The organism is Rhodoferax sp. (assembly GCF_028714215.1).
Classification (GTDB): Bacteria; Pseudomonadota; Gammaproteobacteria; order Burkholderiales; family Burkholderiaceae_C; genus Rhodoferax.
Map to the genome: position 1 here is coordinate 1 of NZ_JAQTMS010000022.1, position 57,166 is coordinate 57,166.

At 62.1% G+C, this 57,166-nt stretch carries 52 protein-coding genes and 1 tRNA gene (1 of these 53 cut by a window edge); 9 read left to right on the plus strand and 44 right to left on the minus strand.

The genetic code is table 11. The annotated features are described in order from the left end of the window. Positions 1-201 precede the first annotated feature (201 nt). On the plus strand, positions 202-1,146 hold the full coding sequence (locus tag PHS32_RS11560; RefSeq protein WP_301079120.1) for a LysR family transcriptional regulator: 945 nt from the start codon (positions 202-204) through the stop codon (positions 1,144-1,146). Here PHS32_RS11560 and PHS32_RS11565 read toward each other — a convergent pair. The 14 genes from PHS32_RS11565 to PHS32_RS11630 form a co-directional block, all read right to left on the minus strand. Further along, positions 1,143-2,696 carry a S41 family peptidase gene (locus PHS32_RS11565; RefSeq protein WP_301079121.1) on the minus strand — a complete coding sequence of 518 codons (1,554 nt, stop codon included), beginning with the start codon at positions 2,694-2,696 and terminating at the stop codon, positions 1,143-1,145. The two genes, PHS32_RS11560 and PHS32_RS11565, sit on opposite strands and share 4 nt — an antisense overlap. Positions 2,697-2,855: 159 nt before the next feature. Beyond that, entirely contained in the window at positions 2,856-3,137 is a 282-nt protein-coding gene (locus PHS32_RS11570) for a hypothetical protein (protein WP_301079123.1), read from the minus strand. A gap of 227 nt (positions 3,138-3,364) precedes the next feature. After that, positions 3,365-4,714: an ATP-binding protein gene (locus tag PHS32_RS11575; protein ID WP_301079124.1), complete on the minus strand. Its 1,350-nt coding sequence runs from the start codon at positions 4,712-4,714 to the stop codon at positions 3,365-3,367. A gap of 46 nt (positions 4,715-4,760) precedes the next feature. After that, positions 4,761-6,215, minus strand: a complete 1,455-nt coding sequence (locus PHS32_RS11580; RefSeq protein WP_301079125.1) for a DUF6880 family protein — start codon at positions 6,213-6,215, stop codon at positions 4,761-4,763. Positions 6,216-6,288: 73 nt separating this feature from the next. After that, complete coding sequence (locus PHS32_RS11585; protein ID WP_301079127.1) at positions 6,289-6,708, minus strand: type II toxin-antitoxin system VapC family toxin; 420 nt, start codon at positions 6,706-6,708, stop codon at positions 6,289-6,291. Further along, positions 6,695-6,955 (minus strand): AbrB/MazE/SpoVT family DNA-binding domain-containing protein, encoded by a 261-nt coding sequence (locus tag PHS32_RS11590; RefSeq protein WP_301079128.1) that lies wholly within the window; start codon positions 6,953-6,955, stop codon positions 6,695-6,697. Before PHS32_RS11590 ends, PHS32_RS11585 begins: the two co-directional genes overlap by 14 nt. 43 nt (positions 6,956-6,998) lie before the next feature. After that, positions 6,999-8,480, minus strand: a complete 1,482-nt coding sequence (locus PHS32_RS11595; RefSeq protein ID WP_301079129.1) for a nickel-dependent hydrogenase large subunit — start codon at positions 8,478-8,480, stop codon at positions 6,999-7,001. A 14-nt stretch (positions 8,481-8,494) separates the two neighbouring features. Beyond that, the gene (locus PHS32_RS11600) at positions 8,495-9,496 is read right to left on the minus strand and encodes a HupU protein (protein ID WP_301079130.1); all 1,002 of its coding nucleotides are present in this window, start codon (positions 9,494-9,496) and stop codon (positions 8,495-8,497) included. Between the two features lie 46 nt (positions 9,497-9,542). Continuing rightward, complete coding sequence (locus tag PHS32_RS11605) at positions 9,543-10,691, minus strand: nickel-dependent hydrogenase large subunit (RefSeq protein WP_301079131.1); 1,149 nt, start codon at positions 10,689-10,691, stop codon at positions 9,543-9,545. Then, on the minus strand, positions 10,688-11,944 hold the full coding sequence (locus PHS32_RS11610; protein ID WP_301079132.1) for a multifunctional CCA addition/repair protein: 1,257 nt from the start codon (positions 11,942-11,944) through the stop codon (positions 10,688-10,690). Before PHS32_RS11610 ends, PHS32_RS11605 begins: the two co-directional genes overlap by 4 nt. A 54-nt stretch (positions 11,945-11,998) precedes the next feature. Continuing rightward, entirely contained in the window at positions 11,999-13,132 is a 1,134-nt protein-coding gene (locus PHS32_RS11615; RefSeq protein ID WP_301079133.1) for an ABC transporter permease, read from the minus strand. Then, positions 13,129-14,082 carry an ABC transporter ATP-binding protein gene (locus PHS32_RS11620; protein ID WP_301079134.1) on the minus strand — a complete coding sequence of 318 codons (954 nt, stop codon included), beginning with the start codon at positions 14,080-14,082 and terminating at the stop codon, positions 13,129-13,131. The genes PHS32_RS11615 and PHS32_RS11620 overlap by 4 nt, the downstream gene beginning before the upstream one ends. Then, positions 14,079-15,062 (minus strand): HlyD family efflux transporter periplasmic adaptor subunit, encoded by a 984-nt coding sequence (locus PHS32_RS11625; protein WP_301079135.1) that lies wholly within the window; start codon positions 15,060-15,062, stop codon positions 14,079-14,081. The genes PHS32_RS11620 and PHS32_RS11625 overlap by 4 nt, the downstream gene beginning before the upstream one ends. Beyond that, a complete protein-coding gene (locus PHS32_RS11630) occupies positions 15,055-15,702 on the minus strand; it encodes a helix-turn-helix domain-containing protein (protein WP_301079136.1) in 648 nt (215 codons plus the stop codon). Before PHS32_RS11630 ends, PHS32_RS11625 begins: the two co-directional genes overlap by 8 nt. A gap of 176 nt (positions 15,703-15,878) precedes the next feature. On the opposite strand from PHS32_RS11630, the gene PHS32_RS11635 reads away from it, so the two are divergent. The 4 genes from PHS32_RS11635 (at position 15,879) to PHS32_RS11650 (ending at position 18,854) form a co-directional block, all read left to right on the plus strand. Continuing rightward, positions 15,879-16,151 carry a DUF1778 domain-containing protein gene (locus PHS32_RS11635; RefSeq protein WP_301079137.1) on the plus strand — a complete coding sequence of 91 codons (273 nt, stop codon included), beginning with the start codon at positions 15,879-15,881 and terminating at the stop codon, positions 16,149-16,151. Further along, positions 16,148-16,645, plus strand: a complete 498-nt coding sequence (locus tag PHS32_RS11640) for a GNAT family N-acetyltransferase (RefSeq protein ID WP_301079138.1) — start codon at positions 16,148-16,150, stop codon at positions 16,643-16,645. Before PHS32_RS11635 ends, PHS32_RS11640 begins: the two co-directional genes overlap by 4 nt. A gap of 63 nt (positions 16,646-16,708) precedes the next feature. After that, entirely contained in the window at positions 16,709-17,767 is a 1,059-nt protein-coding gene (locus PHS32_RS11645) for a PLP-dependent cysteine synthase family protein (protein ID WP_301079139.1), read from the plus strand. A gap of 7 nt (positions 17,768-17,774) precedes the next feature. Next, the gene (locus tag PHS32_RS11650) at positions 17,775-18,854 is read left to right on the plus strand and encodes a carotenoid 1,2-hydratase (protein ID WP_301079140.1); all 1,080 of its coding nucleotides are present in this window, start codon (positions 17,775-17,777) and stop codon (positions 18,852-18,854) included. A gap of 10 nt (positions 18,855-18,864) precedes the next feature. Here the strand turns inward: PHS32_RS11650 and PHS32_RS11655 are convergent, their stop codons facing one another. From PHS32_RS11655 to PHS32_RS11670, 4 genes are read right to left on the minus strand one after another with little or no spacing between them, the layout of a single operon-like run. Then, on the minus strand, positions 18,865-20,433 hold the full coding sequence (locus PHS32_RS11655; protein ID WP_301079141.1) for a DHA2 family efflux MFS transporter permease subunit: 1,569 nt from the start codon (positions 20,431-20,433) through the stop codon (positions 18,865-18,867). Positions 20,434-20,445: 12 nt separating this feature from the next. Continuing rightward, positions 20,446-21,663: an HlyD family efflux transporter periplasmic adaptor subunit gene (locus PHS32_RS11660; RefSeq protein WP_301079142.1), complete on the minus strand. Its 1,218-nt coding sequence runs from the start codon at positions 21,661-21,663 to the stop codon at positions 20,446-20,448. 30 nt (positions 21,664-21,693) lie between these two features. Continuing rightward, complete coding sequence (locus tag PHS32_RS11665) at positions 21,694-23,130, minus strand: efflux transporter outer membrane subunit (protein WP_301079143.1); 1,437 nt, start codon at positions 23,128-23,130, stop codon at positions 21,694-21,696. Continuing rightward, positions 23,120-23,575: a MarR family transcriptional regulator gene (locus tag PHS32_RS11670; protein WP_301079185.1), complete on the minus strand. Its 456-nt coding sequence runs from the start codon at positions 23,573-23,575 to the stop codon at positions 23,120-23,122. The genes PHS32_RS11665 and PHS32_RS11670 overlap by 11 nt, the downstream gene beginning before the upstream one ends. Positions 23,576-23,757: 182 nt before the next feature. On the opposite strand from PHS32_RS11670, the gene PHS32_RS11675 reads away from it, so the two are divergent. Continuing rightward, a complete protein-coding gene (locus tag PHS32_RS11675) occupies positions 23,758-25,533 on the plus strand; it encodes an ABC transporter transmembrane domain-containing protein (protein ID WP_301079144.1) in 1,776 nt (591 codons plus the stop codon). Positions 25,534-25,648: 115 nt separating this feature from the next. Here PHS32_RS11675 and PHS32_RS11680 read toward each other — a convergent pair whose 3' ends face one another. The 25 genes from PHS32_RS11680 to PHS32_RS11800 form a co-directional block, all read right to left on the minus strand. Continuing rightward, positions 25,649-30,424, minus strand: a complete 4,776-nt coding sequence (locus tag PHS32_RS11680) for an NAD-glutamate dehydrogenase (RefSeq protein WP_301079145.1) — start codon at positions 30,422-30,424, stop codon at positions 25,649-25,651. Between the two features lie 25 nt (positions 30,425-30,449). Further along, the gene (locus PHS32_RS11685) at positions 30,450-30,899 is read right to left on the minus strand and encodes a DUF1178 family protein (protein ID WP_301079146.1); all 450 of its coding nucleotides are present in this window, start codon (positions 30,897-30,899) and stop codon (positions 30,450-30,452) included. A gap of 7 nt (positions 30,900-30,906) precedes the next feature. Then, the gene (locus PHS32_RS11690; protein WP_301079147.1) at positions 30,907-31,512 is read right to left on the minus strand and encodes an NUDIX hydrolase; all 606 of its coding nucleotides are present in this window, start codon (positions 31,510-31,512) and stop codon (positions 30,907-30,909) included. 21 nt (positions 31,513-31,533) lie between these two features. Continuing rightward, entirely contained in the window at positions 31,534-33,021 is a 1,488-nt protein-coding gene (gene nuoN / locus PHS32_RS11695; protein WP_301079148.1) for an NADH-quinone oxidoreductase subunit NuoN, read from the minus strand. Between the two features lie 38 nt (positions 33,022-33,059). Continuing rightward, positions 33,060-34,535 (minus strand): NADH-quinone oxidoreductase subunit M, encoded by a 1,476-nt coding sequence (locus PHS32_RS11700; RefSeq protein WP_301079149.1) that lies wholly within the window; start codon positions 34,533-34,535, stop codon positions 33,060-33,062. 70 nt (positions 34,536-34,605) lie between these two features. Next, positions 34,606-36,615: an NADH-quinone oxidoreductase subunit L gene (gene nuoL, locus PHS32_RS11705; protein WP_301079151.1), complete on the minus strand. Its 2,010-nt coding sequence runs from the start codon at positions 36,613-36,615 to the stop codon at positions 34,606-34,608. 5 nt (positions 36,616-36,620) lie between these two features. Continuing rightward, a complete protein-coding gene (nuoK, locus tag PHS32_RS11710) occupies positions 36,621-36,929 on the minus strand; it encodes an NADH-quinone oxidoreductase subunit NuoK (protein WP_011463804.1) in 309 nt (102 codons plus the stop codon). Beyond that, positions 36,926-37,585: an NADH-quinone oxidoreductase subunit J gene (locus PHS32_RS11715; protein ID WP_301079153.1), complete on the minus strand. Its 660-nt coding sequence runs from the start codon at positions 37,583-37,585 to the stop codon at positions 36,926-36,928. The genes nuoK and PHS32_RS11715 overlap by 4 nt, the downstream gene beginning before the upstream one ends. A 52-nt stretch (positions 37,586-37,637) precedes the next feature. Next, entirely contained in the window at positions 37,638-38,171 is a 534-nt protein-coding gene (nuoI, locus tag PHS32_RS11720) for an NADH-quinone oxidoreductase subunit NuoI (RefSeq protein WP_301079154.1), read from the minus strand. A 12-nt stretch (positions 38,172-38,183) separates the two neighbouring features. Then, a complete protein-coding gene (gene nuoH / locus PHS32_RS11725) occupies positions 38,184-39,266 on the minus strand; it encodes an NADH-quinone oxidoreductase subunit NuoH (protein WP_301079155.1) in 1,083 nt (360 codons plus the stop codon). Next, positions 39,263-41,398: an NADH-quinone oxidoreductase subunit NuoG gene (gene nuoG / locus PHS32_RS11730; protein ID WP_301079156.1), complete on the minus strand. Its 2,136-nt coding sequence runs from the start codon at positions 41,396-41,398 to the stop codon at positions 39,263-39,265. The genes nuoH and nuoG overlap by 4 nt, the downstream gene beginning before the upstream one ends. 14 nt (positions 41,399-41,412) lie before the next feature. Continuing rightward, positions 41,413-42,765: an NADH-quinone oxidoreductase subunit NuoF gene (gene nuoF / locus PHS32_RS11735; RefSeq protein ID WP_301079186.1), complete on the minus strand. Its 1,353-nt coding sequence runs from the start codon at positions 42,763-42,765 to the stop codon at positions 41,413-41,415. Then, positions 42,765-43,253: an NADH-quinone oxidoreductase subunit NuoE gene (gene nuoE, locus PHS32_RS11740; RefSeq protein WP_301079157.1), complete on the minus strand. Its 489-nt coding sequence runs from the start codon at positions 43,251-43,253 to the stop codon at positions 42,765-42,767. The genes nuoF and nuoE overlap by 1 nt, the downstream gene beginning before the upstream one ends. Beyond that, positions 43,250-44,503, minus strand: coding sequence for an NADH-quinone oxidoreductase subunit D (locus PHS32_RS11745; protein ID WP_301079158.1), 1,254 nt, complete (start codon positions 44,501-44,503; stop codon positions 43,250-43,252). The genes nuoE and PHS32_RS11745 overlap by 4 nt, the downstream gene beginning before the upstream one ends. Positions 44,504-44,514: 11 nt before the next feature. Beyond that, positions 44,515-45,123: an NADH-quinone oxidoreductase subunit C gene (locus PHS32_RS11750; protein ID WP_301079159.1), complete on the minus strand. Its 609-nt coding sequence runs from the start codon at positions 45,121-45,123 to the stop codon at positions 44,515-44,517. A gap of 10 nt (positions 45,124-45,133) precedes the next feature. Beyond that, on the minus strand, positions 45,134-45,613 hold the full coding sequence (locus PHS32_RS11755) for an NADH-quinone oxidoreductase subunit B (RefSeq protein ID WP_301079187.1): 480 nt from the start codon (positions 45,611-45,613) through the stop codon (positions 45,134-45,136). A gap of 4 nt (positions 45,614-45,617) precedes the next feature. Beyond that, positions 45,618-45,977 (minus strand): NADH-quinone oxidoreductase subunit A, encoded by a 360-nt coding sequence (locus PHS32_RS11760; protein WP_301079188.1) that lies wholly within the window; start codon positions 45,975-45,977, stop codon positions 45,618-45,620. A gap of 59 nt (positions 45,978-46,036) precedes the next feature. Continuing rightward, a tRNA-Leu gene (locus PHS32_RS11765) sits at positions 46,037-46,121 on the minus strand. A 116-nt stretch (positions 46,122-46,237) separates the two neighbouring features. Then, positions 46,238-46,591, minus strand: a complete 354-nt coding sequence (gene secG, locus PHS32_RS11770) for a preprotein translocase subunit SecG (protein ID WP_301079160.1) — start codon at positions 46,589-46,591, stop codon at positions 46,238-46,240. A gap of 38 nt (positions 46,592-46,629) precedes the next feature. Beyond that, positions 46,630-47,373 carry a triose-phosphate isomerase gene (gene tpiA / locus PHS32_RS11775; protein ID WP_301079161.1) on the minus strand — a complete coding sequence of 248 codons (744 nt, stop codon included), beginning with the start codon at positions 47,371-47,373 and terminating at the stop codon, positions 46,630-46,632. Beyond that, positions 47,370-48,365 (minus strand): NAD(P)H-quinone oxidoreductase, encoded by a 996-nt coding sequence (locus PHS32_RS11780; RefSeq protein WP_301079189.1) that lies wholly within the window; start codon positions 48,363-48,365, stop codon positions 47,370-47,372. The genes tpiA and PHS32_RS11780 overlap by 4 nt, the downstream gene beginning before the upstream one ends. A gap of 32 nt (positions 48,366-48,397) precedes the next feature. After that, the gene (gene pnp / locus PHS32_RS11785) at positions 48,398-50,521 is read right to left on the minus strand and encodes a polyribonucleotide nucleotidyltransferase (RefSeq protein WP_301079162.1); all 2,124 of its coding nucleotides are present in this window, start codon (positions 50,519-50,521) and stop codon (positions 48,398-48,400) included. 199 nt (positions 50,522-50,720) lie between these two features. Continuing rightward, positions 50,721-50,987: a 30S ribosomal protein S15 gene (rpsO, locus tag PHS32_RS11790; protein ID WP_301079163.1), complete on the minus strand. Its 267-nt coding sequence runs from the start codon at positions 50,985-50,987 to the stop codon at positions 50,721-50,723. A gap of 187 nt (positions 50,988-51,174) precedes the next feature. Then, positions 51,175-52,374 carry a pyridoxal phosphate-dependent aminotransferase gene (locus tag PHS32_RS11795; RefSeq protein ID WP_301079190.1) on the minus strand — a complete coding sequence of 400 codons (1,200 nt, stop codon included), beginning with the start codon at positions 52,372-52,374 and terminating at the stop codon, positions 51,175-51,177. Next, positions 52,374-53,654, minus strand: coding sequence for a branched-chain amino acid ABC transporter substrate-binding protein (locus PHS32_RS11800; protein ID WP_301079164.1), 1,281 nt, complete (start codon positions 53,652-53,654; stop codon positions 52,374-52,376). Before PHS32_RS11800 ends, PHS32_RS11795 begins: the two co-directional genes overlap by 1 nt. 94 nt (positions 53,655-53,748) lie before the next feature. On the opposite strand from PHS32_RS11800, the gene PHS32_RS11805 reads away from it, so the two are divergent. Continuing rightward, positions 53,749-54,129: an Hsp20/alpha crystallin family protein gene (locus tag PHS32_RS11805; protein WP_301079165.1), complete on the plus strand. Its 381-nt coding sequence runs from the start codon at positions 53,749-53,751 to the stop codon at positions 54,127-54,129. Positions 54,130-54,134: 5 nt separating this feature from the next. Here PHS32_RS11805 and tsaD read toward each other — a convergent pair whose 3' ends face one another. Then, positions 54,135-55,187 carry a tRNA (adenosine(37)-N6)-threonylcarbamoyltransferase complex transferase subunit TsaD gene (tsaD, locus tag PHS32_RS11810; RefSeq protein WP_301079192.1) on the minus strand — a complete coding sequence of 351 codons (1,053 nt, stop codon included), beginning with the start codon at positions 55,185-55,187 and terminating at the stop codon, positions 54,135-54,137. A 103-nt stretch (positions 55,188-55,290) separates the two neighbouring features. Between tsaD and PHS32_RS11815 the strand changes: the two genes are divergently transcribed. Both PHS32_RS11815 and PHS32_RS11820 read left to right on the plus strand, forming a co-directional pair. Next, complete coding sequence (locus PHS32_RS11815; protein WP_301079166.1) at positions 55,291-55,917, plus strand: ANTAR domain-containing protein; 627 nt, start codon at positions 55,291-55,293, stop codon at positions 55,915-55,917. A gap of 321 nt (positions 55,918-56,238) precedes the next feature. Then, a protein-coding gene (locus tag PHS32_RS11820) for an ABC transporter substrate-binding protein (RefSeq protein ID WP_301079167.1) crosses the window boundary here: on the plus strand, positions 56,239-57,166 show its 5' portion. The gene runs 317 nt beyond the window's last position; only the first 928 of its 1,245 coding nucleotides appear in the window; its start codon is at positions 56,239-56,241; its stop codon lies beyond the right edge, outside the window.

The window sequence follows — 57,166 nt, forward strand, 5'->3', positions numbered from 1 at the left end:
TCTGCTACTCGCCGCACCGACGCTTTGCGAGACGGGACTTTCACCCGTTGGAGTGGCGCAGCTGGCCAAGGTACACCCTCCCCCATCGGGGATCAATTGTTCCTTCGCTTCACGACGCACCATGGCCGCCAGTTTAGATGTTCCATAATGATCCAGATAGTGCTATTTTTTCCGTCAAGTCGTTCAATTTTGGAACAGCCTGTGAGTCGTCCCCTGAATTCCATATCGCTGCAACACTTCGTCGCCGTTTGCGAGGAAGGCAGCATCAGCCGCGCCGCCAGCCGGGAGGCGATGGTGGCCTCCGCCTTGAGCAAGCGCATCGCCGCGCTGGAGCAGGAGGTGGGCGTGCCGCTGCTGGTGCGCAGCCGCCGCGGCGTTCAGCCGACGCCCGCGGGGGAGGCACTGCTGGCGCGCTCGCGCGAGATTCTGGCGGCACTGGACCAGGCCCGGGCCGAGATCAATGCCTTTGGCCAAGGGGTTCAGGGCAGCGTGCGGGTACTCGCCAGCCCGTCGGTTCTGTCCGAACACCTGCCCGACGACATCGGCCGATTTCTGAAGCAGAACCCGGCCCTGCGCGTCAGCCTGGACGAGCGTCTGAGCCCACACATCGTGCGCTGCCTGCACGAAGGAGCGGCCGACCTGGGCGTTCTTTGGGATCGAGCCGACCTGGCCGGTCTGCATGCCGTGCCCTACCGCAGCGACCATCTTTCGGTCGCCATGGCACCCGACCACCCGTTGGCCGGCAAGCCCTCGCTGCGCTACGCCGACACGCTGGACCAGATCTCGATCGGGGTTGCCAGCGGCGGCTTGATGGACCAGTTGCTGCGGCGCCAGGCGGCACTGCTGGGCAGCCTGCCGCTGCACCGGGTCCAGGTCTCCAACATGGACGCCGCCTGCCGCATCGCCGCCGCTGGACTGGGGCTGGCGGTATTGCCCCATGAGGCGGCGGTGTCGCATGCCAGCGCCGCCTGTCTGGCCCTGGTACCGCTGTCGGACCCCTGGGCGGTACGCCGCTTTGTCATCGCCAGCCGGCCCGAGCCGCTGCGCTCGGCCAGCGCACGCCTGTTGTCGAAGTACCTGCAGACAGTGGCTTTGACGGCAAAGCCGGGTGAGCCGGCGCCGCCTGAAACTGTCGGCAAGGGTTAGCGGCTGTCGAGATAGTTGACGGCGTACTGGAGTTCCACATCAACCCCCGCCGCCAAGGCCAGCACGTTCTCCAGCGTCTTGGGCACGCGCGGGTTGGGCGCCACGCCGCCGACCCCGTTGCGGCTGTCGAGCTGAATCACGCCGTGCTGATCGACCGAGCGACCGAAGGGATAGCCGATCGCGTAGCCGCCCGGCAGCACGATCTTGCCGCCCACCATGCCAAACGAAGCATTGGTGCCGTGAAAACCGATCACCTTGGCATTGGCCAGCCGCGCCAGGCAGGCCGGTGGCCCCTCGCCGGAGCTGGTGGTACCGGGATTCACCAGCACCACCAGCGGCCCGCCGTAGTGAGGCGTCTGCGGCTCGATGGAGAGTTGGTCGACGATCGGTTCCGGTCCGCGTTCCGCCAGTGTCAGGCGCAGAAAACGGCCGTCCCGTTTGTCGTAGTACTCCTGCTCCTCGTAAAAAGACGGTACCGTGTAAAAGAAGCCGCACAGGTCGGCGGCGAGTTGATCGGAGCCGCCGTAGTTGCCGCGCAAATCGATGATGACACCCGGCACAGCGGCCGCGACGAACGCGGTGATGGCCTGGCGGAACTGCTCGTAGACCCGGATCGGATAGCCGGGGCTGGCCGGGTCGTACTCCATCGTCACCAGCACGTAACCGTAGCCCTGCGGCAAGGTCCGGTAATCGACCCGGCTCGAGAACGCCGGTCGCGCGGCGAAGTTCAGCAGCAAAAAGCTGCGCCCGGCGTCTTCCACCGCCGTCACGCTGGCAGTTTCAGCAAGCGCTGACCCGGGGTTCCTGAACTGGACCTGGACGGTGGCGCCGATGGCGCTGCGGGTCAGCAGTCGAGCCTGCTCCAGCCGGTAGTGTTCGCGCGTGGCCTGGGGGTTCTCATTGCCGTAGGCTCCGGTCAAGCATTTATAGGGAATGGCACCCACAGCGATGCTTTCGATGGCGTTGCGCGCCGGCTGAGCGCCCCAGTTGATGATCTCGGCGCCTGCCACGATCCCGGCCAGGTCGGCCGGACCGCCCGGGATCACGGCGGCGGCGATCACCCGCCCATCATCGAGTTCCGCCACGGCCATGCCAAAACCGCCCCCTGCCAGCGCTTTTGCCAGGGCCAGCGGCACGGCCGGGTTGTCCGCCGACAGGCTCAGATGGCCGTCCGGGATGGCGCACAGGTACTCATGCAGGGCAAGGTAGTAAGCCCTGTCGTCGGTAGCGCTCTGGGCGCGCCAGATGCGCGCCTGGTAGCGATCGAAGAGGCCCGACCAATCGACCCCTTTCCAGTCGCCGAAAGCGTACTCGCGTGAAAACTTTTCGTGCGCCGCCTGGAACGCATCGCTCCAGGTCAGGGCACTGTAGTCGGCCAAGTCGGGGTAGCTGAAACCGAGCCTGGGATCCGGTACCGCGCCCGCTCCACCACCCCCGACACAGCCGCCCAACAGATTGGGCGCCAGCACCCCGATGCTGACCAAGCTGGTCAGGCGCAGGGCATCTCGGCGGGATACGGCACAGGTCGAGAGGTTGATCACGGATTTCATCCTGGTTTGCTCCTGTCCAATGCGGCGAAGAAACCGATGCGCGATCCGGGTCCTTACAACGCGCGGTGCACCGCAGGAAGAGATGGGGTCAAGAATAGTTGTCGAAAAATAGGCCTTCTTGACAACTATCACCAGAAGGCTGTGTGGGCGGATGACCGATCAAGATGCCATGGATCGGACCAGGGCACGCAAATCCGCCTCAAACTGCGGGCGGCCTGCGGGCGGTGGACATTGGGCGGCCGACTCCGCCTTGGCGTCCTGCGCTCTGAGTGAGAGGCAAGGCAGTGCGTAGCGAGCGTGCGGCATGGGGTATCTTCTGTAATTGGAACCGCCACGTCCAACCGAATAGATCACGGTGCGTTCCTGCTCCTGCAAATAGCGTAAGCCGGTCGCCACGCCGTCAAGGACAATACTGTCGTCAGTGTTGAAATTGATGCTCATATGCGCTCCACATTCCAAGTTCCGGTTGATCCCCGCATGACTGCAGTTTCGACCGCTCAGGGGGTGTTGTGAATGGCAGTGAAGCACCTTTTTCGCAGGTTATTTGGTACCAGGATTTTCATGCCCTCCCGTAGTACAAAGCTACCAATCGGCGCCGCGGACAGCAGCGCTGTCCCTGGCGCTGGACCCAGACCAGGAGCTTGTCCGCCAACAATGGGGAACGCGTTCTAAGGCGCGACCAAGGGCAAGGTCAACGTGAACTGGGCGCCGCCCTGCGGCAGGTTGTCCACCGTCAGATGGCCGCCGTGCTGTTCCACGATGCCATAGCTGATCGAGAGGCCCAGCCCGGTACCCTTGCCGACGCTCTTGGTGGTGAAGAAGGGATCGAAGATGCGCGACAAATGCGCTGGCGCTATGCCGGGGCCGTTGTCGGCAAAATGCAACTGCACGGTCCCCGCAGTCTGCTGCAAGATGATGCGCAATTGGGGCGTTTTATCGCCCTCCGTGTTGGCCGCGTCGTAGGCGTTTTGCACCAGGTTCATCATCACTTGCAGCAACTGGCCGGCATTGCCCGTGACGTAGCAATCGGCGCCGCGCGTCCAGTGCACCTGAAAGCGCGGTGCCGTGCCCTTTTTGACCCACAGGATGGCACGCTCCACCACGCCGTTGATCTCGACCGGCGTGACTTCTTCATGCCCCACGGTTGAAAACCGCTTCAGTCCGCTGACGATGTCGGTGGTGCGCTGAGCCCCTTCCAGCGTGCCCTCCAGCAGCGAGGGCAAGTCCTTGAGCAGGTGGTCGATGCGCAATTCAGCGCGCAACGCCTGCACCTCGTTGGGCAGTTCCAGTCGATGGACCGCTTCCAGGTAACGGCTCAAGCGCGTGCCGTAGCGTTGCAGCACATGCACATTGCCCAGCACGAAACTGATCGGGTTGTTCAGTTCGTGCGCCACACCGGCCACCAGGCGCCCCAGGGACGCCATTTTTTCCGAGTGCAGCAACTGCTGCTGCGCCAGCTTCAAGGCCTCGTGCGCTTCACGCAACTGGTGGTAGGCGCGCTTGAGTTCACCCAGCGGCCGACCGACCAGCACGCGACCGACCTGCCGGCCGGCGCTGTTGTGCCGCGGCGTGCAGTTGAAGTCGACCGCCACCACTTGGCCCATGGCATCACGCAGGTTGATTTCGACCACCACGCCGGAGCGCGAGTCGGAGTGATACAAGGCCAGTTGCCAGCGTTGCACGCTCTGTTCGTCGGCCAGCAAATCGAGCACCGGCGAGCCTAGCAGCGCCTGCTCGCTGCGCCCCACCAGCTCGCACAGGGCGGCATTGGTTTCTTCGATCAAACCGTCCTGGTTGCAGGCGATCAGGACATCGCTCATGGCCGACAACAGGCTGAAAATGAACTGCTGCGACTGCTCCAGTTGCGCGTTCTTTTCTTCCAGCTCCACCTCGTCGCTGACCAGCTTGGAATAGACCTCGTCCATCTTCTGGATCACGTCCAGCCAGGTCGCCTCGTCGACGCCTTCGAGTTCACCCAAAGGCAAATGCAGCAGCGGTGACGGCGGTGGAACAGGCATGGCTCAAAACAGTTTATCAAACGCCTATGAAGCGGTCTGTTCAGGCTTATTTCTCGGATGCAGTCGAACGCGCCACACCGTCGAGCAGCTTGATGAAGTTCCGTTTTGGCTTGAACTGAAGCCGCAGCTCAGCCAGGTAGTCGCCAAATTGCAGTTGCTGTTTCTGCTCTTTCATCAACTCCCCCACTTTGCTGATCAGCTTGATCGCCTCCTCGTAAGCTGCGTTATGGGTCTGCTCGACGATGGCCGGCACCACGCGGCGGTAGAGACTCACCGCGTCAACTGGACGCGCGGATTCGAGCTTTCCGGCCAGTGTGATCAGCAGGCTGCGATCACAGATGCCTGTCTGAGCGGCCACCCAGGCAGCATCCAAATCCTGCTCCCAGAGGGCAATTTCCACGCGCAACGAGTAGTTGGGTGCGGAGGGTTTCGGCTTCCGGTGGGTCGTCGCCATTGCCTCACGCGCAATGACGTCGGCAACTCTTGCCAACGCCCTCTCCCGTTGCACCGGCCAGAGACCAAGCTTGCCGGCGACATCGTGCAGCTTCTTGTAGTGCTCGATACCCGGCTGCTCCTCGAACTGGATCCAGGTGAGTTGCAGCGCCTCGTCATTGCGCTTGCGCTTGAGGTAAGCCGCTACCAGGAAATCCCGCAGACGGTTGTCGGGGCGTTCCGGGAAAGCCTTCAGACCGCGCTCCGCCCACGCCAGCGCCTGGTCCGGCTGCTTGGCCTTGGTCCAGATTTCAGCGATGCCAAGATAACGATAGCCGGATGAAAGATCCCGCGACTTGATCGCTACCAATTCCTCGATGTCGTCGCTGGCCTCGGCCAGTTGCTCCATGACGCGTGTGATGCGAGAGCGGTGGACATCGTAGCTGTCCTTTGCAGTCGGCGGCTTTAACTTGCGCCACTCGGCCTCCGCCAGTTCTCGATACCGGCACAGGCCCACCTTGCCCAAGGGGATTTTGTACGTCGCTGCATCGAAGCTGCACAAGCCGAAAGGCAGCGTCGTTTCGAGACGGAACAGGCGCTCCGCCAAGTCTGCAGCTTCGGGTCGAGCCATGGCGCAGGCCTTCAGATGCAGTTCGCCCAGACGATAGACAATGTCACCGATCTCGCCATCCGAGTCGTCAATTTGCTCCAGAGAATTCTCGACTCGCTCGATGGCGTATTCGGCCAGTTCGACCAACATGGCTGCGGTGTCGGGCTTGAGCAATTCCGCCAGCGAATCCACCACCTGATCGACCTTGGCAGCGAAGGTGCCCACCTCGCGCCAGTCGACAAAGCCGCGAATGCGCGTTGCACCATCGATGGCTCGCTTAAAGGCCTTGGCGACGTTGCCGCCAGCGCCGCTGGTGGGCTCGGCTTTGAGCAACAGGGACTGGTAAAGACGGTCGTCGCGCTGGGCCACGTCGAGCAGGAGATCGATCAAGGCTTGCGTGTCCAGATACTCATGGATATCACGCCACGGATCGCGCCGCTTATTGCTGCCGGATACCATGCCTGACTTCAACCCATGTTCCACGATAAGTCTCTCCTCTTTCGTTCCCGGATTGGCAGCGGCATGGCAACGACTACTTGGTAGGTACCACGACCGCCGGCGTGACTCCCAAACGTTTGCCGCGACGCGCGAATCGACGGTCATCGAAGCTCAAGAATTCCGTGCAATGGCTACTGGCCAGCAGGTGCAGCGCATCGGCGAAGTCCAGTCCCTCAGTGTGCCAGGCCAGGGCATCGTCGATGCGCGACCATTCCTCAACGCTGACGTTGGGCAGCCCCAGCAAATGTTTGACGACCCGCACGAAATCCTCGGTCGCAAAGCCATAGAAGGCGCGCAACACCCATTCGAGTTCAAGAATCACGGTCAGGGGTACGAATACCTTGGGGGATTCGGTCAGGAGACGAAGGGCAATCGGGCGTTGTCTGGCGGCCTCGGGGTCGGCCGGGTCGGCCACATAGAAACGCGCCAGGATGTTGGTATCAAGTGCGATCATCTTTGGCTTCCCGCATGGCGAGGGCGACATCGAAATCGGCAAGCCGGCGCTTGCCGGGCCGCTTGCAAACCAGCATGCCGAAGCCATCTTCGGCACTGGTTTGAACAACCTGGCGCTTCACCTCGGCGTGGATGACATGACCGTCCAGGTGGAAATCGAGTTGACAACCTGGAGTGATGCCCAGACGGCGACGGATTTCCACTGGAATAACGACTTGGCCTTTATCGGAAACAGTGACGGTTAGCATGGCAGTACGATCCTCTTACATGGTAAGAATATTTTAGCATGCGTCAATGCACCGTGCAGACCATGCACGGATCGAAGGAACGGACGATGTGCTGCACGGCAACACTCTGGCCGCGGCCGTCCGAACTGTCGATGGTGGCGCCCACCAGGGCCGCCTCCAGCGCCCCCGGTGTGCCGGCGGCGTCGCGCGGCGAAAAGTTCCAACTGGTGGGGGCCACGATCTGGTAGTGCGCGATGCGGCCGTTCTCGATCTTCAGCCAATGCCCCAGGGCGCCGCGGGCCGCCTCCGACAGGCCAACGCCCTGCCCCTGCGCCGGCAGCGCCTGCACCTGGTGATACGGCTCATGCGCTTGCAGCGCCAGCAACCACTGTTCCATCAGCGGCAGGATACGGGCCATTTCCAGCAGACGCGCCAAAACCCGCGTGTACACGCTGCCGCCATGCGCCAGCGCCAGCGCACGGATCAGGGCCTGGCCATCCACCAGTTGCCGCGCAATGGCCCCGGTCTCGACCACCTGGCCGGCCAGCCGGGGTGCCTTGTTCCAGCTGTAGGCGCCCGGTTTGTCGATGTCGGGTTGGGTCAGGCCTTGCATCGGGTGCAAGGGCTGGCCCGCTTCACCCTCGGCCAGCCAGCTGTGCCGCGTGTCTTCACTGATCCGGCTGGCATCGAGCGCCAGCCGCTGCTGCAACTGGGCGTCCCAGACACCGCGGCCCAGCGCGTGAGAGCCGTCGACCTGGGCGTAAGCGCCGTAACTGAGGTAGCGCCCCGGTCCCGGCCCCAGGGCGGCCAGCTCCAGGTCAGCGGCAATGTCGAGGAACAGCGCCAGATCGCTGCCCTGGACGCGCGCCTGCCAGTGCGATAGATCAGCCAGACTGGCCAGCGCCGCCACTTCTTCCAGGGGCGCGCCGTACAAGGTTTGCTCCAGGAAAGCACGCATCTCGCGCAGGCGCGACAGCAGGCGCACGCGCTCGGTCGACTCAATGGCGCGCGAGGTGCCGCCCGGCAACAGGGCGCCGGAGTGCGGCCATTTGCCGCCCAGTGCGCCCATCAACTCCAGCCAGCGCGCGCGCGCCGCCAGCGCCGCGCGGTTGTGCAAGCCGCCACCGGCGCCCCCCACCAGCGCCGCGAAGCGCCGCTGCGTCTCGCCAAACCAGCGCCTAGGGGCATACACCTCGCGGGTGAAATCGGGCATGAAGAAGACGTAGAAATGCGTCAGGTGATCGGCCAGGTTTTCGCAGGCCAGCATCAGGTTGGTGGCATACAAGCCATTGGGCGGCATCACCACGCCCGAAGCATCGGCCAGGGCCTTGGCGGCAGCGACCGACTGCGAGACCGAGCAGATGCCGCAGATGCGCGGCGCGATGGTCAAGGCGTCGATCGGATCGCGCCCGACCAGCATGACTTCGAAGCCACGGTACATGGGCGCCTTGACACGCGCTTCAAGCACCCGGCCATCGGCCACCTCCAGCTCGACTTCGAGGTCGCCCTCGACGCGATTGAAGGGTCCCAGTATCAAACGGCTCATTTTCAGTTTTGCGCCTAGCGCAACCCGGTCTTGCGCGACACCGGCGGCAGTGCCAGATGGTCGCTGTGGGAATTTTTCTTGACGCGCTTGGGGGTGGCACTCTTGGACAGCGAGGCCAGCGCCACAAACCAGGCCTTGGGCATGTCGATCGGCAAGCCGATCGGGATACCGGCCAGCTTGGGCGTCAGATGAAACGGATGACCGGGACTTTGAAACCCCGGCTCGGTGCAACTGATGCAGGCGTAGCCGGCGCGCGTGCAGGAGCCGTAACCGTTCCACAAGCGGCTGTTGCAGTCGGCGTGCGCCTGCGTGCCCTTGCAGCCCATGTTCTCCATGGTGCAGCCCAGGTCCGAGGGTTTGGCGGCGCTGGCCTTGTACTCGTAATACTCGTTGCGCGTGCAACCGTGGTGCACCAGTTGATCGGCATAAAAACGCGGGCGCCCCAGCGGGTCCAGATCGGCGGCCGTCAACAAACCGGCGGCCAGCGCCATTAATGTGTCGGTGACCCAGCCGGGGTGCGTCGGACAGCCGGCAATGTTGATCACCGGCAAGCCGCCGCGAGCGCGAAAACCAGCCCCCAGCAAACCCCCTTGGCGCTCGTCCTCGTACTGCAGGCCGCAGGCGTCGGTCGGGTTGCTGCCGCTGGCCGTGATGCCGCCCCAGGCGGCGCAACTGCCCACCGCCAGCACATGCGTGGCGACGGCTGACAATCGGCGCACCCAGGCTATCATCGCAACACCGGTGCCGGCCAGCACATGGAAGCGCCCGCTGCCCTGCGGGCCGCGCAGCAGAGCACCTTCGATGCACAGCGCATCCAGCCGCACGCGGCCGGCCAGGCAGTCCTCCAGCAGGTCCAGCAAATCCTGCCCGCCTTGCAGCGACAAGGCGGGATGCCACAGCAGCTCTATGCCATTGCCGCGCAGCAAGGCCGGGAAGTTGACCGTGTCGGCGCACAGCAGCGACATGCTGCAGCCGCCACAGCCGCCGGACTGCAACCACAGCACATTAAGCGTCATGTAGTCCCCAGTTTCATGATTCGTTGGCCTCCCCGCTGGCAGCAGTCTATACCGTGCAGACCACGCACGGGTCGAAGGCGGCAGCCAGGGTGCGCGCCGCCGCCGTATCGTCCGGCGACAAAGCCGCCAAGGCATGCGCCAGCGCGCCGTCCGGGTGAAAATTCCACTCGGTCGGCGCCAGCACCCGGTAGTCCCGCACCCTGCCGTCGGCGTCAAGCTGCACCCAGTGCAGCAGCAGGCCACGGGCCATCTCGCACCAGCCCAGCGCCTGACCCTTGCCCAGACTCAGAGAACCCGTTGCCAGCAGCGGCGCACTGCCCTGGCTGGGTGTGCTGGGGTCGGCGGCGGCGAGTTCCACCAGTTCCAGCCAGCGCGCGCTCAGACGGGTCCAGGCGCTGGGCTGCGTCTGTGCCTGCCCGTGCCGCTGCCGCAGGCGTGACCAGGCGCCGGTTTCGGCACATTGGCCCAGCCAGGTCGGGCGCTGCACAAAGTCGGGCTCCTCCACCAGCGATCGCGCCAACTGACGCAAGCGGGCGCTCTGTAGCGCCGGGTCTTCATCCAGCAGGTCCAGGCAGCGCATCTGCGGTGCCAGCGCCTGTGCAATCGGCTGCCAGGCGGCCAGACAGTAGGCCGGCGCCAGCTGCGGCGCCTGCGCCCGGCACCATGCGGCGAAGGCATCCGGATCACGACAGGCGGCCAGCCAGGCAAGCACGGATTGACCCAGGACGTGCTGCTCCAACCAGGCACGCAAAGCAGCCAGCAACTGCCACGCCACCGCAGCATCCGTGACCGGGCTGGCGGTTCCCAGCGGCAGCGGACAGCCACTCAGCCAACCCAGGTTGCGGGCGTCGGCGTGCGCCTGCGGCAGCCGTTGCGGCCAGTCCAGCGCCATGCTGCGCAAGTGGTCGCGCGCGGTCTCCAGCCACAACAGCACCGGCGCTTCATTGAGCGGGACTGGTGACCCGACCTGCGCAGCGGCCAGCGCCAGGTTGGCGGTGCGGCGATGCGCGTGGGCACACAGGGTGAACACACTGCTCAGGCTGCGGCTGACTTCGCTGCCCCGTTGACCGCGCAGCAGACGTCCCAGACGCCCGGCCCCCAGCACCGGACGCTGGCCGACAATGCTGCGCGTCGTGCCGGGGTGCAACTGGTACTGCCCGCTGAGCGCTTCCCACGACGTCAGTTCAGTGCTCACAGTGCCGCCTTCACGGCCTCAACCCGTGCCTTGTGAATCAGCTCACCGATCAACTTGCCATTGACACCTTTTGCCATCGCGTCGGCAGCCACTGTGTCGGTAGCCACCGATTGCGCCGCCGTCAGTGCCGCCAACAGGCGGGCACGCTGCGGGTACGGCTCATCCTGCAAGCCGAGTCGGCCTCGTGCGTCGCATTCGCAGGCCAGCAAAATGGCGGCAAAGCGGGCCGGCTTGCGAATGGCATCGCAGCGCTCCAGCAAGCGCAGCATGGCTGCCGCACCCAGGTCAGCGCTGCGGTGAATGTTGCCGTGCTCGCGCGCCACCACATCGGCCAGTTCGCGACACTCGGTAGGCACGCGCAGACGCTCGCAAACGCCCTTCAGCAGGCGCGCGCTGCGTTCCTCATGACCCAGGTGGCGCGGCAGCAGATCGACCGGCGTGGTGCCCTTGCCAAGGTCATGCAACAGGCAGGCTACGCGCACCGGCAGCGCTGTCTTGAGTTGCGCGCTCAGGTCCAGCACCAGCATCAGGTGCACACCGGTGTCGATCTCGGGGTGGTATTCGGCGCGCTGCGGCACACCCCACAGTCGGTCCACCTCGGGCAGCAGGCGCGCCAGCGCGCCGCAATCGCGCAGCACGGCGAACATGCGCGACGGCGTGTCTTCCATCAGCCCCTTGGCCAGCTCTTGCCAGACGCGCTCGGCCACCAGGTGATCGACTTCGTCCTCCAGCACCATCTCACGCATCAGCGCCATGGTCTCGGGCGCCACCGTGAAGTCGGCAAAGCGTGCCGCCAGCCGTGCCACGCGCAGCACGCGCACCGGGTCTTCCCGAAAAGCCGGCGTCACATGGCGAAACACCCGTGCCGCCAGATCGCGCTGCCCGCCATAGGGGTCGATCAGCGTCAATTCGCTGATGTCAAAGCTGCCGTCAGACCGGAGGGAATCGGCAGCGGCAGCGATCGCATTGACGGTCAGATCGCGGCGCGACAGATCCTGCTCCAGCGTCACATCGACGCTGGCGTTGAAGGCAAAGCCGTGGTAGCCACGCGCCGTCTTGCGCTCGGTGCGGGCCAGCGCGTACTCGTCCTTGGTGCGCGGATGCAGAAAGACCGGGAAGTCACGCCCCACCGGCAGGTAGCCCTGCGCCACCATCGCCTCGGGCGTGCTGCCCACCACGACCCAGTCGCGGTCCTTCACCGTCAGCCCCAACAAGGCATCACGCAACGCTCCGCCAACCAGGTATGTTTGCATGCTTGGCAGTTTACCCAAATGGGTCATGCGGCGGCATCGAGACTTGGCCGCCCCTCAATCCAGCGTCTGCCGGTAGCGCTTGAGGGCGATGACGCCGGCGACGAACAGAAAGGCCAGCATGGGCCACAGTTCCGGCAGCACTTGCGCCGCCGTGTTGCCCTTGAGCAGGATGCCGCGCACGATGCGCAGAAAATGGGTCAGCGGCAGCACCTCGCCGATCCACTGCGCCCACACCGGCATGGCCCGGAACGGGAACATGAAGCCCGACAGCAGCATCGACGGCAGGAAGAAAAAGAAGGTCATCTGCACCGCCTGCAACTGATTGCGCGCGACCGTGGAAAAGGTGAAACCGACCGCCAGATTGGCGACGATGAAAACACCTATCATGGCCATCAGCAGCGCAAAGCTGCCGACCATGGGCACCTCGAACAGCAGGAAAGCGGCCGCCATGACAACCCCCAACTGAAGATAGCCGATCACCACATTGGGCAGGATCTTGCCGACCATCACTTCGCTGGGGCGCACCGGTGTCGCCAGCAGGTTTTCCATGGTGCCGCGTTCGCGCTCGCGCGTCATGCCCAGCCCCGTCAGCATCACCATGGTCATGGTCAGTATGGTGCCTATCAGGCCCGGCACGATGTTGTAGCGCGACAGTCCCTCCGGGTTGTAGCGTTTGTGAATCCGCAGCTCGAACGGCGCCGGCGTGCCCTGCAAGGCGCGCAGCGGCCCGGTCAGATCGTGGCGCAGCGCCTGGCTTGCCACCAGATTGAGCGCCGCCAGCGCGTTGCCGGATGCGGAAGGGTCAGTGGCATCGACCGAGACCAGAATCGCCGGCATCTCGCCGCGCACCACATCGCGTGAAAAGTTGGCCGGTATGACGACCAGAAACTGGGCCTGCCCGTTGGCGATCAGCGCTTCGCCCTGGCTCTCGCTGATGCCGCTGTGGCTGACGCGAAAATAGCCGGTGTTTTGCAGGGCAGCGACAAAGCTGCGCGCCATGGCGCTGTTGTCGCTGCTGACCACGGCCGTCGGCAGGCCTTTCGGGTCGGTGTTGATGGCGTAGCCGAACAACACCAGCTGCAGGATCGGAATCCCCACCGCCATGGCGAAGGTCAGGCGGTCGCGCATCATCTGCTGGAATTCCTTGATGAAAACCGCCAGCATGCGGTGCCATGAAAATCGTGTCATGCGTCCACCCCAAGCCGGTCGCCGGCAGCCGAGAAATTGTCCTGGGCGCGCGCAATCAGACTGATGAAAACGTCCTCCAGATTGGCTTCGGTCGGCGTCACGCGCAAGCCTGGCTGCTGCCGCACATTCTTCAGCGCTTGCTCCACCAGCTCGCCGTCTTGTCCGGCCACGTGCACCGCGTTGCCGAAGGCCGCCACGCTCAGGACGCCGGGCGCTGCCTTGAGCGGCTCCAGCAAGGCCTGCACGCCCTGGCCTTCGATGGACCAGACTTTCAAGTTCGAGCTTTCAATGATTTCGCGCTCCGAGCCGCGCGCCAGAATGTTGCCGTAAGCGATGTAGACCAGGTCGTGGCAGCGCTCGGCTTCGTCCATGTAATGCGTGGACACCAGCACAGTGATGCCCTGCGCCGCCAGCTGGTGAATCTGGTCCCAGAAGTCGCGCCGCGCCTTCGGATCGACGCCGGCGGTGGGCTCGTCCAGCAACAGCAATCGGGGCTCATGGATCAGACAGGCGGCCAGCGCCAGGCGCTGCTTCCAGCCACCCGACAGAGTGCCCGCCAGTTGCTGCTGGCGCGCGGTGAGCCCGAGCCGCTCCAGCGCCAGATCGACCGCCGCACGGCGCTGCGCAAGACCAAACAGGCGCGCCACAAAGTCGAGGTTCTGCCGAATCGAGAGATCGTCGTAGAGACCGAACTTCTGCGTCATGTACCCGACCTGGCGCTTGATCGCACGTGCCTCCTGGATGATGTCCAGGCCCAGGCATTGGCCGCTGCCGGCATCGGGTGTCAACAGGCCGCACAGCATGCGGATGGTGGTGGTTTTTCCGCTGCCGTTGGGGCCTAGAAAACCGCAAATCCGTCCGGCGCCCACTTGCAGATCTATGTGATCGACGACGGCGCGACCGCCGTAATTCTTGGTCAGTCCGCTGACGTCAATCGCCAGTGGGCTCATGGCGCGCGCCCGGTGGCCGCTGGCCGCACGTCCAGCGGCTGCCCGGGATGCAACAGCGTGCCTTGCGGGGAATCCGGGCTGGCTTCCACCAGGTACACCAGTTTGGCGCGCTGGGCGTTGGAATAGATGACCGGCGGCGTGTATTCGACCTGGGTCGCGATGCGGGTCACGTGGGCCGCGATGGGGGCCGGGCAGCCGTCACAGCTCAGCAGCACGGCCTGGCCCGGTGTGACCTGGGCCAGTTGGGCCTCGGGCACAAAGAAGCGCGCCTTCACGTTTTGCGGCGGCAGCAAGGCCAGCACCGCTTGACCGGCAGGAACGAATTCGCCGGCGCGAAAAAACACCTCCGACACCAGAGCATCCAGCGGCGCCGTCTGTTGCTTTTGTCCTTCACGCCATTTGCTTTGGCGCAAGGCTTCGCTCGCCGCCGTCGCCGTCGCCTGCGTCGCCACACGTTCGTCCTCGCGGGCCGGCAGACGGGCCACGCGCAGGGCGGCCGTGAGTTCGGCCACGCGGGCCTGCGCCTGCGCGACGGCCGTGCTGGCATCGTCCAGCCGCGACTTCGAAATGAAACCTTGGGTTACCAACTGTTGCTGCCGCGCCAATTCGCTTTGCATGAAGACAGCGCTGGCCTGCGCTTGCGCCAGTTGCGCCTGGGTCACGGCAATTTCATCGCTGCGCCGTCCCTTGTCCAGGTTGGTGGCTTGCGCGCGGGCGCTGACCAGGCGGGCTGCCGCCTCGTCGCTGGCGCCGCGCTCGGCTTCGGCGTCCAGCGCAAACAAGACGGCATTTTTGACCACTGTTTGCCCCGCTTGCACAGCCATGGCTTCGAGCCGGCCGGCCAGCGGTGCGGCGATGTAAACGTAATCGCCTTCGGCGTAGCCGGACCAGCCCGGCGTGGGCCGTTCCGAGCAGGCCACCAGCCCCAGCAGAACAGGGCATAACAGCAGACAGCGCGATAGGGATATTCGATCATGCATGATGAAGCTTCTTTCTTTTACCGGCCAGCGCGGCCAGGGCGCGGTCAACCCGTTCGGCAATGCCTTTGTCGCTGAGCACGTCCGAATAGACTTGCGTTGAGAATTGGGGCGGTGCCATGCCCATGCGAACGGCACTGGGTGCCAGCAACATCGGCGCCACCACCGCGCCCATCAAAAAAGTGAAGCGCTGCATCGGCGCCATGGGCGCAACGGCGCCGTCCCGCTCCGCCTCGGCCAGCAATGCCATCAACAACTCAAGATGGCGCGCGCCGTTCTGCCGCAAAAACTCAAGCGCCACCAGCTCGCCGCCAGCGGCATCGGTCCAGACGCGCGCAATCCACTGACCATGCTCGCGCATCAGGCGTCCCAACAAGCACAAGGCCTGGCGCAAGCGCTCCAAGGCGACGCCGGATTGCGCAACCTGAAAGTGCAACTGGGAAAACATTTCGTCGTACATCTGTTGCAGCAGGGTACGCAAAAAGATTTCCTTGCTCTTGAAGTGGTAATGAAACATGCCGACGTTGACCTGCGCATGCTGGGCCAGCAGCCGCAACGAAAGCCCGGCACAGCCATGCCGCGGGAATAGCTCGCGGCCGCTTTGCAGCAGAATTTGATCGATATTGCGGGATGGACGGGGCATGATGAAGCACGTTCCAAACATTACTAGCCAATTGACTAATAATCGAATTGTGCGCGTCGCGCAGCCTTCGGTCAAGCGCCTTGTTTCTTCATGCCGATAAGGCGGCGTATTGACAATAGATACACATTGACTTAAGATTGCCGCATCTGTTGTCTATGCCACCCAAGGAAACTTTCATGCGTGATGCCGCCATCAACCTGCGCGCTCTTCCCGATCAACGCGCGCTCATTGACCACGCTGCTCAATTGCTTGGCAAGAACCGCTCGGACTTCATGCTGGAGGCCGCCTGCGACAAAGCACGCTCGGTGATGCTGGATCAGGTGTTCTTCGGCCTGGACGCCGACCGGTTTCGTCAGTTCACGAAATTGCTGGACGCGCCACCGAAGCCCAATCCGGGCCTTGATCGCCTGATGGCCGTCAAGGCGCCCTGGACCAATGCCAAGGCATGAACCTGCAACTGTCGGCACCAACGCCACTGGCCAGCGCCCACCAGGTGAATGAATTCGAGTGCGGTGAGCCGGTCCTTGACGAGTGGCTCAAACGGCGGGCCATGGCCAACCAATTGAGTGGCGCCACTCGGACGTTTGTCGTGGCGGATCAAGACCAGCGTGTCTACGGCTATTACGCCCTGGCTGCCGGCGCCGTAGCGCACAAGCTGGCAAGCAGCGCGGTACGTCGCAATATGCCCGACCCGATCCCTGTCATGGTGTTGGCCCGTCTAGCCGTCGACACCCGCGCACAAGGCATCAAGCTGGGGGCCGCCATGCTGCGCGATGCGGTCAACCGGGCCGTTGCCGTGTCGGAAAACGCCGGCGTCAGGGCCTTGCTGGTGCACGCTCTGCATGACCGGGCCAGACTGTTCTATGAACATTACGGGTTTCAGGTGTCGCCGACGCATCCGCTGACGCTGATGTTGCGACTGAACATCGCAAGACCCGGCTAGTTCTCTTTCTGAAGCCCATGCCTGCTTCTTCAACAAAATACAAAACCTTGTCTGTCTTCCCACATGAACCACCCCGCTAGCTCCTGGCTTAAAACGGCCGTCGCCCTGATCGAGGCCGACTACCAGCGCAGTGCCGATACCCACTTGATTGCCCTACCCCTGCCCGGCTTTGCCAGGCTGGGCATAGACCTGTATTTGAAGGACGAGTCGACCCACCCGACCGGCAGCCTGAAACACCGGCTGGCGCGTTCGCTGTTCCTGTATGGACTGTGCAACGGCTGGATAGTCCAGGGCTCCACCGTGGTCGAAGCATCCAGCGGCTCCACCGCTGTGAGCGAAGCCTATTTTGCGCGGCTGCTGGGCTTGCCTTTCATTGCGGTGATGCCGCGCAACACCTCGCCGGAAAAAATTGCGCAGATCGAGTTCTATGGCGGACGCTGCCATTTGGTCGACAGCGCCTTGCAGGTCTACGACGAAGCACTGGCCCTGGCGCGGCAAACGAACGGCCACTACATGGACCAGTTCACCTATGCCGAGCGCGCCACCGACTGGCGCGGCAACAACAACATTGCGCAAAGCATGTTCAGCCAGATGGCGCGCGAGCGGCACCCGATTCCGCGCTGGATCGTGGTCGGTGCCGGCACCGGCGGCACCAGCGCCACCATAGGCCGCTACGTGCGCTACCAGCGCCACGACACCCGGCTCTGCGTGCCCGATCCGCAAGGCTCCGTGTTCGGCGAATACCACCGCAGCGGCGACGCCAGCCTGACCGGCCCGGGCTCCAACATCGAGGGCATAGGCCGCCCACGGGTGGAGGCCAGTTTCATCCGCACCCTGGTGGACCGCATGCTGGAAGTGAGCGACCTGGATTCGGTGGCCGCCATGCGCCTGCTGTCCGAGTTGCTGGGACGCAAGGTCGGACCGTCCACCGGCACCAACTTCATCGGCATGCTGAACCTGGCCTGCGAGATGCGCGAGCGAGGCCAGCAGGGCTCCATCCTGTCGCTGCTGTGCGATGCCGGTGAGCGCTATCTGCCCAGCTACCACGATGCCGCCTGGGTGCAAGCCAGGTTCGGCGACTGCGGCCCGGCGCTGGCGCGCCTGAAGCTTCAGTTGGCCTGAGCCCACCATGCCTGCAAGCCGGTCCGGCATCTCGCGACGACAGTTGCTGGCGGCGGGTCTGGCGACTGCCATGTCGCCCTTGCCGGCAACAGCGCTAGTGCCGTACCAGCTGCAATTTCCGCGTGACCTGGGCAGCCACGCCGACTTCGCCATCGAGTGGTGGTATATCACCGGCCGCCTGCTTTCGGGGCGGCGGGAATTCGGTTTTCAGTTGACTTTCTTCCGCTCCCGGGTGCCGACGACGCAGAACATGACATCGGCTTTTGCCGCCAAGCAATTGATCTTTGCCCATGCCGCCGTGACCGACGTGGCTGGCAAAAAATTGTGGCACGACCAGCGCATTGCGCGTCAAGGTTTTGAGGTCGCGCAGACCAGTGAAACCGACACCCAGCTCAAGCTGCGCGACTGGTCACTGCGACACACCGCCACGCAATATCAGGCCCGGGCTGCCAGCAGCGATTTTGAAATTGATCTATCGCTGCGCGAAAGCCAGCCCCTGCTGCTGCAAGGCGACAGGGGCCTGTCGCGCAAGGGGCCGCAGGAACAGCAGGCCAGCTATTACTACAGCCTGCCGCAACTGCAGGCCAGCGGCACCCTGGGCTTGGGAAAGCAGCGCCTGCCGGTGCAGGGCACTGCCTGGCTGGACCACGAGTGGAGCCAGTCGCTGCTCGGACAACAGGCGGTGGGTTGGGACTGGATCGGCATGAACCTGCTGGACGGCAGCACCCTCACCGCCTTTCGCCTGCGCGACCAGTCTGGCAACGCGCTATGGGACGGCGGCTCTTTTCGCCGCCCCGGCATGGGCGCGGCGCCGCACGTGTTCAGCCACGGAGAAGTCATCTTCAAGCCGCTGCGCAGTTGGACCAGCCCGCTGACGCGAGCCAGCTACCCGGTCGAGTGGCTGGTCCAAACGCCCACCGGCTTCTACACCGTGAAGGCGGTCATCGACAACCAGGAACTCGACAGCCGCGCCTCCACCGGCGCGGTCTACTGGGAGGGCTTGAGCGAGTTGTTCGACAGCCAGGGAAGACTGCTGGGACGCGGCTATCTGGAGATGACCGGTTACGCCCAAGCGCTGCGCTTGTAACTGTGTCCGATCAATGCGCCCCGGCGCCGGCATCGACCGGGTCTCCAACGGCAGGAACACGCTTGGGTCGCGACAGCCACACGACGGGAATCAGCAGCAGAAAAATCAGCGCCGAGGCAAAGAACACGTCGTTGGCGCCCAGCATATAAGACTGCTGATCCACCAAGCGGTTCACCTGCGCCAGTGCCTGCTCGGGCGTGAAACCCGCGCTGCCCATGCCCGTGAGCACCTGGGTCGCGGCAAAGTTGCCCGAGTTGATGGATTCCGCCAGTTGTGCATGGTGCATGGCGGCGCGGTCCTGCCAGACCGTGGTGGCAATGGAGGTGCCGAACGAGCCGGCCACAATCCGCACAAAACTGGACAGGCCGGAGGCGGCCGGTATCTTGTCGGGCGCGATGCCCGACAGCAGGATGACCGACAGGGGAATGAAGAAGCACGACATGGCGATACCCTGGATCAGCGTGGGTATCAGGATGGTGCCGAAGTCGGCCTGGGTGTTGAAATGCGAACGCATGATGAGCACCAGTGCAAACACCAGAAAGGCAAAACTGGCCAGGTAGCGCGGGTCCACCTTGTAGATGTTTTTACCCACGATGGGCGACAGGATGATGGCGAACAGGCCCACCGGCGCCAGCAACATGCCGGCGTCGATCGAGGGGTAGCCCATGAACTGCTGCAGCCACAAGGGCAGCAGCACCACGTTGCCGAAGAACAGGCCGTAGCCCATGGCGATGGCCACCGTGCCGGACCAAAAGTTGCGCTGCTTGAACAGCCGCAAGTCCACCACCGGATGTTCCTCGGTCAGTTCCCAGGCCAGGAAAAAAGCGCCGCCAACCAGGGCCACCAGACCCAGCCCCACCACCTCGGGTGAATGAAACCAGTCCAGCTCCTTGCCCTTGTCCAGCATGATCTGCAGCGCGCCCACCCATAGCACCAGCAGGCCCAGACCGACACCGTCGATCGGCAGTTTATGGGTCACGCTTTCGCGCTTGTGGTAAATGCTCCAGACCATGAAGGCCGACAGCAGACCGACCGGGATGTTGATGTAAAAAATCCAGGACCAGTTGATGTTGTCGGTGATCCAGCCGCCCAGCAACGGCCCCAGCACCGGCGCCACCAGTGTCGTAATGGCCCACAGACCCATCGCCAGACCGGCCAGCGCCGGCGGGTAACTCGATAGCAACAAACCCTGCGACAGCGGAATCATGGGACCGGCGACAAAACCCTGCAAGGCGCGGAACACGATCAGCATCGTCATGTTGGGCGCCAGGCCGCACATCCAGGAGGCCAGCACGAACATCAGGACGCTGGTGATGAACAAACGTACCTGGCCGAAGCGCTGCGACAGCCAGCCGGTCAGCGGCAGCGCGATGGCGTTGGCGACGCCGAAGCTGGTGATGACCCAGGTGCCCTGGTTGGTGCTGACGCCCAGGTCACCGGCGATGGCCGGCAGCGAGACGTTGGCAATCGACGAGTCGAGCACGTTCATGAAAGTGGCCAGCGACAGTGCAATGGTGCCCCACAAACGGGCCGAGCCTTGCAGTGGCGCCATCGGGGCCGATTGAGCTAGGGTCGCCATAAGGTGCCAGTTTCAGGGGCGGCCCATATTGGCCGCAATGATTTTTCGCACTTCCTCGGCCGCACCGCTGTCTTGCGACTCAAAGACCGAGGTTTGCACCAGGGCGGCGGGGCGCGGCGCATCGGCCAGCATCTTGCCGTCCTGCTGGCTGACATCCACCGTGGCCAGCATCGACAAGCCGACGCGCAACGGGTTTTGCGCCACCTGGGCGGCGTCCAGCGCCACCCGCACCGGCACGCGCTGCACCACCTTGATCCAGTTGCCGGTGGCGTTTTGCGCCGGCAACAGGGCAAAGGCGGCACCGGTGCCCATGCCCAGACCGCTGACCGTCCCTTTGTATTCGACCTGTCTGCCGTACAGATCGGCCGTCAGATTGACGCTCTGGCCGATGCGGATGTTGCGCAACTGCACTTCCTTGAAATTGGCGTCCACCCACAGTTGATTCAGCGGAATGATGGCCATCAAAGGCGTACCGGCCGCCACGCGCTGGCCGAGTTGCACGCTGCGCCGCGCCACATAACCGTCGACCGGTGCCGGCAAGGCGGCACGCTGGGTCGCCAGCCAGGCTTCGCGCAGCTTGGCGGCTGCCGCCTGCACACTGGGGTGCTTGTCGATGGCGGTGCCATCGGTCATGGCCTGGTTGCTGCGCAACTGTTCTTTCGCCGCCGTGACGCCCGCCAGCGCCGCGGTCAGGGCAGATTTGCCATTCGCCAGTTGGGTTTGCGCGTGGTTGAGTTCTTCCTTCGAGACCGCGCCGTTCTGGATCAGCGACTGGCGCCGATTCAAGTCATCGGTAGCGCGCGCAATTTCACTCTGCGCCTTCGCCACATCGGCCTCGCGCAAGGCTATTTGAGCCGTCAGCGTGCTATTGTTGGCATACAGGGTGCGCACCTGGCGCACCACTTGCGCCAGACCGGCCCTGGCCTGCTCCAACGCCACGCTGGCGTCGGCCGGATCGAGCTTGACCAGCGGCTGACCGGCTTTCACGTAATCGGTGTCGTCTGCCAGGATCGCCATCACGGTGCCGCCGATCTGCGGCGTGATCTGAATCACGTTGCCCTGCACGTAGGCGTTGTCGGTCGACTCGTAGTGGCTGGCCACCAGCCATTCGTAGGCGGCCCAGCCCAGGCCGGCCAGGACCACCACGCCGGTCAGCGTGAGCAAGGCCTTTTTGCGGGCCGGGTTGGCAGCGGCGCGCGGCGCCGGGATAGAGGTTTGAGATGAGGTCATGACAATAGGGGCGAATAGAGGGAGAACAATTTATTTCCGGGCCGTGGCAGGGGGCAGATCGGCGCGGTAGCCGCCACCCAGAGCGCGCATCAGGGCAACCTGGCTGTCGAGGGCCCGGGCCGCCAGATCGACACCTTGGCGGCGCTGATTGAGCACCGCCGTTTCGGCGTTCAGGAGGCTGAGCCGATTGACCAGCCCGGCCTCAAAGCGCTGCAAGGCGATCTGATAGGCGTTTTCGGCGGAGGCTTGCGCCGCGCGCTGCTCGGTCTGCTGACGGCCAATCGACTGCACCGAGGCGAGTTGATCGGCGACCTCGCGCACGGCCTCGATCACGGCGGCGTTGTAGCTCTCGATAGCGGCGTCCAGATCGGCGGCCTTGCCGCGCAGGTTGGCGCGCAAGCGGCCACCGTCGAACAGCGGCAGCCGCACGGCCGGCCCGACACCCCACTGTTCGCTGCCGGCGCCCAGCAAGCGATCCAGCCCAATGCTGGAGAAACCGGCAAAGGCCACCAGGTTGACGTTGGGGTAGAACTGGGCGCGGGCGCTGCTGACATCCCGGGTCGCGGCCTCGACCCGCCAGCGTGCCGCGGCGATGTCGGCGCGACGCCCCAGCAGATCCGACGGCAGGGTAGCCGCGACGGCTGCATTTTTGATCGCCGCCATGGGCGGTAGCTCGATCGCCAGCGCCGCCTGCGGCTGACCCAGCAAAGCGCCCAGTGCATGACGCCCCAGCGTCAACTGCTCCTGCAGGCCCTCGATCTGCAGGCGCGCATCGGGCAGGGTTCCTTCGCTTTGCCGCAGTTCAAGGCGGGTATCCAGACCGGCGTTGACGCGGTCCCGCACCAGAGTCAGTGTTTGCGTGCGTTGCGCCAGCAGGCGTTGCGCCACAACCAGTTGCTCGTTCAAACGTACCAATTGGAAGTAGCTGCGGGCCACGTTGCTGGCCAGCAAGGTCCGGGCGGCGGCGGCGTCGGCCTCGCTGGCGCGCACGCTGCCCAGCGCGGCATCCAGTGCGGCACGGTTTTTACCAAAAAAATCCAGCTCCCAACTGCCGCTGAGTTGCGCCGTTCCGGTCTCGTAAATGGAACCGGCCAGCGGGGGTGGATAGAGGCCGTTGGCGGTGAACTTCTGCTGCATGGCATCCAGCCCCGCGACTAGTTGCGGAGCGTCGGCCGCGCCGGTCGCGTCGGCACCGGCTTGGGCCCGGAGCAGCCGGGCCTGCACAATTTTGAGCGAAGGGTTGCTGGCCAACGCTTGGTCCATCAAGCGGTTCAGTTGCGCGTCGCCAAACTCGCGCCACCACTGGCCGTCGAGCGCCAGCGTTGCGTCTGGCGCTGTCGGCAGGCCCAGGGAGGAAGCATCGCGCAAGCTGGCGGGAGCCGGGAGATCGGACAGGCCGGCGCAAGCCGACAAGCCCAGGGCCGCGAGCAGCAGCACTGCCGATCGCGCTAATAGGTCAGGCTTCATGGCTGCCTCCGGAAGTGGGTGGGGTTTGGGCTTGGGCGTTGTCCAGGATGCGGCGCAAAAAGCCCTTCAAGGCCTGAAATTCGTCGTCCGAAAAACCGGCCAGATGGGCGTTTTGCACGCGGCACAGCACCTCGGGTATGCCGGCCGCCACCGAACGCCCTTCGTCCGTCAACTCGATATTGACAACACGCCGGTCTTCGACCGATCGCACCCGATGACACAGACCTTTGGCTTCCAGCCGGTCCAGCAGACGCGTCATGGCGCCGGCATCGAGCTGGCACTCGCGCGCCAGTTCGGCCACGGTGGAAGCTTTGCCCATGAACAGCTTGAACAAGGGGATCCATTGGGCATTGGTCAGGTCGACCGGTTCGAGCTGGCGCTCGATTTCCTGCGCCACGGCCGTCAACACGCGCCGCATCAGATAGCCCACGCTGTTTTCCGGCATGTAGCCCTCGGTGCAGTAAAACTGCCTTGCCACGCACACCGCTTCCGCGGGCTTGGCATCGGGGCTGAGGGATTTTTTTGAGGAACGCATAAGGTCGGCGATATTATTTGCTTAGGCATTTATTGTCAAGGCTTTGTTTGGTACGGCAACGTTTTCTGCACTTTTTGGCTACACTGCGAAGCATGTCTACGCCTGCCCCCGCCAAAGCCTCGCCGCGTTCACTGTCGGGCTTGCTTCCGTTCCTGCTGCCCTACCGTGGCCGCATCGCCCTGGCGCTGCTGTTTCTGGTGTTGGCCGCGGTCGCCACGCTGGCTTTTCCGGTGGCCTTGCGCAGCCTGATCGACGCTGGCCTGGTGCAAACCGACAAAGGCGCGCAGGTGATGGCTATGCGCGAGCATTTTGTCGCGCTCTTTGCCGTGGCGGTGGCGCTGGGGCTGTTTTCGGCGGCGCGCTTTTACATGGTGAGCTGGCTCGGCGAACGCGTCACCGCCGATTTGCGCAACGCGGTCTACGGTCACGTGCTGCAACAGAGCCCCGAATTTTTCGAGACCACGCAGACCGGCGAAGTGCTGTCGCGCCTGTCGGCCGACACCACGCTGGTGCAGACCGTGGTGGGCTCGTCGCTCTCCATGGGCTTGCGCAACACCGTGATGGGAATCGGCGCGCTGGGCATGCTGATCTGGACCAACCCCTATGTCATGTTCCAGGTGCTGGGCGTGCTGGTGCTGGTGGTCGTTCCGTCCCTGTGGTTCGGCCGGCGCGTGCGCAAGCTGTCACGGGCCAGCCAGGACCGCATCGCCGATTCCAGCGCCATGGCGGCCGAGGTGCTGAACGCCATTCCCGTGGTGCAAAGCTATACCGCCGAGGGCCGCGAGGCCGCACGCTTCAACGCCTCCACCGACAAGGCCTTCAGGACCGCGGTGCGGCGCACCAAGGCGCGCTCGGTGCTGGTGGCTTTCATCATCATCGCCACCTCCGCCGCGCTGCTGTGGGGCTTGTACCAGGGCACCCAAGCGGTGATGGCCGGGCGCATCAGTGCCGGCGATCTGGGCCAGACGGTGATGTACGTCATCATCCTGGCCAGCGCTTTTGCGATTTTGGGCGAGGTCTACGGCGACCTGCTGCGCGCCGCCGGTGCCACCGAGCGCTTGATGGAGTTGCTGGCGAGCCGCTCGCCGATCGCATCGCCGGCGAATCCGGTGCCAGCCCCGGCGCAGCTCGCCGGCAGCGCGATCCAATTTGAAGGCATCAGTTTCAACTACCCGTCGCGCCCGAATCAGGCGGCGCTGAAGGATTTTTCCTTGACGGTCAAACCGGGCCAGACCGTCGCCATCGTGGGCCCCAGCGGCGCCGGAAAAAGCACCGTGTTCCAGTTGTTGCTGCGCTTTTACGACCCGGCATCGGGCCGCATCGTGCTGGACGGCGTGCCGACCCGCGAACTGTCCCTACATGACTTGCGCCAGCGCATCGGCATCGTGCCGCAGGACGCGGTCATCTTCTCCAGCAGCGCGCTGGAGAACATTCGCTATGGCAAGCCTGCGGCCAGCGACGAAGAAGTCAAGGCCGCCGCGCAAGCGGCTTTTGCGCACCAGTTCATCAGTGCCTTGCCGGAGGGTTACGACACCTTCCTGGGCGAGCGCGGCGTGCGCCTGTCCGGCGGCCAGCGCCAGCGCATTGCCATTGCCCGCGCCATGTTGAAAAATCCACCGCTGCTGCTGCTGGACGAGGCCACCAGCGCACTGGACGCCGAAAGCGAACGCATGGTACAGGCCGCGTTGGAGAGCGCCATGCTGGGCCGCACCACGCTGGTGATTGCGCACCGCCTGGCAACGGTGCAACAGGCCGACCTGATCGTGGTACTGGACCACGGTCAACTGGTGGAACAAGGCACGCACGCCCAGTTGGTGGCGCGCGGCGGCGTTTATGCCGGGCTGGCGGCGCTACAGTTCAACGCCTGAGGGTAACCGTGTCGTGCCTGGCTTGACCCGGCATCCATGCTGTCGGGTGTCATGGATCCCGGATCAGGTCCGGGATGACAGCCGGGGACGCAATGACAGCCATCGGGCCTGCGCCTCAGACCAACTGGCGCAGTTGCCGCAAGGCCACCGACACCGGTGCCAGGTCGGCAGCCTGCGTGCCGATGTCGGTCAGCAGCCGGCACAGGCGCTCAATCGCCGGGCCGTGTTGCTCGCGCCAGGCACTGAGCGCTTCCTGCCTCGAAAGCAGGCCGCGCGTGATCTGGCTGGCGATCGAATAGACGTCGTCCCGGGCACTGGCGCGGGCCTGGGTTTGCCACAAGGTGTCGGTCGGTAGCCGGTTGATCTGGGCGCGCCAGCCGGTCAGTCCCAGTTCGGCGTCGACGCCGAAATAAGCCCGCGCCGCCTGTTCCAGAGCGATGCTGGCATGTTGTGCCAGATCGACCAGGTCCAGCGCCGGGAAGATGAAGTCCAGCGCCGTCAAACTTTGCGCCAACGTCGGCTCGACACCGGCATTCACCAGCGCCTGTGCCGCGTGTTGCCAGCTGGCATTGGCGCTGGCCGGCAGCCAGTCCGCGAGATGCGCCCGCAACTCGCGCGCCGCCGGTTGATAGCACTGGATCAGGGTCGGCAAATCGGTGCTTTGCGTGCGCACGCGCAGCATCCAGCGCGAGGCGCGCTGGGCAATCGCTGTCAGCTTGGTCAGCAAATCAAGCTGTAGTCTGGCATCGACCCGGTAGTCCAGGGCATCGATCTGGTCCCACAAGGGTTCCAGGTCGAAGATCTCGCGCGCCAGCGTGAAGGCCCGGATCACATCGGCCGCCGTGGCGGCGGTCTCGGAGGCGATGAAGTTGACGAAGGTGGCACCGGTGCGGTTGACCACCGTGTTGCTGAGGAAGGTGGCAATGATCTCGCGCTTGAGCGGATGGGCGGCGATCGCGGCGCCGAACTTCTCGCTCAGCAGGGGCGGGAAATAGGCTTTCAGGGCACGGCTGAAGAACGGGTCGTCCGGCAGATTGCTGCTCACCAGTTCATCGAACACCGACATCTTGGCGTAGGCCAGCAGCACCGCATTTTCAGGCGCCGTGAGACCCGCCTTGCGCGCCTTGCGGCGAGCGATTTCTTCGTCCGTCGGCAAGAATTCGATGGCCCGGTCCAGCCGTCCATGGCGCTCCAGCCACTGCATCAGGCGCTGCTGCCCATCGAGCAGGTAAAGCGCGCGGTAGCCGGCAATGTCGAGTGCCTGGGTCTGGTAATAGTTGTCGGTCAGCACCAGCAGGCCCACTTCGTCGGTCATCGATGCCAGCACGTCGTTGCGCTGCTTGAGCGTCAGGTCACCGGCCTCCACCACGCTGCCCAGCAGGATCTTGATGTTGACCTCATGGTCCGAGCAGTCGACACCGGCCGAGTTGTCGATCGCATCGGTGTAGATCAGGCCGCCTTTCTGCGCGTACTCGATGCGGCCGTTCTGGGTGCAGCCCAGGTTGCCGCCCTCGGCCAGCACCTTGCAGCGCAACTCATTGCCATTGACACGGAAAGCATCGCTGGCCTTGTCGCCGACCTGGGCATGGGTCTCGAAAGTGGCTTTGACGTAAGTGCCGATGCCGCCGTTGTAGAGCAGATCGACCGGTGCCTGCAGAATGGCCCGCAGCAATTCCACCGGCGTCAGCTCCTCGGCGTCGATCCCCAGCACGGCGCGCGCTTCGGGGCTCAGCGTGATCGACTTGGCGCTGCGTGCGTAAACGCCGGCGCCGGGTGACAGCAGCGCCTTGTCGTAGTCGTCCCAGCTTGAGCGTGGCAGCTCAAACAGGCGCTGGCGCTCGGCATGCGAGCGTTGCACGTCCGGATTCGGATCGATGAAGATGTGCCGGTGGTCGAACGCCGCCACCAGCTTGATGTGCTTGGACAGCAGCATGCCGTTGCCGAACACGTCGCCCGACATGTCGCCAATGCCGGCCACCGTGAAGGCGGTGGTCTGGGTGTTGACGGACAGGGCGCGGAAGTGCCGTTTCACCGACTCCCAGGCACCGCGCGCGGTGATGCCCATCTTCTTGTGGTCGTAACCGACCGAGCCGCCGGAGGCAAACGCATCGCCCAGCCAAAAACCGTAGTCGGCCGACACGCTGTTGGCAATATCCGAGAAAGTGGCGGTACCTTTGTCGGCCGCCAGCACCAGGTAGGGGTCGTCCTGATCGTGCCGCACCACGTTGGGCGGTGGGACGACAGCGCCTTTCACCAGGTTATCGGTGAGGTCCAGCAAGCCCGACAAAAAGGTTTTGTAGCAGGCCACGCCCTCGGCCATATAGGCTTCCCGGTCGCTCGCGGAAGGCGCATTCTTGAGCACGAAACCGCCCTTCGAGCCGACCGGCACGATGACCGTGTTTTTGACATGCTGGGCTTTCACCAGGCCCAGAATTTCGGTGCGGAAGTCCTCCCGCCGGTCCGACCAGCGAATGCCGCCGCGCGCCACTTTCCCGTTGCGCAAATGAATGCCTTCAACGCGCGGCGAATAGACCCAGATTTCAAACATCGGTTTGGGCTCGGGCACGCCCGGAACCTGACGCGGATTGAGTTTGAAACTGAGGTACGGCTTGTGCGCGCCGGCGGCTGTTTTCTGCCACGCATTGGTGCGCAAGGTGGCCAGCACGGTGGCGAAGAACTGCCGCAGAATGCGGTCTTCGTCCAGGCTCGCCACCGCCTGCAGGTGGGTCTCGATCTGCTGCTTGAGCAGATCCTGGGAGCCTTCGTGGTCTGCCGCCAGGGCCGGATTGGCCTTGGCGGGCTCAAAGCGCGCATTGAAGAGTTCGATGATCGCCTGCGCGATGAAGGCGTTCTTGTTCAGCGTCGCTTCGATGTAGTTCTGGCTGAAGGCGAATCCCAATTGCTTGAAGTAGCGGGTATAGGCGCGCAGGATGGCGATGGCGCGCGCATCGAGCGTGGTGCTGAGCACCAGCTTGTTCAGGTCGTCGCTCTCCACCTCGGCGCGCCAGGCTTGCGAAAAGAGGGCTTCGAAGCGGGCTTTGACGGTGGCCAGGTCGGTGCTGGCGGGCAGTTGCAGGCCCAGGTCGTGGATCCACAAGGCAGTGTCGGCGCAGACGATGTGGTAAGGATGTTCATCGAGAACGCGCGCACCCATGCGCTCCAGCACCGGCAAGGAATCCGACAGCGCGACCTTGGCCGTGTTGTAAATCTTGAAACGCAGCATGCCGGCGTCGGCGTCCAGCGGTCGGTACAGTTTCACGCCCAGTGGTGAGGCGTCCGACAACCCGGCCAGCACGTCGGCGTCCTCGGCCGCCACGGCAGCCGAGAAGTCCTCCCGGTAGGCGGTCGGAAACGCATTCGCAAAACGGTGCGCCAGGGCCAGGCCATGGCCTTCACCGTGCGCGCGCAGCAACTCGGTGCCGCAGTCGTCTTCCCAGCGTTGCGCCAGCTTGGCGACCCGCCCTTCCAGTGCCGGTAGGTTGACGCTCTGCGGCGCAGCGACCTTGGCGCGCACCAGATAATGAATCCGCGCTTGCGGGCTGTCGGTCAGCATTGGTGTGAACTCGATCGACTGGCCGTCCAGGGTGGCCATCAGCTCGGCGCCGATCTTGATGCGCAGTTCGGTATTGAAGCGGTCGCGCGGCACGAACACCTGGACCGAGGTGAAGCGGCCGAACGGGTCGCGGCGCAGGAACACCCGGGTCCGCTGGCGCTCCTGCAGACGCAGGATTCCAATGGCGTGCTCAGTCAGCGTGGCGCCGTCGATCTGGAACAGCTCGTCACGCGGATAAACGTCCAGAATCGACTGCAAGGACTTGGCGGCGTGGCTGTCGGGCACGACGCCGCCATTGCTCATGACCAGCGCGGCGCGCCGGCGCACCTGGGGAATCTCGCTCACCAGGGCGGAATAGGCGGCCGACGTGTAAAGCCCCAGAAAACGCGTTTCTCCGACCACCTTGCCGGCTTCGTCGAAGCGTTTGACACCGATGTAATCGAGCCAGGCCGGGCGGTGCACTGTGGCACGCGTCATGGCCTTGGTGACCAGCACCAGTTCATTCGATTCAATCAGCGCCACGGCCTCCGGCGGCAGAACCGTTTCGGCGGTCTGAACCGGACCGCGCAGGATGCCCAAACCGGATTCGGGACGGGCGATCAGGCTGACCCTGTCGGCGTCGCGTTTCAGGTCGTAATCGCGGGCACCGAGGAAGGTGAAATGGCGGTCTTGCAGCCAGTGCAGAAAATCAACCCCCTCCTGCCGGCTATCGGCCGACAGGGTTGAATTTTTCGACGCCTCGCTGACGCTCTGGACCCGCTCCAGCATGGCGCGCCAATCCTGCACCGTGCTGCGCACATCACCCAGCACGCGGTTCAATTCCTGCGCCAAAACGCGCTGCTCGGCAGCACTCACAATGCGGTCGCACTCCACCAGAATGAGCGATTCAATGGGGTCCTTATGCCCGCTGGCGGTGGCCGCCGCCACATTGCTGGCGCGGGCGATTTTTCCTTCGCCATCCCGGCCCACGCTCATCAGGGGGTGCACGATCCAGTGCGCGGTACGGCCGCTGCGGTTGATCGCCATGGTGACCGAGTCGACCAGGAACGGCATGTCGTCATGCACGATCTGAAGCACCGTGTGTTCACTGACAAAACCGTCTTCCGCCAGGGTCGGATTGAAGACCCGCAGCTTGGCGCTCTGGGCCGCGCGCGGCGCGTCCAGCAGACGCCAATGGGCATTGGCAATCGCATACAGGGTAGCCGCACCGCGCACCGCTATTTCATCGGGGTCAGTGTTCTCGAAGTAGGCCTCCATGAAACCAGTTTGCCGGCTGGCCACCGGCCCGCCGTGTTCTGTCATGTAGCTTAGCAATTCGGCAAGAGGAGAGTTCGTCATATGGGTTCCGTAAGGCCTCTGAATCTCATTGGAGTTGTCCTTTGAGCGCTTCGGGCAGTGGTAAATGCAGCACGCTGATGCCTTCCTCGATCAGCGCTTGGGCCTCCGCGCTGGAAGCCTGGCCGCGGATGCCGCGCTCCTTGCTTTCACCGTAATGGATCTTGCGCGCCTCTTCGGCAAAGCGGTCGCCGACGTCGTCCGTATGGGCCACGATGCGACGCGCCAAAGCCATCCAGGCGACTTGCAGGCTCTGCTCCACCCCGGCAACCGCCACCTGCTCGGACGGCGCCGGGGATTCGCCGGGAGTGCCGGCAAGATTGAGGCGCGGCGCGCTCAGTTTCTTGGCAATCGTGGCATCGCCACAGACTGGGCATTCGATCAGACCGCCGTCGCGTTGTTGCAAAAAATCGTCTTCCGACGCAAACCAGCCCTCAAACACATGGCGTTGGCGACACTGGAGGTCCAGAACTTTCATGGCGTCATTATCCGGCGATCTCCGGTCCGGCGGCGGCACGCCAAACGAGTTCCCAGGTCCCCGACAAGACGTTTTGCAGCCAAAGGGCGGCGGCCAGGGTTTTACCGTCCGTCACCCGGCCCTCGCGACACCATTGCCGCAGCTGCGCCGGGGTGGCGCTGAACACGTCCAGAAACTCGCCCGGGTCGAGTTGCCGCGCGCCCGGTGTCAGGCCGCGGGCAAACCAGATGTCGATGAACTCGGTCGAATAGGAGATGACGGGGTGCAACACGCCGGCACGCGCCCACTGGGTGGCGCGATAGCCGGTTTCTTCCATCAGTTCGCGCTGGGCACAGGACTGGATGTCCTCTCCGGGATCGAGCTTGCCGGCCGGAAACTCTACCATCACCTGCCCAATGGGATAGCGAAATTGGCGCTCCAGCACGACCTGGATGCCGCCCGCGGCGTCCTCCAGCAGAGGCACAATCATGACGGCCCCGGGATGCACGATGTATTCGCGACTGGCGCTGGCGCCATCCGGCAGTCTGACGGTATCGCGAAAGGCGTGCAGCAAGCCGCCCTTGAACAGTTCCTTACTGGAGAGCTTCTCTTCGATCAGATGACGCGCATCCATCGACGAACCAAGCCCAGGCGTTCAGGTGCCCAACATCTGGACCACGGCGTTGGCGCATAAAGTCATCAGACTACCAGGCACCAAACCGATAAACAGCACCAGCGCACCGTTGATCGACAACACCGCGCGGACGTCCAGTGGCGCCGATACCGCACTGGCCGTGATCGGCTGGTCAAAGTACATGACCTTGACCACGCGCAAGTAGTAGAAGGCACCGATCAGCGACATCATGACGGCGAAGACGGCCAGACCGATGTGGAACACCTGACCGGAAGCGACCAGCGCCTGCAGGACCGACAGCTTGGCGTAGAAGCCAACCATCGGCGGAATGCCGGCCAATGAAAAAAGGCAGGTCGCCATCACCGCGGCGTAAAGCGGGCTGCGTTGGTTCAGGCCGGCAAAATCGGCGATCTCCTCGCTCTCGAAACCTTCCCGGGCCAGCAGCAGGATGACGCCGAAACTGGCCAAGGTCGTCAGCACATAAGTGACAACGTAGAACATCGACGAACTGTAGGCATTGGCGGCTGAATTGATGTTGCCGTTGACCACGCCCGACATCAGCCCCAGCAGCACGAAACCCATGTGGGAAATGGTCGAAAACGCCAACATGCGCTTGAGATTGGTTTGTGCGATGGCGGCCAGATTGCCGATCAGCAGCGATGCCACCGACAGCAGCATCAGCATTTGTTGCCAGTCGATGGCCAGCGGCAGCATGCCCTCCACCAACAGGCGGATGACGATACCGAAGGCGGCCAGTTTGGGAGCGCCGCCTATCATCAAGGTAATCGCCGTCGGCGCACCCTGATAGACGTCGGGAATCCACATGTGGAACGGCACCACGCCCAGCTTGAAGGCCAGGCCGGCGACCACGAACACCAGACCGAAGACCAGCACCTGGTGCTTGACCTGGCCGGAATTGATGGCCTTGAAGACGGTATTCACGTCCAGCGAGCCGGTGGCGCCGTACATCATGGACAGGCCATACAGCAGGAAGCCCGAAGCCAGGGCGCCCAGCACAAAATACTTCATCGCGGCTTCCGTGGCAGTGGCATTGTCACGCCGCAAAGCGACCAGCGCATAGCTGGCCAGGGTGAGCAATTCGAGACCCAGGTAGATCACCAGGAAATTGTTGCCGGCGATCATGACGAACATGCCCAGCAAGGCAAACATGCTCAAGCTGAACAGCTCGCCACCGCGCAACATGCCGCGGTCGGCGGCATAGGGACGACCGTAGACCAGCGTGACCATCACCGCGACAGTGGCAAAACATTTCAGCCAATTGCCCATCTGGTCGCTGACCACCATGTTGCCGAAGCCGTATACGGTGGCCCCGCCGCTGGCGTAACTTGCCTGCAAGGCAGCCACCACAGCCAAGGTCAGAAGCGTCAACAAATAGGTAACGGTGCGGCGCGGACTGTGCACGCCAAGATCAACCAGTGCAATCACGCAGGCCATGGTGAGCAGGATGATTTCGGGGTAAACGGAAATCCAACTGAGTTTATCGATCATTTTCTGTTTCTCTATTCAATGTGCTCAATTCAGACCGATCAATTCAACTTGGACAGCGCCACGTGCTTGAGCAATTCCGCCACCGACGTGTCCATCACGTCGGTAAATGGCTTCGGATAAATACCCATGTACAGCACGGCAACGGCCAGCAGGGTCAGGAACAAAAACTCACGGCTGCCGATGTCCAGCAGTTCCTTGACATGATGGTTGCTGACCGGGCCCAGGTAAACCCGCTTGAACATCCACAGCGTGTAGGCGGCGCCAAAAATCAGGGCACTGGCGGCGGCAAAGCCCAACCAGAAATTGGCTTTCACGGCACCCAGAATCACCATCCACTCGCCAACAAAACCGGCGGTGCCCGGCAAGCCGCAATTGGCCATCGCAAACATCAGGGCAAACGCCGTGAACTTGGGCATGGTGTTGACGACACCGCCGTAGCTGGCAATTTCACGCGAATGAACGCGGTCGTACAGGACACCAATCGAGAGGAACATGGCAGCCGATACAAAACCGTGGGAGATCATCTGGACCAGGCCACCCGAGACCCCGAGGTCATTGAAAATGAAGAAGCCGAGGGTCACAAAACCCATGTGGGCGACTGATGAATAGGCGACCAGCTTTTTCATGTCCTTTTGCACCATCGCCACCAGGCCAACATAGATGACCGCAATCAGGGACAAGGCAATCATCAGCCAGGCCCATTCACGCGCGGCATCCGGCGCAATCGGCAGGGAGAAGCGCAGAAAACCATAGGCACCAAGCTTGAGCATGATGGCCGCCAGCACCGCCGAGCCACCGGTAGGCGCCTCAACGTGCACATCGGGCAACCAGGTGTGCACCGGCCACATCGGCACCTTGACGGCGAAGGCGGCAAAGAAGGCAAAGAACAGCAGTGTTTGCGCGGTGCCACCCAGCGGCAGTCGGTGCCACAGCGCCAGATCGAAACTACCGCCCGACTTGGTGTACAGGAAGATCAGCGCAACCAGCATCAGCAGCGAGCCAAGCAAGGTGTAGAGGAAGAACTTGAAGGCCGCGTAAATCTTGTTCGGACCACCCCAAATACCAATGATCAGGTACATCGGGATCAGCGTGGCTTCGAAGAACACGTAAAACAGCATGCCATCGAGGGCGCAGAAGACGCCGATCATCAGGCCGCTGAGAATGAGGAAAGCACCCATGTACTGGTTGACGCGCCGGGTAATGACCTCCCAACCGGCGATCACGACCACCAGGTTGATGAAAGCGGTCAGCAACACGAACCAGAGCGAAATGCCGTCCACGCCAAGATGGTAGTTGACGTTGAAGCGGGTGATCCAGGGCGCCTTCTCGACAAACTGCATGGCAGCCGTGCCCAGTTTGAAACCGTCGTACAGCGGCAAGGTGACGAGGAAGCTGACAAAAGCACCAATCAGGGCGACCCAGCGCACGGAGCGTGCCTGATCATCGCGACCGAATGCCAGCAGCACAACACCAAACGCAATTGGTGTCCAAATAGCCAGGCTCAACAATCCCATTTTTCTTATTCCTAAACAGTTCGGTACAGGGCTTGCCGCATACGAGCCTGCGGTCTGTCCCGCAAGGTCATCATTTCAGCCATACGAAATACGTCATGAGCACAAACACACCCAGGATCATGGCCAGTGCGTAGTGGTACAGGTAACCCGACTGCACCCGGCGCACGGTACCGGAGACCCAGTCGACCACTTTCCACGAGCCATTCACAAGCGCGCCATCAATCAGATACTCGTCACCGCCCTTCCATAGCCCGGTTCCCAGTGCCCTGGCACCCCGTGCAATCACGTTCTCATTGAACCAGTCCATGTAATACTTGTTCTCAAGCAGGGTGTAGATCGGCTGGAAGGTGCGCTTGATGGCGGCCGGCAAGGCCGGATTGACCATGTACATGTAGTAGGAGGTCGCCACGCCCGCCAGCGCCAGCCAGAACGGCAAGGTGGTCAACGAATGCAATGCCATTTGCACCGGGCCATGGAAGGCTTTGGCCATCTCTTCCAGGGCGGCGTGCTTCTCCGCGTCGATGAAGATGGCCCCCTTGAAAAACTCGCCGAACAGCATCGGCCCGATGGTCATGAAACCGATCACGACCGACGGAATGGCCAGCAGGACCAGCGGCACCGTGACGACCCACGGCGACTCGTGCGGTGCGTGCTGCTCGCCATGGTGACCATGGCCGTGGTGCGCATCCGGGTTCTGGTCGAAACGCTCCTTGCCGTGAAACACCAGGAAATACAGGCGGAAGGAATAGAACGCCGTTATAAAAACTCCGGCCAGTACGGCAAAGGAGGCAAAGCCGGCGCCCGGCAGATGACTCTCGTGCACCGCTTCAATGATGCTGTCCTTGGAATAGAAGCCGGCGAACAAGGGCGTGCCGATCAGGGCCAGCGAGCCCAGCAGCGAAGTGATCCAGGTGATCGGCATGTACTTGCGCAGACCGCCCATCCAGCGGATGTCCTGGTTGTGATGCACGCCCATGATGACGGACCCGGCAGCGAGAAACAGCAGCGCCTTGAAGAACGCATGGGTCATCAGGTGAAACACCGCCACCGAATAGGCCGAGGCACCCAGCGCCACCGTCATGTAACCGAGCTGGGACAGCGTGGAATACGCCACCACGCGTTTGATATCGTTCTGGATGATGCCCAGGAAACCCATGAACAAGGCGGTGATGGCACCGATCACCAGCACGAAGTTCAAGGCCGTGTCACTGAGTTCAAACAGGGGGGACATGCGTGCCACCATGAATATGCCGGCCGTCACCATGGTGGCGGCGTGGATCAGGGCCGAAATCGGGGTCGGGCCTTCCATCGAATCGGGCAGCCAGACGTGCAGCGGAAACTGAGCTGATTTGCCCATGGCACCGATGAACAAGCAGATGCAGATGACGGTGACCAGCATCCAGTCGGTGCCCGGAAAACTCAGCTTTGCCAGCTCACCCGCCTTGGCGAACGCCTCGGCGTAATTGAGAGTCCCGGCAAAAGCGACGATCAGTCCAATGCCCAGGATAAAGCCGAAGTCACCGACACGATTCACCAAAAACGCCTTCATGTTGGCAAAAATGGCGGTCGGCTTGTTGAACCAGAAACCGATCAGCAAATACGACACCAGGCCCACCGCCTCCCAGCCAAAGAACAGCTGCAACATGTTGTTGCTCATCACCAGCATCAGCATGGAGAAGGTGAACAGCGAGATATAGGCAAAGAAACGGTTGTAGCCGTCATCTTCTTCCATGTAACCGATGGTGTAGATGTGAACCATCAGGGAGACAAAGCTGACCACGCACATCATCATCGCGGTCAGACCGTCGACCAGGAAACCGATTTCCATTTTCAGCCCACCCACCACCATCCAGGTGTAGAGGGTCTCATTGAACCGGGCACCCTCCAGCGCCACGCTCTTGAGCGTCATGGCGGACAGGATGAATGACAGCAGCACACCCAATATGGTGAGCGAGTGCGACATGCGCCGTCCGATCCAGTTGCCACCGAACTTGGTACCAAGAATACCGGCCAGAACAGCTCCGGCCAGCGGCGCCATGGGAACCGCGAGAAGCGTTGCGGCAGACAGGGTTTGACTCATCTTTATTAACCCTTGAGCGTATTGAGTTCGTCCACATTGATGCTGGACTTGTTACGGAACAGCAGCACCAAAATGGCCAGACCGATGGCCGATTCGGCCGCAGCGACGGTCAGAATGAAAAACACGAATATTTGCCCGTGCATGTCGCCCAGGTAATAGGAAAATGCCACGAAATTGGTGTTGACCGCCAGCAGCATCAACTCGATCGCCATCAACAGAACGATCAGGTTCTTGCGATTGAGGAAAATACCGATCACCGACAGCGCGAACAGCATCGCTCCCAGCGATAAAAAATGTCCAAGAGTCAAGGTCATGCTTTGTTCTCCGCAGTTTTGGCGGCAGCCGTGTCGTCCAGCGCCGCCACCTGGGTGGCCGCCATCTTGACCACGGTCATGCGGTCTTTGGACTTGACCTGCAGCTGTTTATAGGGATCGATGTGCTTGCTGTCCTTGCGCTGACGCAGCGTCAGCGCGATGGCCGCGATCATCGCCACCAGCAGGATGGCTGCGGCAATTTCGAGCGGATACAGGTATTGCGTATAAAGAAGCTTGCCCAGTTCGCGGGTATTGGACAGCTCCACCGGCGCCTGGCCCAGAACAGCCGCCAGGTGCGGCTCCTCGTTGACCCGGAAACCGCCCATCAGGACCGCCGCCATCTCCAACGCGATCAGCACGCCGATCACCGCTGCCAATGGAAAATGCTTCCAGAACCCCTGGCGGGCGCTGTCGACATTGATGTCCAGCATCATGACGACAAACAGGAACAGCACCATCACGGCCCCGACATACACCAGCACCAGGGCAATCGCCAGGAACTCGGCCTTGAGCAGCATCCACAAAGCCGCCGCCTGAAAGAATGCCAACACGAGGTACAGCACGGCATACACCGGGTTGCGCGCGGTGATGACCCGAAAGGCGGCAAATAGCAGCACGATCGAGAAGAAATAGAAGAGACCGGTCTTGACGTCCATGTGTCGTTACTTTATTTCGCTGTTCTTAGGGTTGAAGTTGCTGCGGCGTTGGCTAGCGGTATTTGGCGTCAGCCGCCCTGGCCGCTGCAATCTGGCTTTCATAGCGATCACCCACCGCCAGCAGCATGTCTTTGGTGAAATACAAATCCCCAGGGGCTTCGCCGTGGTACTCGAAAATGGGTGTTTCCACAATCGAGTCGACCGGGCAGCTTTCCTCACAGAAACCGCAATAGATGCACTTGTTGAAGTCGATGTCGTAACGTGTCGTGCGCCGGGATCCATCGGCGCGCACCGCCGACTCGATGGTGATGGCCATCGCCGGACAGACTGCCTCGCACAACTTGCAGGCAATGCAACGCTCTTCACCGTTCTCATAGCGGCGCAGCGCATGCAGACCGCGAAATCTCGGCGACAGCGGCGTCTTTTCTTCCGGATACTCGAGCGTGATCTTGCTGCGAAAAGTGTACTTGCCGGTCAGAGCCAGGCCCTTGAGAAACTCGCCCAGCATGAAACTGGACAAGAAGTCCTTCAGCGAGAAGGAACTCCCGTTCGACGTTTCAATAGAACTTGAAGTAGGGGTAGACATAGACAGCTCGAATTACTTCCAAATGTTCCAGGGGGTCTGCATCCATACCCCGACAACCACCAGCCAGACCAGGGTAACCGGAATGAAGATTTTCCAACCCAGGCGCATGATCTGGTCATAGCGAAAGCGCGGGAAGGAGACCCGCACCCAGACAAACATGGTGACCACCGCGAATGTTTTCAGGCCCAGCCAGATCCAGCCTGGAATCCAGTTGAACACAGCACTGTCGATCGGCGACAACCAGCCGCCCAGGAACATGATGGTGCACAGCGCCGACACCAGCCAGATGTTGGCGTATTCGGCCATCTGGAACATGGCCCAGGACATGCCGGAATACTCCACCATGTGACCGGCCACGATCTCCGACTCGCCTTCGATCACGTCGAACGGGAGCCGATTCGTTTCGGCCAGGCCGGAGACAAAATAGATGACAAAAATGGGCAATAGCGACAACCAGTTCCACGACAGGAAGTTCAAGCCGATCTGCGCAAACTGGCCCTTGCCTTGCCCGCTGACGATATCCGTCAGGTTCAGGCTGGCCGAAACCATGAGCACCACCACCAGGCAAAAGCCCATGGCAATTTCGTAGCTCACCATTTGGGCAGAGGCTCGCAGCGCGCCCAGGAACGGGTACTTGGAATTGGAAGACCAGCCTGAAATGATCACGCCATAAACTTCCATCGAGGTAATGGCCATCAGAAACAGCAAGCCGGCATTGATGTTGGCGCAGGCAATGTCGGGACTGAACGGAACCACCGCCCAAGCCACCATGGCCGGCATGACCGTCATCACCGGGCCCATATAAAACAAGAATTTGTCCGCCGCCGCCGGTCTGACAAGTTCCTTGGTCATCAACTTCAAGGCATCCGCAATCGGCTGCAGCAAACCCCAAGGCCCGACTCGATTCGGTCCGAGACGGATTTGCGCCCAACCAAGGAGTTTGCGTTCCCACAAGGTGGTGTAGGTCACCAGGCCCATCACCAGCATCAGGACCAGGACAACCTTGACCAGCGCCCAAATCACAGGCCAGGCATAAGCCGACCACCAAGGTGCGTCCAGCAAGCCTTGACCAAAGGAGAAAATGACGTCAATCATGCTGTCGCCTCCTGCGCCACATCATTTCGTTTGGCGTCTGCCGTGAGTTGCAGGCTGGCTGCGCGGCGCAGCGTGCCATCGAGCGCGTAGATACTGGCCACTACCGGGGCTATCCCGGCGGGCGTCAGATCGACCAGCGCTTGCGTTGTGTTATTCAGAACATTGCCGGGCAAAAGGGTTTCACCCTCGGCCGGCAGGCCGCAAACCCGAGCCAGCACCTGCTGCGAGGATTCGAAGTCGAAACCCGGCACCTCCAGCAGATTGGCCAGCACGCGCAGCACCTTCCACGCCGGCCGCGTTTCACCCAGCGGTTTGACCACGGCATGAAAACTTTGCACGCGGCCCTCGGCGTTGACGAAGGTGCCGGAAGTTTCAGTGAACGGCGCGATCGGCAGCAGCACATCGCTGAATTCCATATTCGCCTTGAACGGACTGAGTGTCACCACCATCTCGGCTTGCGCCAGAGCCTTGCCGGCCGCGGCACCCGCCGCCGAGTCAAATTCAGGCTCGTTGTTCAACAACAAAACGGCTTTCAGCCCACCCTGCAGCATTTGACCGGCATTCTTTCCGTTCGGCCCGGGCAGCGCCCCCGCAAGTTGTGCGCCCACCGTGTTGGCGGCTTCGCCAAGGTAGCCGACGCTGGCACCGGTCTGCGCGCCAATCCAGTTGGCCAGGGCCAGCAGGCTGGAGGCCTTGGCATGGTGCGCGGCCGCATTGCCCAGCAAAACAGCCTTGCGTTCGCCGCCGAGCAAGGACTTGGCGATGGCTTTGGCGGTCTCGCTGATATTGCCTTTCGCCGGCGCCGCAACACCTTTGTCGGCCGCCACTGCCGCCGCGACATCGGCCAGCGCCTGAGCCCAGGAAGCAGCATCACACTGCAGCGTATTGGCTACCGGCATGGCCCAGTCCCGCGCCACCGAATCAATGGCGTTCACGGCACAGCCCTTGCGGGCGGCCTGCCGGATTCTCTGGGCAAACAGGGGATGATCCTTGCGCAGATTGGAACCCACCACCAACACGTTCTGAAGCCCGGACAAGGACGCAACAGAGGTACCCAGATGGCGCACCCCTTCAATCGCGGCAAACTCGGCGTTGCGCAAGCGGTAATCGACGTTCTGACTGCCCAGACCGTTCAGCAGGGAGCCGGTCAGAAACAGTTCTTCCAGCGTGCTGTGCGGGCTGACCAGCGCACCAATACTCGAAGCGCCATGCTCCGACTTGATCTGCTTCAAACCGTTGGCAACGTACTCCAGCGCCTGCTGCCAGCTGACTGCGCTCCAGACGCCACCCTGCTTGAGCATGGGGCTGGTCAGCCGCTGGTCGCTATTCAAAGCCTCATAGGAGAAACGGTCGCGGTCGGCGATCCAGCACTCGTTGACGGCTTCGTTCTCCAGCGGCACGACGCGCATCACCTTGTTGTTCTTGACCTGCACAATCAAATTGGCGCCGGTCGAGTCATGCGGACTGATCGATTTGCGCCGTGACAGTTCCCAAGTGCGGGCGCTGTAACGGAACGGTTTGCTGGTCAAGGCGCCGACCGGACAAATATCTATCATGTTGCCCGACAACTCGGAATCCACCGATTGACCCACAAAGGTTTCAATTTCGGCATGCTCGCCACGATGCGTCATGCCCAACTCCATCACCCCCGCCACCTCCTGGCCAAACCGAACGCAGCGCGTGCACTGGATGCAACGGCTCATCTCCTGCATTGAAACCAGGGGACCTACATCCTTGAAGGCAACAACACGCTTTTCCTCCTGGTAGCGCGAGGCAGAAGCACCATAACCGACCGCCAGATCCTGCAACTGACACTCGCCGCCCTGATCGCAAATGGGACAGTCCAGGGGGTGATTGATCAGCAGGAACTCCATCACCGACTTTTGCGCACTGACCGCCTTGTCGCTGCGGGTGCGAACCACCATGCCCGGAGCCACCGTGGTGGCACAGGCCGGCATCGGTTTGGGCATTTTTTCCACATCGACCAGGCACATGCGGCAACTGGCCGCGATGCTGAGTTTCTTGTGATAACAGAAATGCGGAATGTAGGTGCCAGCCTTCTCCGCCGCATGCATGATCATGCTGCCTTCAACGATGTCAACCTTCTTGCCGTCGAGTTCAATTTCAATCATCTTGGGCTGCTCGCTCAGACGTAGGCCGGGACCATGCAGGTCTTATGCTCTACGTGATATTCAAATTCAGGGCGGAAGTGCTTCAGCATGGCCCGCACCGGCATTGCCGCCGCATCGCCCAGCGCGCAAATGGTGCGTCCCATGATGTTCTGGGCCACGTTGTCGAGTAAATCCATGTCGCTGGCGCGACCCTGGCCGTTTTCGATCCGGTCCACCACGCGGTAGAGCCAGCCAGTGCCCTCGCGGCATGGCGTGCACTGGCCACATGACTCGTGCATGTAGAAGTAACTCAGACGCTGCAGACTTTTGACCATGCAACGGCTGTCATCCATGACGATGACGGCGCCGGAGCCCAGCATGGAGCCGGCCTTGGCGATCGAGTCGTAGTCCATGCTGCAGTCCATCATGATCGCGGCCGGCAGCACGGGCGTGGACGATCCGCCCGGGATCACGGCCTTGAGCTGGCGACCCTTGCGCACACCGCCGGCAAGTTCCAGCAATTTGGAGAACGGGGTGCCCATCGGGATTTCGTAATTGCCCGGCAGTTCGACGTCACCGCTGATCGAAAACAGTTTGGTGCCGCCGTTGTTGGGTTTGCCGCATTCCAGATAAGCCTTGCCGCCATGGTTGATGATCCAGGGCACGGCGGCAAAGGTCTCGGTGTTGTTGATGTTGGTCGGCTTGCCATACAAACCGTAGCTGGGCGGGAATGGCGGCTTGTAACGCGGCTGCCCCTTCTTGCCTTCCACCGACTCCAGCAAAGCCGTTTCCTCGCCGCAGACATAGGCGCCGAAGCCGTGAAACGCGTGCAGCTGAAAACCAAAACCACTGCCAAGAATGTTGTCACCCAGCAAGCCGGCCGCGCGAGCCTCCGCCAGCGCCTCTTCAAAACGTTGGTAGATCTGGAAGATCTCGCCGTGAATGTAGTTGTAGCCGGTGCCTATGCCCATCGCGTAGGCGGCGATCAGCATGCCCTCGATCACGATATGCGGGTTGAATTGCAGGATTTCGCGGTCCTTGCAGGTACCCGGCTCGCCTTCGTCCGAATTGCACATCAGGAACTTCGGCCCGGCGTACTGGCGCGGCATGAAGGTCCACTTCAGTCCGGTCGGGAAACCCGCGCCGCCACGTCCACGCAAGCCGGATTCCTTGACCGTCGCAATGACCTGGTCGGGCGTCAAGCCAGCGCCACCGTCCTTGCCCAAAATCTTGCGCAACGCCTGGTAGCCACCGCGCGCTTCATAATCCTTCAGACGCCAGTTGCTGCCATTGAGCCCGGCCAGAATCTGTGGGCTGATGTGCCGGCCATGAAAACAGGTCTGCACCCCCGTCGCCTGGAACTGGGCCAGGATTTTTTCGGGCGCCATCATTTATTCCCCTCGGAGCGCAGGCCGTCGACCAGTTGATCGAGCTTGTCGTCAGTCATGAAACTGCACATCGTTCTATCGTTCACCAACAGCACCGGAGAGTCGGCACAAGCACCCAGACACTCGCATTGCTGCAGGGTGAACAAGCCGTCCGGCGTGGTCTCGCCGAGGCCGATGTCAAGCTTTTGCTCAAGGTGCTTGAGCGCCCGCCCACCGTCGCGCAACTGGCATGGCAAATTGGTGCAAACATTGAGCTTGTACTTGCCAACCGGCTGCTGGTTGTACATGTTGTAGAAGGAGGTGACTTCATGCACCGCAATCGGTGCCATGCCCAGGAAATCGGCCACCAGTTTTTCGCTTTCGGCACTCACGTAGCCAAGCTCCTGCTGGACGATGGCCAGACAGGCCATGACCGCGGACTGCTTCTGGTCAGCCGGGTATTTGGCGACTTCTTGAGCGAAGCGTGCTCTGGATTCTTCGGAAATCATCGATCAACTTCCCCAAACACTATATCCAACGAACCAATAATTGCCACCGCATCGCCAATCATGTGACCACGCCCCATTTCACCCAATGCCGCCAGATGAACAAAGGCCGGCGGCCGGATCTTCATGCGATAGGGTTTGTTGGCCCCGTCGCTGACCATGTAGATACCGAATTCACCCTTGGGATGCTCGATGGTGGCGTAGGCCTCGCCTTCGGGCACGGAGAAACCCTCAGTGAAGAGCTTGAAGTGGTGAATCAACTCTTCCATGTTGGACTTCATGGCTTCACGACTCGGTGGCGCGATCTTGTGGTTGTCGGTAATCACCGGACCCGGATTGGCGCGCAGCCAGTCCACGCATTGCTTGATGATGCGGTTGGACTGCTTCATCTCCTCCATGCGCACCAGGTAGCGGTCATAGTTATCACCGGTCTTGCCGACCGGAATATCAAAATCCAGTCGGTCGTAAACCTCATAGGGTTGCTTCTTGCGCAGATCCCAAGCGATGCCCGAGCCACGCAGCATGGGACCGGAGAATCCCAGATTCAAGGCGCGTTCCGGCGTCACAACGCCGATGCCCACGGTGCGCTGCTTCCAGATCCGGTTGTCCGTCAACAGCGTGTGGTATTCGTTCAGGTGGGTCGGGAAGCGCTGCGTAAAGTCGTCAATGAAGTCAAGCAGGCTGCCGTCGCGAGCACGATTGAGCTGGGCCGTCGACTTGGCGCTGCGAATCTTGTTGGGCTGGTGCCGCGCCATGGTGTCAGGCAAATCGCGGTAGACGCCGCCCGGCCGGAAGTAGGCAGCATGCATGCGCGCACCGCTGACGGCCTCGTACATGTCAAGCAGGTCTTCCCGCTCCCGAAAGGCGTAGAACATGACGGTCATGGCCCCGCAGTCAAGGGCACCGGCGCCGACACACAGCAAGTGGTTCAGCAAGCGGGTAATTTCGCTGAACATGACACGGATGTACTTGGCGCGCAGAGGTACTTCCAGGTTCAGCAATTTTTCCAGCGCCAGGCAATAAGCGCTTTCATTGCACATCATCGACATGTAGTCGAGACGGTCCATGTAGGGCAAGGCCTGGATATAGGTTTTGCTTTCGGCCAGTTTTTCGGTCGCGCGATGCAACAGCCCGATATGCGGGTCGGCACGTTGAATCACTTCGCCGTCAAGCTCCAGCACGAGGCGCAAAACGCCATGCGCTGCCGGATGCTGCGGCCCGAAGTTGAGGGTATAGTTTTTGATTTCAGCCATGGCCAAGGTGCTTATTGCAAGTCTCCGTAATGCTCTTCACGGATGATGCGCGGTGTGATTTCGCGTGGCTCAATCGTGACAGGCTGGTATACGACACGCTTTTGCTCGGCGTCATAGCGCATCTCGACGTGACCTGAAACCGGAAAGTCCTTGCGAAATGGATGCCCGATAAAACCGTAGTCGGTCAGGATCCGACGCAAATCGGGATGGCCTTCAAACACGATTCCGAACAGATCAAAAGCCTCCCGTTCAAACCAGTTGGCCGAGTTCCAGAGTTCATTGAGCGACTGAAGCACTGGAAAATTGTCGTCGGATGCAAACACTTTCAGCCGGACACGCTGGTTCAGGCTCACCGACAGAAAATGACACACCACACAGTAGCGCAGCCCGACTTGCGGCTGATCCTTGTAGCTCGAGTAGTCGACTCCGCAGAGGTCCATCAGTTGCTCAAACCGGCAGTTCGGGTCGTCGCGCAGAATTTTTGCCGCTTCCAGATAATGCGCCGCATCCACCACGACCGTCAGTTCGCCCAGGCGAACCACACTGCTTAGAACCAGGTCGCCCAAGGCGGCATCCACATTGGCTTTGATGGTTTGCGGATTTACAGCGTAAGTTGTCATCGCCGTCCCCTCACGTGCGTGCTATGGTTTGGGTGCGGCGAATCTTGTGCTGCAACTGAATGATGCCGTAGAGCAAAGCCTCCGCGGTAGGCGGACAACCGGGCACATAAACATCCACCGGAACAATCCGATCACAACCCCGCACCACGGAGTAACTGTAGTGGTAGTAGCCACCGCCGTTGGCACACGACCCCATGGAAAGAACCCAGCGCGGTTCACTCATCTGGTCATAGACCTTGCGAAACGCTGGCGCCATCTTGTTGCACAGCGTACCGGCGACAATGATCAGGTCGGCCTGACGCGGGCTGGCGCGAAATACTTCAGCACCAAAACGGCTGATGTCGTAGCGGGCGGTGGTGGATTGCATCATCTCCACGGCGCAGCAGGCCAGACCAAAAGTCATGGGCCAGATCGAACCGGTTTTCGCCCAGTTCACCACCGAGTCGTAACTGGTGGTGATGAAGCCTTCTTTTAATACGCCTTCGATCATCGCTTCATTCCCAGTCAAGGGCCCCTTTTTTCCACTCGTAAACAAAGCCCACGACGAGAATGGCCAAAAATACCATGACCGCCCAAAATCCCAGCGCGCCTATGTCTTTTAGCGAGACCGCCCAGGGAAACAGAAATGCGATTTCGAGGTCAAACAGAATGAACAGGATGGCTACCAGGTAGTAGCGCACGTCAAACTTCATGCGGGCATCTTCGAAGGCTTCGAAGCCGCACTCGTAAGGGGAATTTTTTGCGGGGTAAGGTCGGTTGGGTCCGAGGATGTAACCAATCACCTGGGGGGCAATGCCAACTCCTAAACCGACCAGAACGAACAAGAGGATTGGCAGGTACTGATCAAGATTCATCTGGCGATTCTGACCCAAGTTTTTGCTTGCTGCTTTGATCCACATCAAGCATGTTTATTTGGTGCCTTCGGCGAGACTCGAACTCGCACAGCTTTCGCCACTACCCCCTCAAGATAGCGTGTCTACCAATTTCACCACGAAGGCGGCTTTCAGATGTCTGGATTGCGTGAGGCACCTTGCGGTTCTGGCTCTCAAGACAGGCTGAAGTTTACCCCGAAATCACGCTGTTTTCCGACGCAACGGCGCAATATCGGCGGCAATTATTTGGACGGAATTTGGGCTGCGCCAGACGCCGGTGCGGCAGGCACTGCAGCCGCCGGAGCGGGCGCCACGACCGCCGCGCCCTGCAACACGCTACCAGAGCTGGCGGCCGGTCGAACCGAGCCGAAATAGGCCAGCAACAAGGTGCAGGCAAAGAACACCGTGGCCAGCACCGCAGTGGTGCGCGACAGAAAATTGGCGCTGCCAGAGGCCCCAAACAGACTGCCGGAACCGCCGCTGCCAAAAGCCGCGCCCATGTCGGCGCCCTTGCCATGTTGCACCAAAATCAAACCGATCATGGCCACTGCGGCAATCATCTGGACAGCGAGAAGGATGGATAGAAAAATACTCATTTAATACTCCGGAATAGCTAGCAGTCAATGCAAGAAGTTTAGTTTGCAGAGGCAATAATTGATAAGAAATCTGGGGCCTTGAGCGAGGCACCGCCGACCAACCCGCCGTCGATGTCGGGTTGCGCCAGCAACTGTGCCGCATTGGCGGCATTCATGCTGCCGCCGTACAGGAGGTGGATGCGATCGGCTTGCGGGCTTGCCGCTTTCAACTGGGCCCGCAACACGGCATGCACCTGCTGCGCCTGCTCGGTGCTGGCGGTCTTGCCGGTACCGATGGCCCACACCGGCTCGTAGGCCACCACGATCTCGCTGATGCAGTGACCGTTGGCATGGATCACCGCCGCCAGTTGGCGCTTGACCACCTCCTCGGTCCGGCCCGCTTCACGTTCCGCCAGGGTCTCGCCGACGCACACAATGGGCGTGATGCCGCAGGCCAGGGCGCGCTGGGCTTTGACCGCCACCCCCGCATCGGTCTCGAAATGGTATTGACGACGCTCGGAGTGGCCCACCAGCACATAGCGCACACCAAACTCCTGCAGCATGGCGGAAGAAACCTCCCCCGTGAAAGCGCCCTCCGGCTGTTGCGACACATCCTGCGCGCCCAGGTCGATGGCCGTGCCATTCACCAGCGACTGGCATTGGGCCAGATAGACCGACGGCACGCACAGCGCCACCTGACAGGCCGGTGTTCCGAGTCCGGCCAAAAGATTTTTGATCAAGGCCTCGTTGGCAGCCAGGCTGCCGTTCATTTTCCAGTTACCTGCGATCAGCTTTTTTTTCATGCCCCACCCCAAGTCAAAACAATTTTCCCGACATGCTTATTCGATTCCATCAAGGCATGCGCCTTGGCCGCATCCTGCGCCACAAACGTGCTGTGAATCACCGGCTTGATAGCGCCGCGCTCGATCAGGGGCCAGACATTTTTCAGACAGGCTTGCGCAATCGCCGCCTTGAACGCAACAGGCCTCGGCCGCAGCGTCGATCCGGTCACCGTCAAACGCCGGCGCAGTACCAGACCGGCGTTGATTTCACTCTTGACACCGCCCTGCACCGCAATAATGACCAGGCGGCCATCTTCGCTCAGGCACTCGACCTCCTTGGCCACGTAGTTGCCGGCCACCATGTCGAGAATGACATTGACGCCCTGACCGAACGTCAAACGCTTCACCTCGACCTGAAAATCCTGCGTCCGGTAGTTGATCGCATGGTCGGCACCCAGGGCCAGACAGGCGGCGCATTTCTCATCGCTGCCGGCGGTCACGATAACTTGCGCGCCCATGGCCTTGGCCAACTGAATGGCGGTCACGCCAATCCCGCTGGAGCCGCCCTGAATCAGCAGGGTTTCGCCTTTTTGCAGCCGCGCCCGGTCAAACACATTGCTCCAGACGGTGAAAAAAGTTTCCGGCAAAGACGCCGCCTCGACATCGCTCAAACCTTTCGGCACGGGCAGGCATTGGGCCACCGGCGCCACGCAAAATTCAGCGTAGCCACCACCGGCAACCAGTGCACAAACCCGATCACCGAGCTTGAAGCCCGCGTCTGCCAGTTCCTGTGCATCACCTTGCTCGATCACGCCAGCGACTTCCAGGCCTGGAATATCCGAGGCTCCCGGCGGCACCGGGTAGTTGCCGGTGCGTTGCAGGACATCAGGGCGATTGACGCCACTGGCCGACACCCGGATCAGCAACTCGCCAGCGCCCGGCAGCGGCGTCGGCCGCTCACCCAGACGCAGCACCTCGGGGGCGCCAAAAATCGTGATCTCGATGGCCTTCATGCTCAATTCAGACGACAGCCCGCGGACGGTATTCAAGCGTGGTTGTCGTTGCCATTCTGGGTCGGACGATCCAGCAAGACTTTCATCGACAGCTTGATGCGGCCTTTCTCGTCCGTTTCCATGACCTTGACCTTGACGATCTGGCCTTCGCTCAGGTAGTCGGACACCTTCTCGACGCGCTCGTGCGCAATCTGGCTGATGTGCAGCAAGCCGTCTTTACCCGGCAGCAGGTTGACCAAGGCGCCGAAGTCCAGAATCTTGGTGATCGGACCTTCGTAGATCTTGCCGATCTCGACTTCCGCCGTGATCTGCTCGATGCGACGCTTGGCTTCCTCGGCCTTGGCCGGATCGGCCGAGGCGATGGTGATGGTGCCGTCTTCCTCGATGTTGATCTGGGTACCGGTTTCCTCGGTCAGCGCGCGGATGACGGCGCCGCCCTTGCCGATCACGTCACGGATCTTCTCGGGGTTGATCTTCATGGTGAACAGACGCGGCGCGAAGTTGGACACTTCGGTCTTCGCCTCGGCCATCGCTTCCTGCATCTTGCCCAGGATGTGCATGCGGGCTTCCTTGGCCTGGGCCAGCGCAACCTGCATGATTTCCTTGGTGATGCCCTGGATCTTGATGTCCATCTGCAGTGCCGTGATGCCGTTGGTGGTACCTGCCACCTTGAAATCCATGTCGCCCAGGTGGTCTTCGTCACCCAGGATGTCGGTCAAAACGGCGAAGCGGTTTTCTTCCTTGATCAGGCCCATGGCGATGCCCGCCACATGCGCCTTGATCGGTACGCCGGCATCCATCAGGGACAGGCAGCCACCGCACACCGAAGCCATGGAAGAAGAACCATTCGATTCGGTGATTTCCGAGACCACGCGCATGGTGTAGGGGAAGTCTTCCTTGTTGGGCAATACCGCCACCAGCGCACGCTTGGCGAGCCGGCCGTGGCCGATCTCGCGACGCTTGGGGGTACCGACACGCCCGGTTTCGCCGGTGGCGAACGGAGGCATGTTGTAGTGCAGCAGGAAACGGTCTTCATACTCGCCAGACAAGGCGTCGATGCGCTGCGCATCGCGCTCGGTGCCCAGCGTGGTGACCACCAGTGCCTGGGTTTCGCCACGCGTGAACAGGGCTGAACCGTGGGTCCGCGGCAGCACGCTGTTGCGGATTTCAATCGGACGCACGGTGCGCGTATCGCGGCCATCGATGCGCGGCTCGCCGGCCAGAATCTGGCTGCGCACGATATGCGCTTCGATGTCAAACAGCATGCCTTCCACCTTGACGCTGTCAAACTCGACACCGTCCGTCTTCAGGTCAGCCATCACGACAGCGTAGGCCTCGCGGCAGGCGCGGGTACGGGCCTGCTTGTTGCGAATCTGGTAAGCAGCCACCAGCCGGTCCTTGGCCAGCGCGCCGACCTTGGCGATCAGTTCCTGGTCCTTGGCGGGGGCTTTCCAATCCCACGCCGGCTTGCCGGCATCGCGCACCAGTTCGTGAATCGCGTTGATGGCAATATTGCCTTGTTCATGACCAAACACCACGGCGCCCAGCATGATCTCTTCGCTCAGTTGCTTGGCTTCGGATTCCACCATCAGGACGGCGGCCTCGGTACCGGCCACCACCAGGTCCATGACGGAATCCTTGCGCGCGGTCTGGCCCGGGTTGAGCACGTATTCACCGTTGATGTAACCGACGCGGGCGGCACCGATCGGGCCGCTGAACGGAACACCGCTGACCGACAGGGCGGCGCTGGTGGCAATCATGGCGGCGATGTCGGCATCGACCTCCGGGTTCAAGGACAGCGTGTGGATCACCACATGCACTTCATTGAAAAACCCTTCGGGAAACAGCGGACGGATCGGACGGTCGATCAAGCGGCTGGTCAGCGTTTCAAACTCGCTGGGACGACCCTCGCGCTTGAAGAAGCTGCCGGGGATCTTGCCGGCGGCATAGGTCTTCTCCAGATAGTCCACCGTCAAGGGGAAGAAATCCTGGCCGGCCTTGCCTTCGGTCTTGGCGACGACGGTGGCCAACACCACGGTACCGTCCATGTCCAGCAGCACAGCGCCGCTGGACTGACGGGCGATTTCACCGGTTTCCATGGTGACGGTGTTCTGGCCCCATTGGAAGGTTTTACTAACTTTGTTAAATATGCTCATTCTTTTCTCCTGGTCAATTTGGGAAGTGCAGGCCACCTCGCCCGAGCCCGGACTCGGCATCACAGAACACGATGCCATTCCAGAGAAATTCGTCTGAATTACTCTGGAATGACACAGCTTCGCTCCGTTTTTGCCTGCTCCGAAGTAAAAAACGCCTGAGCTAGTAACCTAACTCAGGCGTTCATCATTCAATCGACGCTTACTTGCGCAGACCCAGTTTGGTGATCAGCGCGGTGTAACGGTCGGCGTCTTTGGATTTCAGGTAATCCAGCAGTTTGCGACGGCGGCTCACCATGCGCAACAAACCACGACGGCCATGGTGATCCTTGGCGTGGGTCTTGAAGTGCGGAGTGAGTTCGTTGATACGGGCAGTCAGGAGTGCTACCTGCACTTCAGGGCTGCCGGTGTCGCCGGGCTGGCGTGCGTTGTCTTTCACGACAGCGGCTTTGATACTGGATGCGATCATGTCATTTTCCTGTTTGATGTGAACTTGCGTCAGGCGCTGGAACTGCCCCTGACGTGCGCTTGTGCAATGTGCAAAGCCATGGGATTATAGCTCGACCCCAGGCTACGCGCACTTCGTGTCGCTTAGTCACCCCCGACCAGGGGCAATGCCGGCGGCACGAAGGAGCCGGTTCGGCGGCATCCCTGGTTTAACCATTCCACCGCGCCGGTTGTTTCGCTAGCCAGTCCCGCAGTCGTTCCACCCCCCGCACCAGCCGCTGCGTGTCCTTTGAAGCAAAGCACCAGCGCAGCCAGCCGCGCGCCTCCGGTGCGAACGCATCCCCTGGCGCCAAGCCAAGCCCGGCCTCAACCACCAGTCGCTTGGCGGTGGCGAGTGAATCGTCAAAGCCCGGCAATCTGAAAAAAGCGTACATGCCGCCGCGCGCCGCGGCCACCTGCAAGCCCGGGATCGCCTGCAACAAGGGAATCAAGGTGTCGCGGCAGGCCTTCAGATGCGCCACCACCTGGGGCGTCACTTCATCGGTACGCTGCAGGGCAACGATGCCGGCGCGCTGCGTGAAAACACTGGCGCACGAAGTGTTGAACTCAATCAGCTTGCCCATGTGGTGCGTCATGCTGGGAGGCATCACCAGCCAGCCGAGCCGCCAGCCGGTCATGAGAAAACTCTTGGAAAAGCTGTGCACCACCACCAGGCGATCGGCGGGCCTGGCGAGATCCAGGAAGCTGGGCGCGCAAGCGTTCAAACTGGGCTCGTAATAAAGCCGCTCATAGACCTCATCGGCCAGGATCCAGGTACCGGTAACACGGCAATGGTCCAAGATGCGCTGCTGCTCTTCGCGCGCCAGCGTCCAACCGGTCGGATTGTTCGGCGCGTTGATGATCAGCAGCTTGGTGGACGCCGTAACAGCCGCCAGCAGGGCGTCGATGTCCAGCGTCCAGGCGCCGGCCACCGGCACCAGCGCCACGCACTTGACATGGGCTCCCATGATGGTCGGCTGGGCCGTCAGATTCGGCCAGACCGGGGTCACGGCCACCACTTCATCGCCAGCATCCACCAACTGCTGTACCGCCAGCATCAATGCGTTGACACCGCCACTGGTCACCGCCAGCCGATCGACGCCAATCGGGCCGTGGCGCGCACTCATGTAGTTCGAGATCTCCTGGCGCAATTCCGGCAGCCCCAGGTTATGCGAATAAAAGGTCTCGCCGCGCTGCAGCGACTCGATGGCCGCCTGCCGGATGAAGTCGGGCGTGACCTCGTCACTCTCGCCAAACCAGAAGGCCAGCACATCGCTGCGCCCCATGCCGGCATTGGCGACTTCGCGGATTTTGGACTCTTCAAGGTTCTGGATGACTTGGCGCATGGCGGCCTCGGGTTGGGAATTGATTACCGCTGCATTTTGCAACGGGTCGGCTGCTCGGCATTGGCGGCAGTAACCGTCTTGATGACCCGAAAACCGTAGCCGGAACCTTCGACGTCAAACTTGACGCCAGGTGCGCCCTGCCGGTCCATCAGACCCACCACCAGTTGTTGCTGGAACTGATGGTCGGACGCCCGCATCACGCCGCTCTGTGACGCAAAGCTGATGCGTGCTCCCTCCAGTTGTCGGGCAATGGCCGTTGCGTTGGCGGTCCCCGCCTTCTCCATCGCCTGCACCAGCGACTCCACCATCAACTGCATGCGCATGTGAACGTAGTCGTCGGCCGGCTTGGGGAAACGCTGGCGAAAGGATTGGTAGAAGGCAACGCTTTGCGCGTTCTGCACATTGGGCAACCAATCCGCCACTGCCACCACCTTGCCAATGCCGGCGTCACCCATCGCCGCCGGCGCGCCCAGCGCATTGCCGTAGAAAGTGTAGAACTTGCCGTCAAAGCCGACTTCTTTCGCGGCCTTCACCAGCAGTGTCAAATCGTTGCCGAAATTGCCCGTGATGACGGCCTGCGCGCCACTGGTCTTGATCTTGGCGGCATACGGCAAAAAATCCTTGACCCGACCCATGGCATGCAGTTCCTCGCCGACGATCTGCACGTCCGGTCGCAACAGCCCCAATTGGCGCCTGGCTTCACGCGCCACCGCGTGGCCAAAGCTGTAGTCCTGGCCGATGATGTAAACGCTTTTCAGGGCCTGGTCCTCTTTCAGCACTTCCATCAGCGCGCTCATGCGCATGTCGGCATGGGCATCAAAACGGAAGTGCCAGAAGCTGCATTTTTCGTTGGTCAGAATCGGATCGACCGCCGAGTAGTTCAAGAACAAAACGCGCTTGTCCGGCTCGCGCTCGTTGTGCTTGTTGATGGCATCGATCAGGGTCGCTGCTATGGCCGACGAATTGCCTTGCATGACAAATTGGGCGCCCTCGTCGATCGCCGACTTGAGGGCCGACAAAGCTTCCTCGTTCTGACCTTTGCTGTCATAGCGCTCCAGCAGCAAGAGGCGGTTGCCAGCGGCGCCGCCGGGCCCCGCAAGCTTCACGCCACCGCGCGCATTGACACGTTCCACGGCCCAGATCAGGTTGCGAAAAACGGCCTCGCCGGTGTTCGCAAACGGACCACTCAGGCTCTCAATCATGGCGATCCTGATCGGCGCGGGTGCCGGCTGCGCCTGCACCAGGGTAGCCACACATAGCGCCATCGCCAGCGATTTCAAGGCCCGGCGGAGAAGAATAAACATATTGAAATTTCTCTTGAATAACGCCGCTTCATTCGCAGATTCGAGACAAGCGGCGGTTCGTGTTGAACGCCGCGCAGTTTACTAGGAGTTACCCATGTTTTTTGCCACCACCGCCCCGGCCAGCTTCCGCCGTCAATTCAATTCACCCGCCGGCCGTTCACTGGAGCGCTTCCTGCAGGAAACCCGACTGGCCAGCCAGCAGAAATCCTGCGCCCTGGAACAGGACGAGAAGTCTTACACGCTGACGTTCGACGTGCCCGGCGTTGCCAAGGACCAGTTGAGCATTGGCATCGAGGGCAGCATCGTCCGCATTGAAAGCAAGGAAGGCGCGCCACGCCAGTACCAGCAGGCCTACGAATTGCCGCAGGACATTGATGCCGCCGGCAGCGAGGCCAAATTGGAGAATGGCGTGCTGACCTTGAAGCTCGGCAAACTGGTCCCGATCAGCCGCGCCACCGAGTTGACCATCAACTGATTTTTCTACAGCAAATCCAGCGGCCAGCGCGGTTTGACGTCGAAGGCGTAAACCGCGCTGGCCGCTTGTTGTCCTGACTGCAGGCGCATGGCGGCGGCCATGGCAATCATGGCTCCGTTGTCGGTGCACAAGTGCAGTTCCGGGTAATGCACTCGCAACCGGCGCTTGGCGCACTCGCTGTTGAGCTGTTGGCGCAACAATCCGTTGGCGCCGACACCGCCCGCCACCACCAGCCGCGTCAAGCCGGTTTGAAACAGCGCCGTCAGGGCCTTCTTCACCAGTACCTCCACAATCGCCGCCTGAGTGGAAGCCGCCAGATCAGCCAGCATTGCACTGGGCAAAGCCTCGACGGCACAGCCCTGCGCAAGCGCCAACTTTTTGGCCTGCACCATCACTGCTGTTTTCAAACCGGCAAAGGAAAAATCAAGGTTGCCGCTGTTAAGCAGGGGACGCGGCAGCTTGAACGCTGCTGGGTCACCGTTTTGCGCCAGACGTGACAAGGCTGGCCCCCCCGGGTAGCCCAAGCCCAGCAGTTTGGCCGACTTGTCGAACGCTTCACCCGCGGCGTCGTCAATCGTCTCGCCCAATAGCGTGTAGCGCCCGACTCCATCGACCTGCATCAATTGTGTGTGTCCCCCCGACACCAGCAGCGCCACGAAGGGGAATTCCGGCGGGTCGGCACTCAGGAACGGCGACAGCAAATGGCCTTCAAGGTGGTGCACGCCCAGCACCGGCTTCTTCAGCGCCGCAGCCAGCGCGCAGGCCACGCCGGCTCCCACCAGCAAAGCGCCGGCCAAACCCGGGCCGCGCGTAAAAGCCACCACGTCGATGTCCGCCAGTGTCCGCTTGGCCTCCAGCAATACCTTTTCCGTCAGAGGCAAGACCCGGCGAATGTGGTCGCGGCTGGCCAGCTCGGGCACCACACCGCCATACGCCTGATGCATCTCGATCTGGCTGTGCAGGGCATGCGCCAGCAACAGCGGTAGTTCGCTGCCCCGCAGCTCGACCAGAGCGACACCGGTTTCGTCACACGAGGACTCAATCCCCAACACTTGCAAGTTTTTCGCCATGAGCTTGAGTTTAGGGGATGCCTGCTCCCGCAAACCGATACCCGGCCCGAGGCCGGCCCGTCATTGGCTCGATTCTTGCGGAAATGTGACCATGAATGAAGCCCTGCGAATCGTCGTCGTCGCCCCCAATCTGGCGATAGAAGACCAGAGCGATGACTACGCCATCAGCCAGGCGGAGCGTTCGCGCAGCCTGCGCATTGGCCTGCTGGAAAGCGGCTTCAACCTGGTGGCCAGCCTGCCGGCCGACGTGTTCCTGACCGAACGGCTGGCCCAGTTGCAGCCTGACTTGATCATCGTGGACGCCGAAAGCGAAGCCCGCGACGCGCTGGAGCATGTGGTGATGGCAACACGCGACGCCCGCCGCGCTATCGTCTTGTTCACCAACGACAGTGATACCCGCCACGTGAAAGACGCGGTGGCCGCCGGCGTGTCGGCCTACATCGTGGCCGGGCTCTCGGCCGAGCGCATCCGGCCGATCCTGGACGTGGCCATGGCCCGCTTCCAGCATGAGGAGTTGTTGCGCCAGGAACTGGCGGCCACCAGGACCGAGCTGCAGGAGCGCAAGGTCGTCGACCGAGCCAAAGGACTGCTGATGCAGCGCCAGGGATTGAGTGAGCCCGACGCGTTCAACAAGTTGCGCAAGGCCGCCATGGACAAGGGGCTAAAACTGGCCGATATGGCGCAGCGCGTGCTCGATGCCGCCGACCTACTGTCCTGACTTGGTGCGCCGCACGGAATTGGTGCTGCCACGGTCAACCCGCTGCCGCAGCAGAAAAGAGGGCACAAACACCGGCCCATGTTCGACGCAATGCTTCTGAATTCATAGCAACCTGATGCCCCTGCAAGCTGGCATGCAGATTGCGTCACCGATGACAAGACCAACGAAGGTCAGTTGATCGTCTGCTCTCAACGGCGAGCGCAGACGGCCACACCAGGACAAAGGCGTCCCCACCCACAGGCAGCGGCCCTCCAGCCGCCACCTGTTCGGTGCGGACGCCTTTTTTGTTTTCTGCAACCCGAAACCTCGAGGAAATGTGCCATGCCCGATCTTCTTAACGCCAGCGTCAGCCGCCGCGCGGTATTGCAAAGCGCCGCCGTCGGTGCCATTGGTATCAGCCCCGCCCTGCGCGCCACGGTTTATGCCGCAGGCTCCGACGCACCGGAGAAAGCCGAGGTCAAGATCGGCTTTATTCCGCTGACCGATTGCGCCAGCGTGGTGATGGCCTCCGTGCTGGGCATCGACAAGAAATACGGCGTCAGGATCATCCCAACCAAGGAGGCCAGTTGGGCCGGCGTGCGCGACAAACTGATGACCGGCGAACTCGACTTTGCCCATGTGCTGTACGGCTTGGTCTACGGCGTGCATCTGGGCCTGGGTGGCGCCAAGAAAGACATGGCCGTGCTGATGAACCTGAGCCAAAACGGCCAGGCCATCACGCTGTCCAAGAAACTGGCCGACAAAGGCGCGGTGGATGGCGCTGGCCTGGCCCGATTGATGGCTGCCGAGAAGCGTGAATACACTTTCGCCCAGACCTTCCCCACGGGCACCCATGCCATGTGGCTGTACTACTGGATGGCGGCCAACGGCATCAACCCGATGCAGGACGCCAAGGTCATCACCGTGCCGCCGCCGCAGATGGTGGCCAACATGCGCGTCGGCAACATGGACGGCTTCTGCGTCGGCGAGCCCTGGAATCACCGCGCCATCATCGACGGCATTGGCGTGACCGCCGTCACCACACAGGACATCTGGCGGGACCACCCGGAAAAAGTGCTGGGCACGACCGGCGACTTCGTCAAAAAATACCCCAACACGGCGCGCGCCGTGACAGCCGCCATTCTGGAGGCCGGCAAATGGATTGACGCCGGACTGCAGAACAAAAACAAGATGGCTGAAACTATCGCCGAAAAGAGCTACGTCAATACCAGCGTGGACGCCATCAACCAGCGCATCCTGGGGCGCTACC

Bases quoted from the DNA above. Each gene is read 5' to 3' on its own strand.
- PHS32_RS11565 (WP_301079121.1), bottom strand. From the start codon at position 2,696: ATGAAATCCGTGATCAACCTCTCGACCTGTGCCGTATCCCGCCGAGAT.
- PHS32_RS11570 (WP_301079123.1), bottom strand. From the start codon at position 3,137: ATGAGCATCAATTTCAACACTGACGACAGTATTGTCCTTGACGGCGTG.
- PHS32_RS11575 (WP_301079124.1), bottom strand. From the start codon at position 4,714: ATGCCTGTTCCACCGCCGTCACCGCTGCTGCATTTGCCTTTGGGTGAA.
- PHS32_RS11580 (WP_301079125.1), bottom strand. From the start codon at position 6,215: ATGGTATCCGGCAGCAATAAGCGGCGCGATCCGTGGCGTGATATCCAT.
- PHS32_RS11585 (WP_301079127.1), bottom strand. From the start codon at position 6,708: ATGATCGCACTTGATACCAACATCCTGGCGCGTTTCTATGTGGCCGAC.
- PHS32_RS11590 (WP_301079128.1), bottom strand. From the start codon at position 6,955: ATGCTAACCGTCACTGTTTCCGATAAAGGCCAAGTCGTTATTCCAGTG.
- PHS32_RS11595 (WP_301079129.1), bottom strand. From the start codon at position 8,480: ATGAGCCGTTTGATACTGGGACCCTTCAATCGCGTCGAGGGCGACCTC.
- PHS32_RS11600 (WP_301079130.1), bottom strand. From the start codon at position 9,496: ATGACGCTTAATGTGCTGTGGTTGCAGTCCGGCGGCTGTGGCGGCTGC.
- PHS32_RS11610 (WP_301079132.1), bottom strand. From the start codon at position 11,944: ATGCAAACATACCTGGTTGGCGGAGCGTTGCGTGATGCCTTGTTGGGG.
- PHS32_RS11615 (WP_301079133.1), bottom strand. From the start codon at position 13,132: ATGACACGATTTTCATGGCACCGCATGCTGGCGGTTTTCATCAAGGAA.
- PHS32_RS11620 (WP_301079134.1), bottom strand. From the start codon at position 14,082: ATGAGCCCACTGGCGATTGACGTCAGCGGACTGACCAAGAATTACGGC.
- PHS32_RS11625 (WP_301079135.1), bottom strand. From the start codon at position 15,062: ATGCATGATCGAATATCCCTATCGCGCTGTCTGCTGTTATGCCCTGTT.
- PHS32_RS11630 (WP_301079136.1), bottom strand. From the start codon at position 15,702: ATGCCCCGTCCATCCCGCAATATCGATCAAATTCTGCTGCAAAGCGGC.
- PHS32_RS11635 (WP_301079137.1), top strand. From the start codon at position 15,879: ATGCGTGATGCCGCCATCAACCTGCGCGCTCTTCCCGATCAACGCGCG.
- PHS32_RS11640 (WP_301079138.1), top strand. From the start codon at position 16,148: ATGAACCTGCAACTGTCGGCACCAACGCCACTGGCCAGCGCCCACCAG.
- PHS32_RS11645 (WP_301079139.1), top strand. From the start codon at position 16,709: ATGAACCACCCCGCTAGCTCCTGGCTTAAAACGGCCGTCGCCCTGATC.
- PHS32_RS11650 (WP_301079140.1), top strand. From the start codon at position 17,775: ATGCCTGCAAGCCGGTCCGGCATCTCGCGACGACAGTTGCTGGCGGCG.
- PHS32_RS11655 (WP_301079141.1), bottom strand. From the start codon at position 20,433: ATGGCGACCCTAGCTCAATCGGCCCCGATGGCGCCACTGCAAGGCTCG.
- PHS32_RS11660 (WP_301079142.1), bottom strand. From the start codon at position 21,663: ATGACCTCATCTCAAACCTCTATCCCGGCGCCGCGCGCCGCTGCCAAC.
- PHS32_RS11665 (WP_301079143.1), bottom strand. From the start codon at position 23,130: ATGAAGCCTGACCTATTAGCGCGATCGGCAGTGCTGCTGCTCGCGGCC.
- PHS32_RS11670 (WP_301079185.1), bottom strand. From the start codon at position 23,575: ATGCCGGAAAACAGCGTGGGCTATCTGATGCGGCGCGTGTTGACGGCC.
- PHS32_RS11675 (WP_301079144.1), top strand. From the start codon at position 23,758: ATGTCTACGCCTGCCCCCGCCAAAGCCTCGCCGCGTTCACTGTCGGGC.
- PHS32_RS11680 (WP_301079145.1), bottom strand. From the start codon at position 30,424: ATGACGAACTCTCCTCTTGCCGAATTGCTAAGCTACATGACAGAACAC.
- PHS32_RS11685 (WP_301079146.1), bottom strand. From the start codon at position 30,899: ATGAAAGTTCTGGACCTCCAGTGTCGCCAACGCCATGTGTTTGAGGGC.
- PHS32_RS11690 (WP_301079147.1), bottom strand. From the start codon at position 31,512: ATGGATGCGCGTCATCTGATCGAAGAGAAGCTCTCCAGTAAGGAACTG.
- nuoN (WP_301079148.1), bottom strand. From the start codon at position 33,021: ATGATCGATAAACTCAGTTGGATTTCCGTTTACCCCGAAATCATCCTG.
- PHS32_RS11700 (WP_301079149.1), bottom strand. From the start codon at position 34,535: ATGGGATTGTTGAGCCTGGCTATTTGGACACCAATTGCGTTTGGTGTT.
- nuoL (WP_301079151.1), bottom strand. From the start codon at position 36,615: ATGAGTCAAACCCTGTCTGCCGCAACGCTTCTCGCGGTTCCCATGGCG.
- nuoK (WP_011463804.1), bottom strand. From the start codon at position 36,929: ATGACCTTGACTCTTGGACATTTTTTATCGCTGGGAGCGATGCTGTTC.
- PHS32_RS11715 (WP_301079153.1), bottom strand. From the start codon at position 37,585: ATGGACGTCAAGACCGGTCTCTTCTATTTCTTCTCGATCGTGCTGCTA.
- nuoI (WP_301079154.1), bottom strand. From the start codon at position 38,171: ATGTCTACCCCTACTTCAAGTTCTATTGAAACGTCGAACGGGAGTTCC.
- nuoH (WP_301079155.1), bottom strand. From the start codon at position 39,266: ATGATTGACGTCATTTTCTCCTTTGGTCAAGGCTTGCTGGACGCACCT.
- nuoG (WP_301079156.1), bottom strand. From the start codon at position 41,398: ATGATTGAAATTGAACTCGACGGCAAGAAGGTTGACATCGTTGAAGGC.
- nuoF (WP_301079186.1), bottom strand. From the start codon at position 42,765: ATGGCGCCCGAAAAAATCCTGGCCCAGTTCCAGGCGACGGGGGTGCAG.
- nuoE (WP_301079157.1), bottom strand. From the start codon at position 43,253: ATGATTTCCGAAGAATCCAGAGCACGCTTCGCTCAAGAAGTCGCCAAA.
- PHS32_RS11745 (WP_301079158.1), bottom strand. From the start codon at position 44,503: ATGGCTGAAATCAAAAACTATACCCTCAACTTCGGGCCGCAGCATCCG.
- PHS32_RS11750 (WP_301079159.1), bottom strand. From the start codon at position 45,123: ATGACAACTTACGCTGTAAATCCGCAAACCATCAAAGCCAATGTGGAT.
- PHS32_RS11755 (WP_301079187.1), bottom strand. From the start codon at position 45,613: ATGATCGAAGGCGTATTAAAAGAAGGCTTCATCACCACCAGTTACGAC.
- PHS32_RS11760 (WP_301079188.1), bottom strand. From the start codon at position 45,977: ATGAATCTTGATCAGTACCTGCCAATCCTCTTGTTCGTTCTGGTCGGT.
- secG (WP_301079160.1), bottom strand. From the start codon at position 46,591: ATGAGTATTTTTCTATCCATCCTTCTCGCTGTCCAGATGATTGCCGCA.
- tpiA (WP_301079161.1), bottom strand. From the start codon at position 47,373: ATGAAAAAAAAGCTGATCGCAGGTAACTGGAAAATGAACGGCAGCCTG.
- PHS32_RS11780 (WP_301079189.1), bottom strand. From the start codon at position 48,365: ATGAAGGCCATCGAGATCACGATTTTTGGCGCCCCCGAGGTGCTGCGT.
- pnp (WP_301079162.1), bottom strand. From the start codon at position 50,521: ATGAGCATATTTAACAAAGTTAGTAAAACCTTCCAATGGGGCCAGAAC.
- rpsO (WP_301079163.1), bottom strand. From the start codon at position 50,987: ATGATCGCATCCAGTATCAAAGCCGCTGTCGTGAAAGACAACGCACGC.
- PHS32_RS11800 (WP_301079164.1), bottom strand. From the start codon at position 53,654: ATGTTTATTCTTCTCCGCCGGGCCTTGAAATCGCTGGCGATGGCGCTA.
- PHS32_RS11805 (WP_301079165.1), top strand. From the start codon at position 53,749: ATGTTTTTTGCCACCACCGCCCCGGCCAGCTTCCGCCGTCAATTCAAT.
- PHS32_RS11815 (WP_301079166.1), top strand. From the start codon at position 55,291: ATGAATGAAGCCCTGCGAATCGTCGTCGTCGCCCCCAATCTGGCGATA.